The following is a 55,374-nucleotide window of genomic DNA, read 5'->3' on the forward strand; positions in this document are numbered from 1 at the left end:
GACAGCGGTCACTATAGCCGCTTCATGCCCTGGCATGCAGCGGCCGAACACCGGCTCGATCTTGCTTTCATTCGCAGTGAGCTTGCTAAGGCGTACGAGGGGCCGACCGTTGTGGTCACGCACCACGCGCCACACCCTCGATCGGTTCAGCCAAGGCACCAAGGCAGCGCGCTGTCGCCGGCCTTCGTCTCGGATCTGAGTGCCCTGATCGAGGATTACCAGCCAGAATTCTGGATCCATGGTCATGATCACGGATCCCACGATTATAAAGTCGGCCGGACGCGTGTACTGGCCAATCAGGCCGGCTACCCGAATCTGCACGGCGATCGCGAGAATCCGTGGTTCGATCCTTTTTGCGTTGTTGTGGTCTGAGCAAACGATGAGTGAATACGACTTAATCGTTTGTGGAATGCCGCCGTCGGGTCCAAAGCCTACAACGAACTATGCAGCACAACTGCTGACGGACTTATCTTCACTCTTCTTCACGAGATTTTCTTTCGGCACGCGAGAGGGACCGCAATGTCAGGCCTGCGACGTGAAGCGCGCCCCGTAAACGCGCTGGATCGGCCAGCGATTTACATTTGTGCCGATTATAGCGACCTCCGGCGCCTGGGTCGGGATCATGTTGATCCCGGAGAAGATGGCCTGCGGCTTGGCAGTTCCCATCGTGGCGCCAGAAATCCGAGCGATCCGTATAACGGCGTCGCGCAAGCCCTCGGCAATAGCTATGGCGTGATTAACGAGGGACCATCCCGCTGAATATTGCCGCGAGCGAGCAGCCTTTAAATGCCGGGCGGGCCAAGTCTCGCCTAGCTTTCTAGAAAGCGCCCGACGTCGGCGGGCCAGACAATGCTAACACGCTGCGAAGGATCGAACCGAGCCGTGTTTTGATTGGTGAGTTCCTGAACCGCGATCACGGCGCCGCCCTCGACCGTGACGAAGTGCTTCGAGGTCGCGCCTGTCACCAGGGTATTGGCGACGCGGCCGTGCAGCACGTTGTGGCCGGCAGGAACGTTGCCGCCCTGGACCAGACGAAGCGCTTCCGGCCGCAACAGGAGCTTGCCCGCAGTTCCAGCGCTCACGGCACGGTCCAGCCTTACCCGGCAGTTCGTCCCATCTGCGAGGCGCAACAGCGGAGCTGCTCCGGCGTCGACGATTTCGGCGTCGAGCAGGGTCGAGGCGCCGATGAAATCGGCGGCGAACTGCGTTCTCGGCTCGAAATGCAGCGCGTGCGGCGTACCGAGCTGCTCGACCTGACCGCCGTTCATCAACATGATCCGGTCGGACATGTTGAGCGCCTCTTCCTGGTCGTGGGTCACGTAGAGCATCGTGATGCCGAGCTCTGAGTGGATGCGCTTGATCTCGAGTTGCATCTGCTCCCTGAGCTTCTTGTCGAGCGCGCCGAGCGGCTCGTCCATCAAGATCAGGTCGGGCTTGTAGACGATGCAGCGGGCGATCGAGATCCGCTGCTGCTGGCCGCCGGACAGCTCCTTGGGCTTGCGATCGGCGACATGCGGGAGGCGGACGAGTTCGAGAACTTCGGTGACGCGCCTCCTGATCTCGGCCTTCGGAACTTTGCGGATTTGCAGCGGGAAGGCGATGTTCTCGAACACCGTCATATGCGGCATCAGCGCGTAGTTCTGGAAAACCATGCCGATCCCGCGCTTCTCGGCGGGAAGCCGCGTGACGTCGCGTCCGTTGATGAAGATGTCGCCCTGCGACGGCGAGGCCATCCCGGCGATCATGTTCAGCAGCGTCGTCTTGCCGGAGCCTGACGGGCCGAGCAGGGTCAGGAATTCTCCTGTCGGGACGTCGAGATCGGTGTCTTGGAGCGCGACGACGGTTCCATAGTCCTTCCGCACGCCGCGCAGACGCACCATCGTCCGGAGATTTTTTGCTTGGACAGCCTCAGCCACGGCTTGCATCCTTCTGAACGATTGCGACGACGACGCAGATGATGACCGACAGGCCAGTCAGCATGGTCGAGATGGCTGCCAGCACGGGCGAGACCTCGAACTGAATCGATGAGAACATCTTGACGGGGAGCGTGGTGTCTCCGGCCCGGGCGACGAACCATGAGATCACCACCTCGTCGAACGAGATCAGGAAGGCGAAGAGCGCGCTGGCGACGATTGATGGCGTCAGCAGGGGCAACGTGACGCGGGCAAGCACGGTCAGCTTGCCCGCACCCATCACGGTCGCGGCACGCTCGATCGCCGGATCGATATGCTTCAGTCCGGCGCTTGCCGTGACGATGACGAAGGGCAGCGTCGCGATCCCGTGCGACAGGGCCAGGCGGAGCTCGCCATGCGTCAGGCCGATCTCGGCGAAGTAGATGTAGAGCGCGAGGGCCACGACGACATGCGGCACCATGATCGGGCTCAGCAGGAAGATGGCGAGCATCTGCCGACCAGGAAAACGCCCCCGCGTCAGCGCGTAGGCCGCCGGGATGCCGAGCGCGAGCGCGATCAGCGTCGACCAGATCGCCACCCGCAGGCTGAGCCAGGTTGAGCTGACCCAGCCTTCCTCGCTGAAGAACCGGCGGAACAGGTTGAGCGAGAAGCCCTGCGGCGGAAAGACGATCTGATTGGTCTCGCCGAACGAAATCAGCACCGTCACGAGGCTCGGCAGCAGAAGGAAGAGCAGGATCAATGTCACGGCGCAATTGAGCGCGACGCGCCAGGGAGAACGCAGGGTCATCAGTGCCCCTCCGACGAGAGGACCGAGCCGCCACCGCGGACCTTGGAGAGCAGGACAGACGCCAGCACCGCGGCGGCGATGAGCAGTACGGCCACGGCCGACGCCATCTGCCAGTTCAGCACCTCCCGCGCATAGAAATCGACGAGATTGGCGAACATCATGTCCTGCCGCCCGCCGAGCAGCGCCGGAATGACGTAGAAGCCCAGGCTCAGGATGAACACCAACAGCGCGCCGGCCATGACGCCCGGCAGACTGAGCGGCAGCGTAACCTTGCGGAAGATGCGTACCTTGCCGGCCCCCATGATGGCAGCTGCCCGCGCCAGTTCCGGGGGCTGATTGAGAAGGCTGGTCAGGATCGGGAAGACCATGAACGGGATCAGGAAATGGCTCATGCCGGCCATGACGCCGAAGCGGTTGAACAGCATTTTGACCGGGGGAATGCCGATGGAGCCAAGCAGTTGGTTGACGATCCCGGACTGTCCGAGCAGCACCATGAAGGAGAAGCTCTTGACCAGCGAGCTCGTCCAGAACGGCACCAGCACAAGGATCATAAACAGCGCGCGCCGGCGCGGCGGCTGACGCGACAGGAAATAGGCGATCGGGTACGCCAGCAGCAGCGAGAAGATCGTCGCACCGACGCTGATCTCGAAGGTCGTCCAGGCGACGCGCAGGAACAGCGGCGTGGTGAAGATCTTGGCATAGGCCTCGGCGCTGAAAGACGCTCCGTTCGGCGTCTGGACGCTCTGCAGGAAGACGGCGCCCAGCGGCAGCGCGAAGACCAGCGTCATGAAGATCGCCGCAGGCATCGCGAACGCGGCGATGCGCCATTGCTCCCTCGACTCGGCTCGCATGACTGGCCTCTCCTTGGGATGAATGGCGCGTCTTCAGATTGCCGGACGATTGGTGTCGTGTCGTCGCAATCTTAGAGCGCGTCCCAAGCGAGCAGGCCGGGACGAGTTCTTGCAATGATCGCTGGATCGGCGGGCGAGCTTGGCGCTATCAGCCAGAGCCAGCCGCTCCCTTGCGCGGCGCGGACGCGACGATATCCGCGGCCGGATGAGGCTAGCTCGACCCGGAGGCACGATTGCCCTGTCCGGGTCGGGCGCAGGCCGACGGCTTCAGGTCAGCAGCCATTCCTTGAAGCGCAGGTTCAGTTCGTCGATGCGGCTGTCCCACCAGCCGGCATTGACGAAAAGGTTGTCCGGCGAGGTGATGTCGGGAAGCCACTTCTTCACGGCCGGATCGACCTTCGCCAGCGCGTCGGCGAAGGTCGGCGCGTCGCCCGACAGGTTGGCGAGCTCGACCTGGCGATCTCTGTCCATGGTGAAGGCAAGAAAGCGCATCGCGGCGTCGCGGTTCTTCGTGCCCTTGAGCACGCCGATCCAGCCGATGCCGAGAATATTCTGGCGGAAGGAGAAATCGATCGGCACCTTCGCGGCCTGAAGGTCCTTCACGCGCGTCGTGTAGGTGAAGGTGAAATCGGTCTCGTTGCCCTGGATCAGCGAGACGGTCTGGGCCGTCTGCGGAATCCAGTGCGAGACGTGCGGCTTGATCTTGTCGAGCGCCTTGAAGGCCCGCTCGACATCGCATGGATAGACCTGAGAAGCGGGCACACCGTCGCCCATCAGCGCAATCTCGAGGGTATCCGTCACGCGGTTGCGCAGGCCACGGCGGCCGGGCACGCCTTTGACGTCCCAGAATTCCGGCCAGGTCCTGGCGACCTTGCCGTCGAGACGGTTGGTCGGGAAGGCGATGCCGCCGGTATAGATCGTTCCGCCCACGGCGTAGTCGTGTTTCGCCTGCGGAATGCAGCCGTCGAAGTTGACGATCGACGTGTCGACGCGCTCCAGCAGGCCGAGCCGGACGCCAGCCGGCACCCAGGCGTCCGCGAGGTCGGTGACGTCCCATTCGACGTCCTTGCGGTCGACCTGCGCCTTCATCTTGGCGAGGTCCGGACCGGCCGAGGTCACGACCTCGATCCCGGTCGCTTTCGTGAAGGGGTCGTAGAGAGCCCGGCGCTTGGCATCGCCCATGGCGCCGCCGGAGTTGACGACGACAATGCGCTTCCCCCGCGCCCAGCCCGGACGAATATAGCTCGGGGCCGCAATGGCCGCAGCGGCGCCGAGCAGGACGGAACGACGCGACGGCGACTTGATCATGGTAAGCCTAGGCATATGATGATCCCCTCTTTGTTGTTGCACGTCTTATCTGCAGCAATATTCATCGCCCGTAATGTCGTTTTCTACCGTGATTTTGGCGGTTTTGATCTTATTCGCGTCACTTTGACGGCTAATAAGCCATAGTGACGGCATCAGTCGTAATGCCGGCCCGCAAGGCTCAGGCCTTCCGCCTGGCCAGGTTGTGCACTCACTTCCATCTGCTGGCGGCGGACGACGGCACAGAGCTTGCGCACGCCCCGTTCGATCTCGTCAGGACCGCAATAGCTGAAGGCGAGCCGGATGAAGTTCGCCGGCGGCGCCGAGGCGAACGACAACTGCCCAGGGAAGACGATGACGCCGTCGCGCTCGGCCTCCAGCGTCACTGCGTTGGCATCGATGCCGTCGGGCAGCTCGACCCAGAGGAAATAGCCGCCGTCGGGAGCACGGAAACGGGCCTCGGGAAGATGGACGCGGAAGGCGTCGGTCATCGCGTCGCGATGCCGCTTCATGACCGGCGTCAGCTCGGCGATGTGGTGCGCGATGCGTCCCGATCGCAGCAGATCGAGGACGATGCGCTGCGTCAGCGGGCAGCAGCCGCCCTCGCTCTTCAGGGCCGCCATCCTGCCGATGATCGCCGGATCGCCATTGGCCCAGCCGACACGGATGCCGGGAGCCAGGATTTTCGAGAAGGTGCCTGCGCCGATAACGCGTCCGTTGGTGTCGAAAGACTTGATCGGCGCGACGGCCTCACCAGAAAAGCGCAGGCGTCGGTAAGGATCGTCTTCCAAGATGAAGAAGTCGAACTCTTCGGCTAGGCGGACGAGCGTCCGCCGGCGCTCCTCACTCAGGGTGATCCCGGTCGGGTTGTGGAAATCGGGAACCTCGAACAGGAGCTTCGGCAGCTTGCCGCCTTCCGCCCGCAAACGACGCAGCTTGGCATCCAGTTCGTCGACCTTCATCCCGCCTTCGTCGCGGTCGATCTCGATTATCGAGGCTTCGTGATTGCGGATGATCGACAGCGCCGACAGATAAGTCGGGCGGCTGACGACAACCGCATCGCCCTTGTCGACCAGGGTTCGCAGCAGGAGGTCGAGCGCCTGTTTGGCGCCGTTCAGGATCAGGATGCTGTCGACCTTCGCCGTGACGCCGTCTTCCTTCAGGAAGCGGACGACCTCTTGGCGCAATTCGGGCAGCCCGTAGAGCGGCCCGTATTGGAGCGCTTCCGTCCGAAACAGCGTCGCGGCGTCGGCAGCCTCGACGCTCACGTCGGGAAGCAGGTCGGGAAAGGCGTTCCCGCCGCCGAGCTTGATCGCATCCAGAGCGACGACGGGGGGGGGGGGCGCTTACCGATCGATGCCGCCCGGCTCGCAAAGCGAATTTCAGCCATGATGCTGTCCTTTTGCGATGCGCGCCAGACCGGAAAGGTCGATCTCGGGCGACGACATCCGCACTCAGCATCCACGTGAATGAGGGATAAACAAGCGACATAACGACTATAAATTTGCGTTATCCGGCGAAATGACGCCATGAAACGACAATATGCCGGTGTTGGAAATTGCGGCACCCATTGACCTCATCCCCGTTGACGCGGGATGATTTACAGCATGACGGGTGAGCTCTCAGACAAGATCGACCGCCGGCTGCTCGCGTTGCTGCAGAGCAATGCGCGCGACTCGACGACGACGCTCGCCAAGAAGCTGGGCGTGGCGCGCACGACCGTCCACGAACGCATCACGCGCATGGAGCGCAATGGCCTTATCCGCGGCTATTCGGCGGTCCTCAGCCGCGATCCGTTCGAGACCTATGTCGCAAGCCTGCTCATGCTGATCATCGTCAAGCAGAAGCAGACCTCGATCGTGGAACAACTCAAGCGCTTTCCCGAGATCAAGCTGTGTCAGGCGGTGAACGGCGAATGCGACATTCTCTGCGAGGTCGAGGTGCCCCATCTCGAGGACCTCGAAGCCGTCCTGCTCGAAATCTCCGAGATCGGCGGCATCACGAACGCGCGTACCATGATCGTCACGGCGATGAAGTTCGATCGGCGCATGAACGCAGCCGGCAGCCAAGCCGCGGTCCACGCCGCCGCCTTCAGCAGAGGGGAAGCCGGCTGATGATAGATTTCCCTCTGGCGCGATCGGACAGTTCACCTTGGGTGAGGTTATGAACGATCCGAGTCCCCTGCATGAGAGCTTCGCGCCGCACGACACTGCGGTTAGCGGCGAGCCGATCATTCTCAGCCTGGCCGACCCGATACCGGCCGAGGGCAAGGTGAACGGCTATGTCCGTGTGCCCTATTCCACGGACCTCTCGGCCTACGGCTTCATCGCCCTGCCTATCGTGGTGATCGCCAATGGCGAAGGGCCGACCGTGCTGTTGCTCGCCGGCTCCCATGGCGACGAGTTTGAGGGTCAGGTCGCGCTGGGCCGGCTGGCGCGGACGCTGATGCCGGCCGACGTCACCGGCCGCGTCATCATCATGCCGACCGCCAACGCCCCGGCAGCGCGGGAGGGCAAGCGAAACTCGCCGATCGACGGCTACAACCTGAACCGGATCTATCCGGGCGACGTCCGTGGGTCGCCGACATCGATGATCGCGAACTACATCGAGCGCCATCTCATGGCGGAATCCGACATCGTCCTCGATCTGCACAGCGGCGGGCGCTCGCTGCGCTACCAACCCTGCGCGACGCTCATGGATCATCCCGATCCCGTCGAGCGGTCGCGCCGGCTTGCCATCGCGATCGCATTCGGCGCGCCCGCGGTGCTCGTCTCGCACGGCTATGAGGAGCGCAACTCGTCGGGGGCCGCCAAGCGCGCCGGCGCGACCCGCATCGGGACGGAGATCGGCGGAGGCGCCGGCCTCGACGTCAGGCTCGTCAATCTCACCTATGACGGTGTGGTCAACGTGCTGCGCTGGAGCGGCGTCCTGCCGGCGGATCCGGCGGCCGAGGCAAGGCCCGATGTCGTTCCGGTCTACGACGTGATCCCGGAACGCGACTATCTCTATGCCCTATCGGACGGCGTCTTCGAGCCTCGGGCACAACTGGGCGAGACGGTCCGCACGGGCGATATCGCGGGCCTCCTGCACGATCCGTCGCGGCCCTGGACCACGCCGCAGGAAATCCGGTTCCGGTCCGCCGGGCTGGTCGTGTGCCAGCGCGTTCCGGGCTTGTCGGCGCGCGGCGACTGCCTCTTCCACCTCGCCAGCGAATTCGTCGAGCGCTACCCCAACGAGATTGCGAAAGCCGCGGCGTCGACCTGGGTCAAGGACCTGTTCAAACGACGACGTCCGCGCGTGAAACGACGCTAACGCCCGACCATTCGCTACCTCCGCTGAATCGCCGCCGCGCCCCAGCTTGGCGCGAAGCCTGCCGGCTGCCCGCTTTCACCCCGTCATCCAACGGAGTTGCCATCATGTACGCCAGACATCAGTTGACGACGATCGATCATCACCACGGGCAGGCCAGCCGCACCGTCGTGGCCGGCTACCCGCCCATCCGCGGCGGCACAATGCGGGAAAAGGCCGATTACTACCTGGCGAACCTGAGTTGGGTCCATGAAGGGCTCATCCGCGAGCCTCGCGGCCATCGCAACATGCTTGGCGCGATCCTGACCGAGCCGGTCTCGTCCGACTCCGCCTTCGGCCTGCTGTTCCTCCATGCTAACGGGCTGTTCGACGGCTGTGGCGACAGCACCTTCTGCGCTGCTGCCGCCGCGATCGAAACCGGCCGCGTCGAGGTCACCGAGCCGGTCACGCGCTTCTCGATCGATACCGTCAACGGCCCCCTGCATGTCGAGGCCGATGTCGCCGGCGGCATCGTCTCGGAGGTCCGGTTCGAGAACATACCGTCTTATGTCGTCGGCCGCGAGACCGTGTCCTTGCCGGAGCACGGCGAGGTCGCCGTCGATATCGCCTTCGGCGGCAATTATTTCGGCTTCGTCGATGCCGCCGCCGTCGGCCTCTCGGTAGAACCTGCGTCGGAGCGGGGGATCATCGCGACGGCGCTTGAGCTCTGGGATGTTCTCGATGCCAGGACGCTGGCCGAGGATGTCCATCTCGGCGCCCCGAGCCGGATCGAGCTCTTCACCTTCGTCAAGAAGACGGCGGAAAACCGATATCGCGTCGCCAATGTCTACAAGCCCGGCCGCATGGGACGCACGCCGTCCGGCACCGGAACCAGCGCCCATATCGCGCTGCGGTTCGCCCAGGGTGACTACGACGCCGGTCAGCCCTTCATCCAGGAAAGCATCGTCGGCACCGAATTCAGGGCCAGCGCCAAGCCGCGTCAGCTGCTCGCCGGCCCTGCCGTTCTGCCGACCATCGGCACGAAGTCGTTTCTGATGGGCGTCCACCAGTTCTACGTCGACCCGGCCGACCCCTATGCGCGTGGCCTGATGATGGAAGGCTGAGTGCTGGATGCCGGGATCATGCTGGCGGTCGATGGGGGGGTACGATGTGATAGGCGCCGTTTCCCTGCATGGGAGCGACGCCGATCACGGTTGTCAGGCTGCCGTCCGCTAGTTCCCGCTAGACGAAAAAGCCGGAACGAGCGCCACGCCGATCCCGGCGGCCGCCGCCTCGCTCGTCATGGCCAACTGGTGAACAGCGGCCTGCGGAGCGGTGCAGGATGGTCGAACCCGGTACTCGACAGCTGTTTAGCGTTTTCGGGAGGCCTTGAGTACACTTGAGGTGAGTACGCCGACGCAGCCGATCACGAGGATAAGTCCGGTTGCACTTGAGGAGGCCTCGAATGTGTAAGCGACAGCCGCCGTCGCGATCACGCCCAAGATCGATAAAGCGAGGAATTCGTCATCGACGAACATGCCGAACAGCTCGCGCAAGATGAGCCGAAAGACATACATCAAATGAACTCTCGCTGGCGATGGTGAACGAGCGAGGTAAGGCCGAGACCAACCGCCAGGAAGCCGAGAGCGAGAACGAGGATGGCGATGTCATGCCCCGGCCATGAGACGCCAAGACCCTCTCCGGTCCAATAGACACCAAAGGCTGAGAGCATCACGCCTACACCAAATTTCAGCGTGTTTTCGGGCACGCGGGCAAGGGGCTTGTGAACGATGAAGCCGATAGCCAGGACAAGGAGGCAGGCGGCCAATGCGCCGAGACTCGCGGGCCATAGCAGGCCGCGTCCAGCGCCGACCGCAATGACGATGAACACGACCTCGATGCCCTCCAGAACGACGGCTTTGAAGGCGGCGAGCCCGGCGATCCAATCAAGACGGCTGTTCTCGTGATTGATGGCAGCCTTCAACTCGGCGGTCTCGTTGGCAAAGGCGATCGTCTCGTCGTGCAGTGCGATAACACCGGCGGCTCGCAGGATCGCCTTCCTTAGCCAGCGCAGACCGAAGAGCAGCAAAAGCACTCCGATGACCAGTTGGAGCGCCTGCAGCGGCACCTTGTCGAGCATCGGGCCGAGCGCCAGCACCAGGATGGCCAGGAGACCGAGGCCGGCCGCGGTCCCGGTTAGTGCCGGCCGCCACCCTCTCACGGTGCCGACGGCGAGTACGATGGTGAAGGCTTCAACGACTTCAACCAGGGAGCCGAGGAAGGCGGCGGAGACCGCCGGAGCGGCAGTGGCCCATGTCATCATGCCCGTGTCCTTTCGCGCGAACTCGATGCGGCTTTCCATAGGCGGCGACGGGCTGGTCAACTCGCAATCTGAATGTCACATTGGATCGACAAGTGCGCGGCTATCGCTGCGTTATAGATGTAACGACTGTAACATACAAGGAGTGCGATGGCCCCGTTGGAATGGTTGCTGCTGACCTACAAGGTCCCGGCGGAACCCGCGCGCAAGCGCGTCTCGATCTGGCGCAAGCTCAAAGGCCTCGGAGCGATCTATCTCCAGGGTGGAGTTTGCCTGCTGCCGAAGACGGACGACCACCTGCGCCGCCTGAAGGTTCTGGAGAACGAAATCGCGGAGGCGGAGGGAGAGGCGCTGCTGCTCGCTACGGTCGGCCTTGACCAGAAGCAGCAGGAGAAGATCGTCGCCCGGTTCAACGCCGACCGCGACGACGAGTACAAGGAGTTCATCGAGAAGTGCATCGCCTTCGAGGAGGAGATCGCGGAGGAGACCCGCGTCGAGCACTTCACCTTCGCAGAACTGGAGGAGAATGAGCAGGAGTTGACCAAGTTCAAGGCCTGGATCGCCAAGATCCAAAAGCTCGATTTTTACAAAGCGCTTCGAGCCGAGGAGGCGGTCGAGCGCCTGTCCCGGTCGGAAGCGATCCTGGATGCCTATGCGCATAACGTCTTCGCCGCGCAGGAAGAGAACAAGTCGCCGGACGCTGCAAAAGGATAATCGCAGTTGCGGGTTGGCCATGTCGGATAGCGCTATCGTCCCCTCTGGGCGAGTGAAGGGTCGGAAGGCCGTGGCGTAACCGTCCTGATCGGATATCTAAATGTGCCCGGTTCAATTTTCCCGAGCGGCGCGTTTACGTCGGTTCCTGGACGTCGCTCCTCGCCGATATCGGAGCGCCGAAGCGAAGTCGTCAGCTATTTGCCGCCGGCCAGGGCGAGTAATCCGTTTCTGGAGGGCCGCATGCCAATGAGTCCGCTCATGTGGTCAAATAGCTCCGCCGCACCAGATGATGCCGCCTCCGGTCGAGGCAGTGCGACGAGATCCAGGGGCTGCCAAAGCGTCTCCCTTACGATGGATATGATCAGGACCGAGGCCGAGTTCAAATCAGTGATCGACAACGGTGTCGCCCAAGCTCGAAGAATCTGACGGGTGGCGCCGTCGGTAGATACCTTCATCATCGTCACGACGGCCGCTTGACCGTTATTGAGGCGCGGCAGGACCGGCAATTCTGCGAAGGAGGGGGTGGAAGAAAACATCGAAGCGAGAGTTGCCGCTGACCATGGTCTGGGCGATGTCCATCCCAGCTTTGCTAAAGCTGCCTCGAGCTCGGGGGGAGGCCCCGCCCACTGCAATACGATCGGTTCCTTGAAGTCGCCTTCGAGATCGATGCGGTGTCGAGGGAGCGTTGCCCATCGCGCATCTGCCCATTCCGCTTTGGTTGCCGCGACGCTCGGTTCATGGCGCACGTAGCGGACTTCGGCCGCGGGGTACGTCCGGTAGATATGGATACTTCCGATCATAAGAAGCGCGGCGCAGAGCGTTAGCCCAAGCCACGCTGGTCGTGCCTGTGCCAAATCATCCTTGCGGAAGATGAGCGCGACGATCAGCGTGGTGCCAATGCCGAAGATGGTTCCGGCTGCGACGTCGGAAGGCCAATGAGCGGCAAGATACACGCGCGACGAAACGATGAGCCCGATGATGACGGCGGATACCGCAAGCGGCAGCCAGCGCCAGCGTAGCGGCAATCCTCTGAGCGTGAGCCAACCCGCAAATCCGAAAAACGTTGCGGCGAATGTCGCGTGTCCGCTCGGAAAGCTGTAAGCCTCAGCCCCGCTGTACATCGCCAAAGGACGAGCGATCTGAATCGTCGATTTGAGAGCGGGAACGAACGCGGCTGTTGCCACCAGCAAGATCGCGAGTCCGCCAGCCAAGCGCCAACTGCGTCGCCACGCCAGCCAGGCCAGTGCGACAATCGTCAAAGCGCCAATGACGATGCCGTCACCGAAGCCCGTGATTACGATCATGATCCGGTCGCCGACGTCGGTTCGCAGACTTTGGACAAAATTACTCATCGCGAGATCGGCGCGTGCAAGTTCGCCTCGCACTGCGACCTCCTCGAGCAAGTTGATGAACCCCAGGAAGGCGACGGCGAATGCGCCGACCAGCAGCGCGACAGCTCTATCGTCGGGCCTTGCGGGATCAAGTACGCGCAGAACGAGCCGACTGACCGAATTTTCATGAGTTCTCGCCCATTCCAGGATGTGCTCCTGGCGGGCGCTGATCCAGGGCAGCATTTTGGACCAGCAGAACCAGCCCAACGAAATCACTCCGGCAATCGCGAGCCCCGCAATCGCCAGCATCACAAGGAGACGCCCGCTGGCCTGACCAAGGACCGCAGCCGATGCGCCAAGGGCCGTCGCTGGAAGGACATGTGCAGGAGCCCAGATGAGGGCTGAGAGAATATTGGCAGCATAGAAGCGCGGAACGCTCATGCCGGAGACGCCCGCAGATATGGGCACCACCGCTCGGACGCCCGGCAAAAATCGGGCGATGAAGACGCTTTTGCCCCCATGGCTCGCGAAATAGGCATCACCCTGGTCGAGTAGGCGCGGATACCGACGGAACGGCCAGATTTGTGGGATCCGATGCTTGTAACGGTGGCCCATCCAGTAAGAGATACCATCGCCTGCGATTGCTCCTACGGTGGCGGCGAGCAATATCGGCCATATCGGCGATCGGCTGGCGCCCACGATCGCGGCCGCTGCTAGGATGATCGCCGTTCCGGGAATGACAGCGCCAATCAAAACGATCGCTTCCGAAAGCGCTGCGAAGAAGACGATCAGGGCGACGAGCCCGATGTTCTGGCCGGCGAAGGCGAGCAGCGACTGGATGTAGCTATCGAACAACGTCATCATCCGTCTGTCCTCGACGGAAACCGGATTTCAACGCGCAAGCCGGGCCGATTGTCCAGTGCGGCGAGGTCGGCCCCGTGCAGTTCTGCGATCGCGGCGACCAGGCTCAATCCCAGGCCGCTGCCAGGCGAGGTGCGGCTTTGCTCCAACCGATAGAATCTTCGGAATATCCGTTCGCGTTCGGTTTCCGGTACGCCCCCGCCATTATCGGCTACCCAGAGCGTTACCCCATCGGGAGACTTTTGAAGGGCGACAGTGACCTCGGCGCCGTCGGGCGAATGGCGTAATGCATTCTCGAGAAGATTGACGATGAGCTGCGTGAGCAGATCGCGGTCGCCCTCGATCCAGACTGAGGTTTCGACGACGGTTCTGATCACCTGTCCACGATCCTCGGCGACGGCCATGTAGTCGCTGGCGAGCAGCATCGTGAGTTCGGAGAGGTCGACCGGGGCGAATCCTGCGCGCCGCGTCCCGGCCTCGATCTGGGCAATCCGCAGGAGCGCAGAGAACGTCGCCAGTATCTCGTCCACCTGAAGCGTCGCATTCAGGATGCCGGTGCGCATCTCGTCTTTGGTCGCAGCGCCGCGCGCGGTCTCGTCCAGGTTCTGCTTCAATCGCGACAGAGGGGTACGCAGGTCGTGGGCAATGTCGTTCGAGACCTGCTTGAGGCTGTCCATCAGCACATCAAGGCGATCGAGCATGCTATTGAAGGCGCGGCCGAGCTGATCGAGATCATCGTTGCGGGACGAAATGGGGACGCGGCTTTTCAGGTCGCCGGCGACGATCGAGGCAGCTGTCCTCGTCATCGCATCCATACCGCGCAGGAAGCGCGCGCTCAGCCATAGGCCGCTGGCGAGCGCCAGTATCAAGGTTGCAAGCAGCGCCCATGCGAAGGTCGATAAGATTGCTTCCTGCACATCATCGATCCAGTCGATATCGTTCGCCACGGAGAGACGAACGCCGTCGTCTAAGGTCACCGTCCGAGCATAGAGGGACGCCGTCTCCTCCTCCGAGGTCTTGGCTTTCTCGGAAAGAGTGATGGTCGCCCAGCCATCAGCAGCCGGCATGGGCAGAGCGCGTCCGGCCAAAACGGCATTGTCAGGCGTGACGACAGAATATTCGAGCGCGTCGCGCTCCCGCGCACTCGTCCGAGCCGTGACTGTCTCAATCAGATGTTGCAGGCCCTGTGTTCGGTAATCCCGCGCAAGCGTCTCGATCTCGGCATCGATCCGCTGCGCCAACTGTTCTTCCAAGGCTGTACGGACGGTGAGATAGACCATCCCCCCAAGGATGCCGACTGAACCCATGAAAACGAGGGCGTAAAACAGCGCGAAACGGAAGTTGGTAGTCCGCAGGAGCCTAGGCAGGGTCACGGATCAAATATCCTGAGCCGCGAACCGTTTCGATCAATTCCTTATCGAAGTCTCGGTCTACCTTGGAGCGGAGTCGGCTGACATGTGTCTCCACGATGTTCGTCCGCGGATCGAAATGGTATTCCCAGACATGCTCCAGCAGCATCGTCCGGGTTACCAATCGACCGGCGTTCTGCATCAGGAATTCGAGCAGACGAAATTCGCGCGGCTGCAGGTCTATTTCCTTCCCGGCGCGCGAGACCTTGCGCTTGAGGAGATCCATTTCCAGATCGGCGACCTTCAGGGCCGTTTGAAGATCGTTCATTGGAGGACGTCGGGCGAGCGCCTGAATTCGTGCGACCAGCTCGGCGAAGGCGAAAGGCTTAACGAGATAGTCGTCGCCCCCCGCCTGAAAGCCATCGACGCGATCATCGATGCCCGATAGCGCTGTGAGAAATAGCACGGGCGTGCGAACGCCGGCCGCCCGGATGGTTTTGATAATTCCCAGCCCGTCGAGGCCTGGAAGCATGCGGTCGACGATCATGACGTCATAGGGTTCTCCGGCGGCCAAGAACAACCCGTCGCGGCCATTTTCCGCAATGTCGACCACATGGCCGAGTTCGGCCATGCCGTTGCGGATGTAAGCTGATGTCGTCTTGTCGTCTTCAATGACAAGGATCTTCATGGCCGTCAGCACCCCGTTGTCCATACTCAAAGCGAACTCAGCTGTTCCTACCAAACATTTTAGGAAGGACGCGCTCGCCGAGAAATTCATGCAAGATGGCGAGACCCGCATGCGCGACCAGGTAAGCCCACATCAGGTTCGCACTCGCTTTGTGCGTTGCAATCAACAATTCTGCTGATGCGGGGGAAAGCCACCCCGTCGCCCATAGGACGCCTGTGAGTGCCATCAGCGTGACGATTGACAGGCCCAATCCGTGTACGGCGCTTGCAAGCGGTCGGTCATCGGCAGCCGGCAAGCGCAGTCGGCGCAGTTCGACGATGTGTAGACGACAGTCGGTCGCGATTGCAGCCATTCTCTGCCGCGAGAACCACGGAAACAGCGATCCCAATTGCGTTTCGCCGCGGCGGACGATCCCCCAGACCCAGAAGGCCAGCAGCACGGCGGCTGCAAAGTAGCCTCCGTACTGATGCAGGATGAAAAGGGCGTCTGGCGACCGACCCGTGCGAGGTCCTTCCATGAAAAGGCTGACCGCCAATTGAAATATCACGGCGGTCAGCAGCAGAGCGTGCAGTATCTTCGTGACGACGGAGCGCTTTGTCAGAGCAGTACCGGATTCAAGGCTTTTGTTCATCGGGGGTAGCTCCATCCTCCGGCGATAGGAGTTGGCGATCGTTGAGGCTCGATCACTGAACGGGCAGATTGAACGACGGATTTTGCTAGTCGGCGCTGCGGCCTCTCCGCCGCCAGCCGACGAGGCTGATCCCAAGAAGGAGCGGGAGGCCGACTGCCACCGGCAACACACGGGACGATTCAACCACAGGCTTCTGTCGCACTGTGAAATCGGCAAAGGGGCTTGGCGTCAGCGAAGTGCCATCGCGGCTGACGGCGCTCACGACGACGCGATAATGACCAGATTGGATCAGGCGCATGGGCCAACGCGTTTGAACCGCTTCGCCCGGAGCCAGCGATGTGCGGCTAATCGCCTTGTGCGCAGACCAATCTTCTAGATCGATGGGTTGCTCCTTGCCCTGATCGACCTGCACGAGGCTGATCCAGGCAATCAGACCCTCGACCGGCTTCCCGCCGCCGTTCCGGATGACGGTCTCGAATGCCAATCGATCTCCCATCTGCGGCGAGACGGGATTCGAGGCCGCCGGCGAGATGGAGATGCTGAGCGGGCCGGCGTCTGCTGCCAGCCCCGGGGCGCTCGCCGCGATGAGCAGCGACCCGGCCAGAAGCCCGGCGAAGGCGCATTTGAATCTTTTGATCATGGAAACCTCCTTTAGCTCGCCAGGTGATCGGTCGATCGCGTGGCGAAGGCGATAGCGATGACAAGCCATGTCAAGACGACACCAAAGTGCACGAGCTGCGTCATGAGCCCGGTAGAATCGATGATCATGGCATCGAGAGCGTTCACGGCGTGCGAGAACGGATTGATCGCATCGAACAGCCGCCCGAGAGTCGATTGACGCAGGCTGGGCCCCAGCAGCAGAGGGCTCGCTCCGAGCAGCAATGCGATCAGCATGGTCATCAAGCTTGTTCTCACGCTGCGCAGGCGCACACCGACGCCCATCGCAAAAAGACCAAACGAGAGCACGACAGGCGTGCCGAACAATGCGAGGCCGAGGATGGAATCGAACAGGTTCTGTCCTGTGCTTCCGACTGCCCAGAGATAGGGCAGGGCCAGCGCGAACATCACGCCCCAGGCCGCTAGCTGTCCGAAGAGCTTCCCGGCGAGAATGCCGGACCGCGAAACCGGGCACAGCATCAAGGGAAGGAGCGTTCCTCGCTCGCGCTCGCCGGCGAAGGCGTCCGCACCGACGACGATCGCCAGGAGTGCCCCGAGAGCGACGACGATGCCCGACATGTCATAGACGACTTGGGCGTTGTCGAGCAGACTGAGCTCTGTGCTGCCGACAAGCAGCAGCGAGAAGCCCGAGAGGACGCTGACCATCGCGAGCAGCCAGGCCCGACCTCTTCGGTTCAAGATGATCTCGCCTGCCTCCTTGCGTGCAATCAGCCAGATAGCGTCCTTGGTTCTCGTGATGTCCGCTGCTCGTCGGGTGGCGCCGATCTGGATTTCGTGAGTTGTGGTCATGCCGCCCTCCTGTCGGTTAGATCGAGATAGAGATCCTCGAGCCCGCCTCCGTCGCGTGAAATTTCCGTCACGCGCCATCCCGCCGCGAGTATCTCGCTCCAGGCGGCCGCGGGTGGAACGGATGGATCGACGGCCACGACCGTCCATTCTCCTTCCTGCGCAAGCACAATCACGTGGCCTTCACGGCTGCCAGCCTTCGGTGAGACCCCTTCGAGACGCAGGCGGAATTGTCGATGGCCGGGGCGTGTCCTTTCAAGTTCGGCAATCGCGCCTTCCGCGACCGTGCGTCCGGCAACGATGATACCGATGCGCGAGCACAGCCTTTCGACGTCATCGAGCAGGTGTGTGCACAGTAGGATGCTGACACCGCGGTCGCGCGTCAGACCCATGAGGATATCGTGGATTTCCCGTCGCCCCCTCGGGTCGAGGCCGTTGGTCGGCTCGTCGAGCACCAGAACTTCCGGGTCTGCAATCAGCGCCCGGGCCAAGCCGAGCCGCTGTCGCATTCCGCGCGAGAAATGGCCGATCGGTTGACCGAGTTTGGGGTCAAGCCCGACCTGTGCCAGGCGCTGCTGGATATCGGTCAGGCTGCGACGGACCCCATAGAGACCAGCGTAGAAGGACAGATAGTTCGAGGCTGTCATCCAATCGTAGAATCCACTCGGATCAGGCAGCACGCCGACGCGGCGTCGAAGCTCCATGCCTTCGCTGACGGGATCCAGACCGAGCACTCGGATAACACCGCCATCCGCCGGGATCATGCCTAAGGCGGCTGCGATGGTCGTGGTCTTCCCAGCCCCGTTCGGTCCGAGTAGGCCGTAAATCTCGCCTGCTTTGGCGGAAATCGAGACGTCATGCAGGATTTCGTCCCAACCGAGCGCCAGCTTGAGATGTTTAATTGAAATCGTCGTCGCATTGGTCATGGCGTTTTACTCCAGTCCGCAGAACTGATTGACGACAGCGGCGGCTCGATCGAAATGGCGTGAGTCAGGACGTCGACGTTGACGGTGTGGATACCGCTGGCCGACCGAAGCTTGATTGAGAGGATGTCTCGCCCTTGCTGCATCGAGGTGAAAACCGCGATTGCGATCCCGTCCGCGCGACGTTCCGCTTCAGCAACGATCGCGCCAAGCGTTCGCTTGGGAGACTGCGTCATCGAGGGGCGGAATGCCGCGATGTTCGGCGCCCGATAACTTCGCTGTGCCTGGGACCTCATCTCGCGCTCCACTAGAATTTTTCACTGCACCCATGATCGACGAAGGCACCATGGGGCCAGGTGGCGCGCGCTATACAGATTTGTCGGATTTAAGATGGATTCGCGGCCCGGTCGGAGCTGGCGATTGCTTTGAAAATCGCGAGCGGCGGGTAGGACCTGCAGCTCAGGATGATCTGCCTGCAGCGGCGAGGCTGGTCCATCACCCGATAGGCGATACACGGGCTCTGCGCTCGAGGCTGCGTATTTCATCTGCTGTCGCGATTAATCGCGTCTGCGATCTGAGTCTTCGGGAGAGCGATTGTTGGATAGGCCGCGACAAAAACCGAACCACGCCGCCTTTCTTCGGCGGCGTGGTCGATGATTCCGGCCGACCCGTCGTGCGGGGCGGCCGCAGGATCTACCGTGGGTAGAGTCACAAACAGCAAGAGGCGCGAGCTTCAATTCATCTTGAGATTCGCCCTGTTGAGGCCTTCGGCGACGGCTGAATGGCAGGTCTTGTCGTCATCCTTCCTGAGCGCGGCCACCGCCTTTACCTTTGCCTCGTCGAGCGCGGTCTTTGCGGGAGCGGCGAGGTTGGGCGTGGTGAAAGCATGCTCGAGCTGTTTCAGATCGCTTTCACAATCGGCGCGCGCGGCTGTTGTTGCAGCGATGCCGACGGCAACAGTCAGGAAAGCAGCCTTGATCAAAGAATGTGTCATTGGTTTCTCCTGTTTGTGGGCCGATGATCGATGGTGCTCGAATGAGCTCCAGGGCTGGAGTGGCACCGGCTCCAACCCGAGGGGGCATCAGACTGCGGCTGGCGCTTCTTCGATGCGATCAGCCTTACTGACGGTCAGGAATGCGACCAGCGCGAGGATCGCGCCGAGGAACAGCAGGCTCGTGTTGACCGTGCCCCAACCCAAGCCGCCAGAAATGACGGGCTTGGCAAGGAAATCACCCACCGATGCACCGAGAGGGCGCGTCAGGATGTAAGCCACCCAGAAGGCGAGGATCGCGTTGGCCCGGGCAAAGCGGAAGAGGCAATAGGTCACGGCGATCATCGCGGCGAAGATGATTGCGGCCGGCCCGTAGCCAAGATCGAAACGCTCAGCGATGAGATCACCGGCCGACGTGCCGAGCGCGAAGGTGAAGAGGATCGCGGCCCAGTAGAATAGCTCGCGTCGCCTCGAAACGATCGTGTGCACGGAAAGTGTCCGCTCGCTCCGATACCAGAGGGCGAAGACCGCCGCGAGGATCGCCCCGAATGCGACCGAAGTCGTGATGAGGCTGACCCCCATGCCGTCGACGAGATTGTCGGAAATCAGGGTGCCGACGACGCTGATCAGGACGACTGTGAGCCAGTAGGGCGTGGGAATGTAACGGCTGGCCCGCAATTGCACGGCGAGCGCTGCGACGAACGCGCCTGTCATGATCCACGAAGTGACGGAGAGGCCCAAGCCAAGCTTGGCGGAGAGCAAATCGGCCGCGGTCTCGCCGACCGTGGTGGCCAGAATCTTTATGATCCAGAAGTAGACTGTAATCTCGGGAACCTTGTTGAGCATTGTCGTCGAACGATCGTCTGGTATTGCTGGCATGATCCAGCTCCTTGCGTTGCGGGGATCTTTGTCGTTGGCGTCTTCAGAAGGCACCGACGTCCGGTAGACCGCTTCAACTTCGCGGATGCGGCATCGCCGCAAGCTGGCGGGACCTATACGAATTCGTCGGAATCCCTCCGGACGCAGAAACGGCCGGTGCTGTGCACCGGCCGCCCTCCTGCGTCGCCCCGCTTATTCGGTGATCGTGTCGCCGCTCGACCAGCCGAATTCAGTCGTTGTCGCCGTCACCTTCGTCGTCAGCGCTGGCCAACGCTTCTTTGGTGATTTTCTCCGTCTGCGTATCGATCAGCACCTTGTGCTGGGCGCCGTCCTTCATGACCTCGACCTCGAAGGTCACCACGCCGTTTTCGTCGTCGATACCCGAACCGACGGCCTTGCCACCGACCGCCTGTTCGGCAGTGACAATCGCCTGCTGCATGGTGATCTTGGCGTTCTGCATCACCTGCGCTTCGTTGGTGGCTTGATCCTTGTTCTCCTTGGCGAAGGCCGCGCCGGCCGCACCAAGCGATCCGAATGCGATGGTCGTGGCCATGATGGCGGGAAGAATCTTGCGGAATTTCATTGTCTGCTCCTGGGTATGTAGCGGTCCGGTTTGGGTTGAACCGTGGAACAGTTTTGGCAGGCGGTAGCTTGAGGCGACTTGGACAGCCCTATACCGTTAGCCAATCAGCGACCACGCGTTGAACAACGCCCGTGCCGATTTTCGCCAAGATCTCCAAGGTCAGCAGAAGAGCTCGTGACAGGGCAGGTGGCCCATCAGGTGGACGGGCCATGTCAGGTGGTTTGCGGCATTTGGCTTCGTCCTAAGGTTCGCAAACGCTGTGCGGAGCCCAATTGCTAACCTAAACGGCATCAAGAGCCTCTAGATGCCGCAGTCAGCCCATAATCGAAGAAGCGGATTGTTTGGCGAAATGGCGTCCGAACGAAGAAGGCGCATTGGGAATAATCAATGTTGGAGACAAGTGGCGGCGGTTCCGAGAGGCCTAGAGCTTGGATCGGTCAATCCGACCATGCTGGAGCTTGCCAATTCATGCCGATCAAGGCTTTCCCCATCGCGGTAGCGGCTTCTGTTGCTGCATTAACCGCGGCCAATGCCGCTGACCTGCCAAGCCGCAAAATGGCCCCCGCGGCGCCGACTGTGTATGGCCCAGCGCCATACAATTGGACCGGTCTATACGTCGGTCTTGGCGGGGCCTACGATAGAGCGCGATCTTCTGCCACAACGGCCGCTGGAGGGCGCAACAACACGCGTTCGGGCGCGGCGTTCGGTGGTTACGCGGGCTATAACGTGCAACTCGGGCCGATCGTTTATGGCCTGGAGGCGGACGCCGCGGTTCTCTCGCCCGGCTCGAAGTCGAACCGTCTCGCCGGCGCAACCAACTTTCGCGAACGCTACGACGGCTCGGTCCGGGCTCGCGCAGGCTACGCCTTCGACCGTTGGCTGGTCTATGGCACCGGCGGCCTTGCGTTTCGCGATCAGAAGGTCAGCTCTGGTTTGACGGCCAAGAGCAAGACACAAACCGGCTGGCTCGCGGGAGTTGGCGTAGAGCGTGCGCTCACCGACAATCTGATTGCCCGGGTCGAATATACTCACGCGGATTACGGAAAGACAAAGGCACTCGTCCCTGCCGGCCTCGGCCGAGGCCGCTCGACTGACGATCGGATCATGGCTGGCTTGTCGTACAAATTCGGATTGTGACCGCACCCCGGCGAGACGTGGAACAGGGCTGAGCCAATGCTTGAAACTCTTAATCAGAACCTGTTTTTCGTGCTGAACGCGGGCCCGTCCGTTTCGTCCGCTGCGCGCCTCATCGGGATCGCTGCGGCGGAATATCTGTTCTGGCTGTTGCCGGCGGTCATGGTGATCGCTTGGATCGTCGGCAGCAGTCGGATGCGTCATGCGCTTCTTGTTGGTGCCATCGCGGCGTGGATCGGCTTGGCATTCAATCAAGGCTTGGGTCTGTTCTGGCCCCATCCGAGGCCGTTCATGCTCGGCCTTGGACAGCAATTGATACCTCACCAATCAGACCCATCGTTTCCGAGCGATCATTTGACGGTGATCTGGTCGGTCGCCGCCAGCCTCCTTGTCGGCTACGGCTCGGCTCGTCGATTGGGTCTCGCGACGGTCTTCCTCGGTCTTGTGATCGCTTGGGGACGCATCTTTGTGGGCGTTCATTTCCCGTTTGATATGGTCGGCAGTGCCCTGGTGGCGGTGATTTCCAGCATGCTCGCCTGGAATGTTGTTGCCCGCCCGTCTGCCTGGTGCGTCCAGCTTAGTAGGGCAATCGAACGGCGCTTCCGGCTGCACATTGAAGACGTCATTGCGAAAATGCGTCACCACGCATAGCCGACTTGACGAACAGTCAGCGCCGCTTCAGATCACCGGAAGAGGAATAATTTGACCCTGGCCGGCGAAGTGTGATGCCCGGAATCATTGACCGGCTCAGGAAGCGAGCCAAGGATCTCAAACGCGATATCAATGCAGTCTACTTGGCATCGCGGGATCCGCGGACGCCTTGGCCGGTGCGGTGGCTGGAGATCGCTATTGTTGCCTACGCTCTCTCGCCGATCGATCTCATCCCGACTTCATTCCTGTCCTGGGATACCTGGATGATCTCGTGATCGTCCCCGGAGGAATTTTGCTGCTCGTGCGGTTGATCCCGCCAGACGTCATGCGGGAGCAGAGGCTTGCGGCATCGAACCGAGGGCATGCCGCCGGCGGCCGATCGGCTGCCGCCGTGATCATCGGCATTTGGCTATTTTGCGCGGGCTTGGCTGTCTGGGCGGCCTATCGATATTTTCGCCACTGACCGCCGCATGTCATAGGTGATCTGTAAAGTGAGATCAGCCGACCCGTCCAAGCCCATCAATCGGCCCTCGAGGGCCAGCGGGCGTGCAAATCATCGATCACGAAGGCGTGGTCATGACGATGGCCATCGGCCTCGACCAAGTGCGGATGATCCGGCGGCAGATCGTCATGGCTGTGAACCTGGGTCTCGGCATCGGCTGCGGGCCAAACCTGCGTGGCAACGACGAGTGCGGCAAAGGTGAGGGCGGCGAAGGCCAAGGCGGTGACGGCGAGCGGAAGCGTGGCCCCGAGCCAGCCAGCGAGCGGATAGGTCACGAGCCAGCAGGCATGCGATAGCGCGAATTGCGCAGCAAACACGGCCGGACGGTCAGCTGCCTGGGCGGAACGTCGCAGCAGCCTGCCCGATGGTGTCTGCACGGCCGAATAACCGATGCCGAGCAGTAGCCAGGTCAACAGGAGCAACGACCAGACCCGGCCTCCTGCAAACGAGGTGGCATTCGCGACATCGGCCCCGGAAGCGGCAAACAGCGACGCGCCGAAGAACGTCAGGACAAGGCCGAGCCAGAACGCCGCAGCCAGCATCACGCGTCGGTCGGGAAGCTTGTCGAGAATGCGCGGCAGCACGAGCGCCGCAAGCATGGAACCGCCCCCAAAGCAGGCCAGCGCCAGGGCAACCTGCCCATCTCCCAGTCCGAGCCAGCCCTTAACGATGACGACGGTATTGACGATAACCAGCGCGCCACCGGCTGCCGCCGCCATGTTCAGCGCGAGTAGACCGCGCAGGCGCGGCGTCGCCAGATAGATTCGCATTCCGCGCGTCGTCTTGTCGTAGATCCCTCCCTGCCGATGGGTGGCGGGCGATGCGGGTAGCGACACCGACAGCACGAGGGCTGCGGAGCAGAGAAAGCCGACAACGGTGCCTGAGAACAACCAGTGAAAGCTGATCAAGCTCAGCAATAGCGCAGCGAGCGCGGGGCTGACGAGGCTTTCGAGATCGTAGGCCAGCCGTGAAAGCGAGAGAGCCCGGGTATAGTCGGCCTCCTCCGGAAGCACGTCGGGGATCGTTGCCTGGAAGGTTGGCGTGAAGGCAGCCGAAGCCGATTGCAGCAGGAAAATCAGGACGTAGATCTGCCAGATCTCGGAAACGAAGGGCAGCCAAAGCGCGATCGCCGCCCGTACGAGGTCCATCGCAATCAGGAAGGCGCGCCGCGGCAGTTGCGCCGCGTAGGCACCGACGACGGGCGCGACAGTGACGTAAGCCACCATCTTGATCGCCAATGCGGTTCCAAGAACGGCGCCCGCCTTGTCCCCGGCAAGCTCGAAAGCGAGTAGTCCCAGCGCGACGGTCAGAAGGCCTGTCCCAAGCAGCGCGATGATCTGCGCGAGGAAGAGGCGGCGATAGGTTCGATTGGCGAGAACGTCGAGCATGATCGTCCGATGCAGTTCTAGTCAGCCGCCGAGCGGCGAAATCAGGGCAGCCTGAGGCGAACGTAATGACTGACCCGAAAGCCCCATCCAGCCGTGGATCCCGACATAGAGGCCGACGCCGATCAGCAGGAGCCCGGAGAAATAGGGAGCGCGCCTGGCGACGGTCGAGAACCAGGACCAGCGCTTCGTCGCATGTCGGACGCTCAACGCTGCGGCGGCACCGACGGTGACGAGCGTAATTGCGAGGCCGATGGAGAAACACAGCACCAGCGTGAAGCCGAGGGTGAATTCTTTGAGCTGGAGGCAGAGCAGCAGCACGGTGATCGCGGCGGGGCAGGGGATGAGGCCGCCAGTCAGGCCGAACAGGACGATCTGCCAGGTCGTGACGTTGCGATCAGCGAAGCGGCGCCGGATATCGTTGGCATGCGCGAGCTCGTGGGCGTCCTGGTAGCCGTCGGTCGCCACGTCGAGTCCGCGCAGCTCCTCGTGCATGTGGTCATGTCCGTGCGCGTGATCCTCGACGAAGGACAGATCGTAGTCATGGGTGTGGTCGCCGTGGCCGAGGCTGACCCTTGCCATGAATTCATGCGGTTCGGGGATCTCCTGTACGGATTCGAGGAAGTCGGAGCGCTTCTCGAACGTGAAAGTCTGACGCGAACCGTCCGGTCGCTCGGTGACGATGCTGATGTCCTTGACCGCCCAAGCGTGACCTCGCTCGGTGCGAACGCGCCAACGCGGCGGGACGCCGTCCTCGAACACTTCGACGGTAATTACACCATGACCGATGTCGATGCGGCGCATGTCCGCGCCGTGCCCATGGTGCGCGACCGCCTTGGCGGCGCTGTGTGAATGCCCGTCGTGGCGATGTCCACCATGGCTGTGCCCACCGTGGCCGCCATGACTATGTCCGGAATCGAGTTTGGCGAGCCGCTGATCGTTCCAGGTGCGCCAGAGCATCCAGACAGCCATCGCCACAATGATCACTGCAGAGACGATTTGCAGGTAGGGTTCAAAAGTTTCCGGCGCGACGCCCTGCCAGAGGTACATGCCGCCGATTGCGATGCCCCACACCACGATCGTGTGGGAGACCGTCGCCGCCAAGCCGAGAAGCACGGCTTGCATCACCGTTCCGCGCACTGCGACGATGAAGGCGGCCATCATCGTCTTGGAATGACCAGGCTCTAGACCATGCAGTGCCCCGAGCAGGATCGCGCTCGGGACGAACAGCCAGGCGTGGGCGGAACTCTGCTGCAGCAGTTCGGCGAAGGACGGCATCACGCTCTCATAGGTATTTGGCGATCTCCTTGAACTCGTCGATTGAGCGCCGCTGTTCGCGCGCAAGAGGACCGACGACGTCTTCAAGGCAGTGATCGAGATGGTCTTGGATCAGGTTCTTCTTGGCCTGTCCGATCGCCTTTTCGACCGCCTGGAGTTGCTGGGCGAGCTCCAAGCACGGCCGGCCGGCTTCGATCATTTCGATGACCTTGCGCAGATGGCCCTCGGCGCGCTTCAGGCGTTTGGCTATCTCGGGATGGCTCTCGTGAAGATGGCTATCGGACATGGCTGATGGTATCCCCCTGGATAGGATGAGTCAAAGCGCGATTCGGCGCCTCCAGCCCATCACGTCAAACTTTCGTTAAGAATGGTGTCCCTAGCTATTCGTATGCCGCGTCGCAGCATCAGAATCAGATCGAGCCTCGCGGCCGCCTTCCTGGCGGTGTTCGCGATGTTGCTGTCCGCGGTCCACGTCCAGGCGGGCCACAACGTCTATGCAATGGCTCAGGCCGAAGCTCAGCGTCATGCAGAGCTGGCCGCAACGATCGTGGCGCACGGGCATTCACATGATGAGGGCGAGCCGGACGAGCGCGTCCCGGGACATGTCCACGGTCACAACACCTCTGACCATGTTCACGAGACAGCGAACCTCGTCACCCAGCCTCGCCTCGGAATGCCGCGCTCCGTCGAAATCGTGGCCAGGCACGAGCCGCAAGACGGCAAACTAGGCGTTCGCCAAGGGCTCGATCGGCCTCCGAGATCCACTGTCGCTTGAAAGCGCGCCGCCGAAGGCGGCGTTCCCTCACGACAAATCTCGGAAATCACATGAAACGATCCTCACTAGCGGGGCGTCGCAAGCTGCGCGCTCTGCTCATAGTCCTGCTTGCTGCGATGTTCGGGCTGATCGGCCTGAACGCAGCACTCGCCCACGCTGTCGCTGAAGGCGACAAGGGCTACATCCAGGAGATCACGGGGGTGAACATCATCCCCTTCGTCTACCTCGGCGCAAAGCACATGGTGACGGGGTACGACCATATCCTGTTTCTGTTCGGGGTGATCTTCTTCCTTTACCGGCTGAAGCACATCGCGATCTATGTCAGCCTGTTCGCCATCGGTCATTCGACGACCATGCTGCTCGGGGTCTATTTCAACGTCGGGATCAACAGCTACATCATCGACGCGATCATCGGCCTTTCGGTCGTTTACAAGGCACTCGACAATATGGGCGCCTTCCAGAGATGGCTGGGCTTCCAGCCGAACACCAAGGCCGCGACGCTAATCTTCGGCCTGTTCCACGGCTTTGGCCTGTCGACCAAGATCCTCGAATACAACATCTCCCCGGACGGCCTCGTCCCGAACCTCCTCGCCTTCAATGTCGGCGTCGAGATCGGGCAGCTCACCGCCCTGGCAATGATCCTAATTGCAATGGGCTTCTGGCGCCGCACGAACAGCTTTTGGCGCCATGCCTACGCCGCCAACACCGTCATGCTCACCGCCGGGTTCGTGCTGATCGGCTACCAGCTCACCGGCTATTTCATCTCGCAAGCTTGAGGTTCGCTCCCATGTACAACACCGATATTCCGACCCGCGCGGAACTGCCGACTTCGGCTCAGCTCCTGCGGTCCACCGCCATCGCTTTCGTCGCCGCGGCTGGCATCCTCGTCACCATCGTGCTTCCGTCCGAGTATGCCATCGACCCGACCGGGGTGGGCCGCATGCTCAAGCTGACCGAGATGGGCGAGATCAAGACCCAGCTCGCCGAAGAAGCCCAGCGCGATCGCCAGAAGGATTCGACGGGCTCCATCGAGCAAACCACCCGTCCCGCCCCGGATCAGCGTTCCAGCCTGTTTGGCAGTGCGCTGGCCGCCCTGTTCGTCTCGCCTGCCCATGCGAGCGAACGGATGGTTGTCGCTCAGGTTGCCGGACGCAAGGACGAGACTGTCATCACCCTGAAACCCAGCGAAGGCGTCGAGTACAAGCTGACGATGAAGGCAGGCGCCAGGGTGAACTTCTCGTGGACGGCCGAGGGTGGTGTCGTGAACTACGACATGCACGGCACCCCAGCGGGCGGCGGCAAGGAGAAGAGCTACAAGCAGGGCCGCGGCGTCGCCAGCGACGAAGGCGTTCTGACCGCCGAGGGCGATGGAGGCCACGGTTGGTTCTGGCGCAACCGCGGCTCCATGGACGTGACGATCACGCTGAAAACCAACGGCGGTTATGCCGAGATCAAGCGGATGATCTGAATGGATGCATGCCAGCCGGGTCGTTTCAGCGACTTGGCTGGCATGTCCTTGTCGGTGGTGACGAGGGGCTTTGCGCCGCTATGGCTAACCATCCTGAAGCATATCGAGGACGGGACAGATCGGCGTTTTCGCCCCGGAACATTGATCGGCCGTTTGGGAGAGAATTTTTTCGAGCCGCCGGAGGTCCGAGATTTTGGCTCTGACATCATTCAGATGGGCCACCGTCAAGGCGCGGACTTCGGCGCAGGATACCTGCCCCGGCTCCGCTAGCGCAAAAAGCGTCTTGATCTTTTCGATGCCAAAACCGAGTTCGCGCGCGCGACGAATGAACGACAAACGCTGTACGTGCCCGTCGCCATAGCTCCGATATCCGCCGGGAGTACGCCCTGGCTCAGGCATCAGGCCAATGCGCTCGTAATAGCGGATCGTCTCCAGATGGACGCCTGCCAGCTCCGCCAGTTTGCCAATCGTCAGGCTTCGCATCACCGGTCGCATTTTCCGCTTGAGCCTGTAGTGGCTACAGGGTGCACGATATCGCCATCGTGTGAGGAACGCTATGGCATTCGGCAAATCGGAGATTGCGGCGCCTGTCATGGATCCTGCAGCACCGGTATGGGCGAACGCCGGCGTGCTCGGCGCCATCGGAATCGCTGCGGGCCTGGGAGCGATTGCGGCTTCGTCCTGTTGTGTCGTGCCACTGACGTTCGCCGCAATGGGCGCCGGGGCAGGGGTCTTCGGCTCATTGGAGGCGTTAGCCACCTGGCGAATGCCGCTTCTCGTGGCGAGCGGCGCATGGGTGGCAGTCGCCTGGTTCATGTGGTGGCGGGGCCGCCGCGCGACTTGCGATGCTGGAACGGCTTGCGCGACGCGTCCACGGAATTGGGCGGCCCTCGCACTTCTTCTCCTCGCTACCCTGGTCGTCGTGGTGGCGATCAGTTGGAATTCTATTGAACTTCCCTTGCTCAGGCTGATGCGATCCTCATGACGCAACTCATTTCAGTCATCACCTGCCCCAACTGCGCGCACCAGGCCTCCGAGCGCATGCCGACTGACGCCTGCCAGTTCTTCTACGAATGCAAGGGCTGCGGGAACCTGCTTAGACCAAAGACGGGTGACTGCTGCGTATTTTGCTCCTACGGGGACGTGCCGTGCCCGCCGATTCAGGTGGCGCGGGCCGACGGACAATTGGCGTCTTGCTGCGGCAATGGCTGCGACGGTTGAAGCAACGTGCCGCTTTTCTGTCGATTGCACCGGCACTTCGAATGAGGCGGGAACCCCTGCGCTTCAGTTCCCGAATTTGAGGCATCCCTTTCCAAAGCTTGCCTCGATAGCTTGATTGGAAGCTGACAATTCACTTGCTGAGAATGAAATATGTCGATAAGTCTCGACATATGGAAAATGAGCAAGTTATCCTCGCCCTTGCCGCGCTGGCGCAGAGCACTCGACTCGACGTCTTCCGGTTGTTGGTGGCTGTGGAGCCGGAAGGGCTGCCTGCCGGTGAGGTCGCTCGCCGCCTCGAAGTTCCCCACAACACGATGTCGTCCCACCTGAGCATCCTCAGCCGGGCGGGGCTCGTCCGCTCGGAGCGCTTCAGCCGCTCGATAGTCTATCGAGCCGATCTCGATGCTCTTCGATCGGCTATCGCGTTTCTCCTCAAGGATTGTTGCGGCGGGCGCCCGGAGATCTGCGCGCCGCTTATGGCCGACCTCACTCCCTGCTGCCCACCGAAGGTCACGACCGATGCCTGATCGCGTCCACAACGTGCTGTTCCTCTGCACCCACAATTCCGCCCGCTCGATCATGGCGGAGGCGCTGCTGAACCATCTGGGAGAAGGGCGCTTCCGAGCTTTCTCCGCTGGCAGCGAAGGCGGCTCTGGGCCGAAACCGATGGCGCTCAAGGTGCTCGAAGCCGAAGGCATCCCGACCGAAGGGCTGTCTTCGAAGACCTGGGATGTCTTCGCGCAATCCGGCGCACCCGTGATGGATTTCGTGATCACCGTCTGCGACCAGGCCGCTGGCGAGGCCTGCCCGCATTGGCCCGGCCAGCCGATCACGGCGCATTGGGGCATCGAGGACCCATCCAACATCCAGGGTAGCGAGATCGAGCGCGAGCGGGCTTTCGTGACGGCACTCCGCTATCTCAGGAACCGGATCGGCGTTCTCCTGTCGCTGCCCGTCGCGAGCCTCGACGAGATGGCGCTGGCACAGCAGCTCCGACGGATCGGCGGCCTCGAAGGGGCGAGCGGTCGCCGACCGGACGTGGCTTGATGGACGTTGTCAACGAGGCCCATCCCATCCTGATCAACCGCCCGCTGGTGGTGTCGCCCAAGGGCGTGAAGCTGTGTCGACCATCTGAGGCCGTGCTGCCTCTGCTACCGCCGCAGCGCGGCGAGTTTCGCAAGGAGGATGGCGAGTTCGTCGTCGATGCCTCCGGTCGCCCCGCCGCTCTCGACTGAGGTCATCATGTCCAACTTCGAACGCTACCTCACAGTGTGGGTCGCGCTGTGCATCGTCGTCGGCATCGCGCTTGGCCATGTCATGCCGGGCGTGTTCCAGGCCATCGGCTCGGCCGAGATCGCCAAGGTCAATCTTCCGGTTGCCGTGCTGATCTGGCTGATGGTCATCCCGATGCTGCTGCGGATCGACTTTGCGGCGCTCGGACAGGTTGGCAGGCACTGGCGCGGGATCGGCGTCACTCTCTTCATCAACTGGGCGGTGAAGCCGTTCTCGATGGCGGCGCTCGGCTGGTTTTTTATCGCCTGGCTGTTCCGCCCATGGCTCCCCGCCGACCAGATCAACAGCTACATCGCCGGGCTCATCATCCTGGCAGCGGCGCCCTGCACGGCGATGGTCTTCGTCTGGTCGAACCTGACGAAGGGCGAGCCGCACTTCACCCTGAGCCAGGTCGCGCTTAACGACGCCATCATGGTGGTCGCCTTCGCGCCGATTGTCGGGCTGCTGCTCGGCCTGTCGGCGATCACCGTGCCTTGGGGCACGCTGGTCCTTTCGGTCGTTCTTTACATCGTCATTCCCGTGATCGTCGCCCAGATCCTCCGCAGCCGCATGCTGGCGGTTGGCGGCCAGGCCGGGCTCGATAGGCTGTTGGGTCGCCTGGGGCCGGTTTCCCTGGTCGCCCTGCTAACCACACTCGTGCTGCTTTTCGGCTTCCAAGGCGAGCAGATCATCGCCCAGCCGATGGTGATCGCGCTTCTGGCAGTGCCGATCCTGATTCAGGTTTATCTGAATGCCGGGTTGGCCTATCTCCTGAACCGGATCGCCGGCGAACAGCATTGCGTCGCGGGTCCGTCCGCGCTGATCGGCGCCTCGAACTTCTTCGAACTCGCTGTGGCGGCCGCGATCAGCCTGTTCGGCTTCAACTCTGGCGCAGCCCTCGCGACCGTCGTCGGCGTTTTGATCGAGGTGCCGGTCATGCTGACTGTGGTCTGGATCGTGAACCGCTCGAAGGGCTGGTACGAGCGCGGCGACAGTGTGCGGAAAGTTCAGGCTGCGGAATAATTCGACGTGGATGGAAATAGTACTTGACGGCGCGATCCTGTCCATGCCTACTTATTTCCATGAACGTCGAAGAAGCAGCCAAGCAGCTCGAAGCGCTCGGTAACCCGACACGCCTCCAGCTCTATCGTACACTGGTCCGCGCGGGTCACGGCGGCCTTCCTGTCAATCAGGTGCAGGAACGCTTGGGGATCCCGGCTTCGACCCTGTCCCACCACCTTCAGCGGCTGATCCGGAACGGTCTCGTCACGCAGGAGCGACAGGCCACCACCCTGATCTGCCGCGCGGTCTATCCCGCAATGGATGCGCTCCTCGGCTTCCTCGCCGATGAATGTTGCATCGAGGAAAGCTGTTCGGAGGCTTCCGGAAAGGCCGCCTGAGCGGCTTTTCATTTGCTATATAATTCCATCTTTCTAGCAGAATGGAGGAGAGACAGATGAAGGAACTTCCCGTCGTCGTCATCGGGGCCGGGCCGATCGGACTCGCGGCCGCAGCGAACCTCGTGACTCGAGGTATCTCGGTGAAGGTCTTGGAGGCCGGTGAGACCGTTGGCGCCAATATCCGCGACTGGGGCCATGTGCGACTGTTCTCTCCCTGGGAATTCAATGTCGACCCAGCTAGCCGGACCTTGCTGCAAGCCGTTGGCTGGCCGGAGCCGGATGCCGCGAGCTATCCGACCGGGAACGAACTCGTTGAGAGATACCTGGCGCCCCTGGCCGGGACGCCCGAACTGGTCTCAATCATCGAATACGGAAGCCGTGTCACGGCGATCGGCCGTCATGGCATCGACAAGGTCGTTAGCAAGGATCGCGGGCAGCGTCCGTTGCAGCTCACTATCGTCGGCGGGAACGGCCGAACAAGCCGCGTTCAGGCTCGCGTCGTGATTGACGCTTCCGGAACGTGGAGGACTCCGAACCCGGTAAGCGCCAGCGGCGTGCCCACGGAAGGCGAGGAAGCATTGGCCGATCGGATCGCCTACGGCATTCCCGACGTCCTCGGCCGCGACCGGGCCAACTATGTCGGCCGAACGACGATTGTGGTCGGTGCCGGACATTCGGCCGCGAACGTGCTGCTCGATCTCGATGAACTCTCGGCGCAGGACGGCGCGACCAAGGCGATCTGGGTCACGCGCGGCCGGAATCTCTCCCGCGTCTATGGCGGCGGCGCGAGCGATCAGCTTGCGGCACGGGGAGACCTCGGGCGGCGTCTGCGCCGCCTCGTCGAGGAAGGTCGTGTCGAACTGGTCTCCGGTTTCGCCATCACGGGTCTTCGTAAGGACGACGACGGCGTCGTCGTAAATGGAGAGGTCGGCGGTGTTGGCCGAAGCATTGGACCGGCCGATCGTGTCGTCGCCTGCACGGGGCAACGGCCTGACCTATCGCTGACCCGTGAACTGCGCGTCGAGTTCGATCCCTGGCTGGAAAGTGCCCGGGCGCTTGGGCCCATGATCGACCCGAATCTCCATTCCTGCGGATCCGTTCCGCCGCACGGGCACCGCGAGCTCTCGCACCCCGAGCCAGGCTTCTACACCGTCGGAATCAAGAGCTACGGGCGTGCACCCACCTTCCTGATGCTGACGGGCTTCGAGCAGGTTCGGTCGGTCGTGGCGGCGATCGCGGGCGATCTGGCGGAGGCCGACAATGTCAGGCTCCTCTTGCCGGAGACGGGCGTATGCACAGCGGCGCCGGCGGGAGATGGAGGGTGCTGCGGAGGTCCCGCATCGCTCGACGCGAACGCCTGTTGTGCCGATGACGCCGCAGCGAAGGCCGACGGCAAAGCTGGATGCGGCTGCGGCCCCGCCAAGGCACCCGAGCCCGCGCAGACGACGTCCTCCTGCTGCGGCAGAGCAGCGTGATCGATCGCGGTCGCCTGACCGTCATCTCGGCCCTGGGCGTGGTGCAGATCCTCGCCTGGGGTTCCTCCTATTATCTCCCGGCCGTCCTTGCCGCTCCCATCGCCGCCGATACCGGGTGGCCGCTGTCGTGGATCGTCGGCGCCCTTTCGATCGGATTGCTCGCAGCCGGGGTCGTCGCGCCCTATGTGGGCCGAGCCATCGGAGAGACCGGAGGGCGACCGGTTCTGGCGACGGCGGCCATCCTCCTCGCCGCCGGGCAATTCATCCTGGGCATGGCCCCCAACCTGCCCGTCTTCGTGCTTGGATGGATCGTTCTCGGAACGGGAATGGCCGCAGGTCTGTACGATGCAGCCTTCTCAACACTCGGACGTCTTTACGGCGGCACCGCGCGGTCGGCGATCACGTTGCTGACCCTATGGGGCGGTTTCGCCAGTACCGTGTGCTGGCCGTTGTCGGCCTACCTCGTCGCTCATCTGGGATGGCGAGGCACCTGCTTCGCCTACGCCGCCATCCAGCTCTTGGTTTCCCTTCCGATCGTCCTGATAATCCTTCCGAAGGTTCCACCGGAGCTTACGAAGGCGAAGGTCGGAGGCCGCGGTCCGACGGTCGAGTTGCTGCCAGCGGAGCGCGGCGCTTTCCGGGTTCTTTCCGGGATCATGATCATTGGAGGGGCCATTACTGCGATCGTTGGTGTCCACCTGTTGACGCTGCTCCAGGCGCAGGGGATCGGCTTGGCCGCAGCGGTGGCACTCGGGGCCCTAGTCGGCCCAGCTCAGGTTGGTGGCCGCATCGTCGAAATGGCAGGCGGAGGTCGCCATCATCCGATGTGGACGATGAGCGCAGCCCTCGGGCTGATTGCTTTCGGGCTTGCGATGCTAGCGTTCGGGACGGCCCCGATTGCCTTGGCGCTGATCCTCTACGGCGCAGGGAACGGAGTCTTCTCCATCGCGAAAGGCACGCTGCCCCTCGCTCAGTTCGGACCTCAGCGTTATGCGCCTCTCGTTGGAAGACTCGCGAGGCCAAGCCTCATCGCCCAGGCATTGGCGCCGACGATAGGCGCCCTGTTGATCGAGAAAGGAGGCACGAGCTGGACCTACATGGCCCTGATGCTGCTGGGCCTAGCCAACGCATGTCTTGGTGTGTCGCTGGCAAGTCATGAATGGCGGAAAAATTCGTCCGGACGTTACGATAGAGGCTAGCTGCCGATGCGACTTCGAATGCGGACGCCTGACTCTTGCGTATTCCATCGCCGTTGCAGTTATTGGCATTCGCCACTATAGCGGAATCTCAATCTCAGCATTCGAAATGCGGAGCAGCGGCTCTATTGCAGCTGCTTATGCGATCTGCCTTTCAGGATCAGCACCACCGGTTGATTGTCCAAAAGCGAAATTGGACGGGCGGGCTTTGAGTTGATCTGCTTTCGACAAGGTGATCGTTACGCATAAGCCGCCAGACGCGCGGTTGGCCAAACTGATGTTCCCTCCATGAGTCTGGATCACTGATGCTGCGATGGTGAGGCCCAAGCCCGTGCCGCCAGTCTCGCGTCCGCGGGATTCCTCAAGCCGGACGAAAGGATGAAACACCCGCTCCATATCGGCTTGTGGAATGCCTGGGCCTTCGTCTTCGACAGTAATAACGAGGTGCTGATCGATCTCCGAAATCGTAACGCTGGCCGTCTCGCCGTATTTAATGGCATTGCTTATGATGTTAGAGAAGGCGCGTTTGAGGGACAGGACGCGTCCCAACACCGGAGCGGAGGCGAGCCCCGTCAACGAGACCCGATGCCCCTGATCGATATGCTCGTCGACGATTGTCTCAATGACCGAAGCGAGGTCGATCGGCCGGATCACTTCGCTGGAGACGCCGCCACGCAGATATTCCAGCGTCGAGTCGATCATCGCCTCCATCTCCCCGAGATCGGCGTCGATCAGATCGCGGGTCGCGTCGTCGTCGAGGAGTTCCGAACGGAGCCGCAATCGTGTGATCGGCGTGCGTAGATCATGTGATACCGCTGCCATCGCCTGCATGCGCTCGGTGACGAGGCGCTGTATGCGCTCGCGCATGGTATTGAAGGCCCGCGCCGCACGGCGCACCTCGATGGGTCCGTTTTCAGGAAGCGGCTGCGGCGTTTGGTCAAGGCTGAAGCGCTCGGCTGCAACGGCAAGGTCCCGCAGCGGCCGCGTCGCCCAGCGTAGCAGAAGCAAGGCGACGACGACGATGCCGACGCCGAAGCAGATCGTGACAGCGATCACGCTCCACTCAAGGTGCTGGGTGGCCCCGAGGGCGGAGGACGAGAAATTCACCCAGGAGCCGTCGGTCAGGCGCACCGAGACCAGCATCATGTGCCGGTAGGCATCGGCATTTCCACTTCCCAACGCACCGTCATCCGCGAAGCCGACCCGGAACGACTCCGCGGCGAGTTCAGGCGCCAATTCCTTGAGGCGCGCTTCCATGATCTGGGCCCGTTCCGTCGCTGGCGCGTTGCCGAGCACCAGGCTGACATTGCTCCAGTGAACCTCAAGGCTTGCGCTCGACAAGTCGTGGGCCACACGATCGCGCTCCGGCGCATCAAGCGTGCTCGCGATTGCTCGCTTGACCGAAACAATGTGCTCGGCGAGGCCGCGGTCGCGTGCCGCCATGGCAAGGCTTTCGAAGCCGACGCGATAAGCCCAGAAGCCGAGCAAATGAAACGCCAGGAGTGCGGCCACCAGGATCATGATGGCGCGGCTAGCGACCGTATCAGGCCAAAGGCGCTCGATGTATTTCCTCAAGCGGATTGTCCTTCCCGAATGCGGACATCCGACGCGAATACATAGCCGGAACCACGGACGGTTTTGATCAGTTGGCTGCCATTGGTGACGGCTTCGAGCTTGCGCCGAAGCCGGCTGATTTGGACGTCGATGGTGCGATCGAACGGGTCGCCGCTGCTTCGGGCCTTGGCGAACTGCATCAAGGACTCTCGCGACAGCACGCGGTTGGCGTGTTCCACAAAAGCGACGAGAAGGTCGAACTCACCGGTTGAGAGATCGATCAGCGTCCCCGAAGGTGATTGCAGCTCTCTGCGACGGAGATCCATCGACCAGCCATCGAACGTGACGATCTCGGAACGCCGGGTTTCAGCGGCGTTGCGCGAGCGAGTGCGGCGCAAGACGGCTCGAATCCGCGCCAGCAATTCGCGCGGGCTGAACGGCTTGGTCACATAATCATCAGCACCGCCCTCGAGACCGATAATCCGGTCGGTCTCCTCGCTGCGGGCGGTTAGCATCACGATCGGAACCTGGGACGTCATGCGGACGTCGCGGCAGAGCTCGACACCCGATCGACCCGGCAGCATCAGGTCGAGCACGATCAGATCGATGGTGGTGCGGGCTACGACATCCATCATGACACGCCCGTCCGGCGCCCCGGTGACCTGATAGCCCTGGCGCTGGAGGAAACGTGAGACCAGAAGCCTGATCTGCGGATCATCGTCTACCACGAGGATATGACCGTGATCTTCGGCAATGGTTTTGATTGGATCCTGATCCATCTTTCGCGCGGCTTCCCAGAACAAGCCTGACTGTATCGTGCCGCTTCTGTCCTTGCGGCGACTGCACAATAGCGCGCTTATCGCGGTGCCGCCCGCGTTGCTTTGATACAATTTGTAACGGACGCCAGCGGCAGAGCGCTGCTACCCCAATGTTGTCGAAACACGGGGAGCCGAATCGTGACGTTCGTGAAGGTGCCGTTCCTGGCAGGTATAGGGCTGGCGTTAAGCGCCTGTTCGCTGACATCCGTTCCGGACCATCTTGCCAGGCCGGCTGATCCGAACGTCCGCGTCCCCGCTGTCCAATACCGCAGCGTGACCACCGGCGCCGCCACTTTCCGTCCGGTTGATCCGAAGGATTGGCGCGAACTCAATCGTGAAGTCGGTCCGAAGTCATGACGTCGGCTGCCATGTCCGTATCCATTACAGAGATCGATTTTACCCGGGGAAGGACAGTCTTGACCGCTCCAGCGATATCGAATGCCCGTCGTCTGTTCCGGTTTGGGCTGCTCGCCGGAGCGGCGGCTCTGCTGGGAGGCTGCGCGAGCTTCTCCGCCGATGGCGGCATGGGCACGATCCAGTCTGCCACTTACGCCGATATCGGCAAGGATGTCGTGAAGGTCGCCGATGACCAAACGGCACTGACAGCGAAGGCGCGCGTCGACCAGCTGCTGCGCAAGCCACTAACGGCGGATACCGCGGTGCAAATCGCTCTGCTCAACAATCGCGGCCTACAGGCTGCCTTCAACGAACTCGGCATGGCTGAGGCTCAGATGGTCGCAGCCAGCCTGCCGCCCAATCCGCGGCTTGGCATCTCCAAGCTTTCCGGCCGCTTCGAGGTCGAGATCGAGCGGCAGATCGTCGGCAGCCTGCTGGCGCTCGTGACATTGCCTGCTCGGGCGGAGATCGCACGCGAGCGTTTTCAGACGGCACAGTTTCGCACGGCCGAGGCGGTGCTGAAGCTCGCGGCTGATACACGCCGCCAGTATTACCGTTCGGCCGCAGCTAATGCTCAGGTCGCCTTCTATCAGGAGGCCAAGGCTTCGGCTGATGCGGCTTCCGAACTGTTCAAGCGGCTCGGCGAGAGCGGCGGTGTCAACAAGATCGACCAAGCCCGCGAGTTCGCCTTCGAAGCCGAGTTGTCCGTGCAGCTTGCCCAGGCCCGCCAGTTGCAGCGCCAGGAACGTGAGCGCCTCGTCCGCCAGCTCGGGCTCTGGGGCGATGATCTGAAGTTCCGGGTCGGCAGTCTGCCGCCCTTGCCGCGCCTGCAATCGGTCAAGGCGATCGAGGCCGAAGCGTTGCGCAAGCGCGTCGACCTGCGGATCGCACGGGCCGAGCTCGACACGCTCGCCAAGTCGCTAGGCCTCAGCCAGGCGACCCGCTTCGTCAACGATATCGACCTGCTCGGCCGCCGCACCTACGACCGCAGCCGCAGCGTCAACGACCATGGTCATGTCGAGCGCGAATCCAGCCGCAGCCGGACGCTGGAGCTGGAGATCGACATCCCGATCTATGATTTTGGCCAGTCCAAGGTCGCGCTGGCCGAGCAGACCTATATGCAGGCCGCCAACAAGCTGGCGGAGAAAGCGGTCAATATCCGCTCCGAGGCTCGCGAGGCCTACACCACCTACCGCGCCAATTACGACATCACCCGGCAATACCAGAACAACGTGCTGCCATTGCGCAAGATCATTCTGGACCAGTCGCTGCTGCAGTACAGCGGCATGCTCACCGACGTGACGGATCTCATCACCGATGCCCGCAACCGCATCCTCTCGAATGTCGCTGCGATCAATGCTCGGCGCGACTTCTGGATCGCCCATACCGACTTCAAGCATGCCCTGATCGGCGGTGGCAGCGGGGGAGGCGGCCCGGCCACCGTCGCGGCGGCGAGCGGCGGCGACGCCGGCGGCGGGCACTGAAGGAGTTTCCCGACATGACATCCCTATCTCGCAGAGGCTTCATCGGTTCGTCCGGACTCGTTCTGGCTGGGGCGACCGCCGTCTCGGGGCGCACCGCCTTCGCCGCTGTTCCCGAGGCCCCGACCATGAAGGAGGCGACGACGCAGGCGCCGCTCGTGCCGACCACGGGGCCGGACTACCAGCCGGTCGCAACCCTGAACGGCTGGTCGCTGCCCTGGCGAATGAACGGCGACTGGAAGGAGTTCCATCTCGTCGCCGAGCCCGTGGTGCGCGAGCTCGCGCCGGGTATGAAGGCCAATCTCTGGGGCTATAACGGCCAGTCGCCGGGCCCGACCATCGAAGCCGTCGAGGGCGACAAGGTCCGCATCTACGTCACAAACAAGCTGCCGGAGAACACAGCCGTCCACTGGCACGGCCAGCGTCTGCCCAACGGTATGGACGGCGTCGGCGGGCTGACGCAGCCGCATATCCCGCCAGGCAAAACCTTCGTCTACGAGTTCCAGCTGCGGCGCTCCGGCACCTACATGTACCATCCCCATTCGGATGAGATGGTCCAGATGGCGATGGGCATGATGGGCTTCTTCGTCGTCCATCCGAAGGACCCGGCATTCCGCCGCGTCGATCGCGATTTCGTCTTCCTGCTCAACGCGTTCGACATCGAGGCCGGCTCGTATGTGCCGAAAGTCAACACCATGCTCGACTTTAATCTGTGGTGCTGGAACAGCCGGGTGTTTCCCGGCATCGACCCCCTCGTCGTCGGCAAGAACGACAAGGTCAGGGTCCGCTTCGGCAACCTGACCATGACCAACCACCCGATCCACATGCACGGCTACGAGTTCAAGGTCTCCTGCACGGATGGCGGCTGGGTCGACCCCGCAGCGGCCTGGGACGAGGTCTCGATCGATTGCGCCGTCGGGCAGATGCGCGCCTTCGACTTCGTCGCGGACGAGCCGGGCGACTGGGCGATCCACTGCCACAAGTCGCATCACACCATGAATGCCATGGGGCATTCGGTGAAGACCTATATCGGCGTGAACAAGAAAGACCTGGCTAAGCGCATCGCCAAGATCGCGCCGGGCTACATGCCGATGGGCTCGAACGGTATGGGCGAGATGGGCGGCATGGAAATGCCGCTGCCCGACAACACCTTGCCAATGATGACCGGCTTCGCCCAGTTCGGCCCTGTCGAGATGGGCGGCATGTTTTCGGTCGTGAAGGTCCGCGAGGGGCTGGCGACGAACGATTACAAGGACCCCGGTTGGTTCAAGCATCCCGAAGGCACGGTCGCTTTCGAATATAAGGGCCAGAAGCTTGCGGAGGCGCCGCGAGGAACGTCGTTGGACAGCGGCGTCGAGGCCACCGAGTGGCGCGTCAAGGATCCGCGGAAGCCGAGCCTCGGACCTGACGGCAAGTTGCTGCCGGCCGCGAAGAACCCGCATTCCAATCACTGACTTGGCGACAACCTAAACCACCTCTGGAGAGATACATGAAGACAGCAACGTTCAAATTAGCCGCGATCGCCCTTCTGATGTCGGCCGGCGCCGCCTTGGCGGGACCCGGTGCGGCAGGTCATGGCCATGGCGCCGAGACGGCCTATGGCAAGCCGGGTGATCCCAAGAAGCCGGCCCGGCCCGTCCAGGTTGTGATGAGCGAGAAGGACGGCAAGATGACCTTCATCCCCGACCGGATCGAGATCCGCCGCGGCGAGCAGGTCCGCTTTCAGCTTCGCAACAACGGCGAGCTGGATCATGAGCTCGTTCTGGCCACGCTTGAGGAGAACCTCAAGCACGCCATTGAGATGCAGAAGAACCCCGACATGGAGCACGACGATCCGAACGCCAAGCGGCTGGCGCCGAAGAAGACCGGCGAGATCGTCTGGGCGTTCACCAAGCCTGGCGAATTCGATTTCTCCTGCCTGATCCCCGGTCACCGCGAAGCGGGCATGACCGGCAAGATCATCGTCAACTGAGTGATATCAGCGAAAGGATCATCCCATGCTGAAGACCGCTGCCACCCTCGCTTTCCTGATCGTCGCGCTGCCCGCAGTCGCCCAATCGGTCAGCGGCACCGTCACAAAGGTCGATGATGCTCAAGGGAAGCTCACGATCAATCACGGCCCGATCAAGAATCTCGACATGGATGGCATGACCATGGTGTTCAAAGCCGGAGATGCCGGGATGCTGAAAGGCCTGAAGGCCGGTGACAAGATCAAATTCGACGCCGACCGCGTCAACGGCCAGCTCACGGTGACCAAGCTGCAGAAGTCCAAGTAATCCCTATGTGCGGCAAGGCGTGAATTCGCCTTGCCGCACAGAACGTTGTTTCGGACAAACCGGCTGTCTGTCGCCGAACTCCGGCGACGCTGGTTACGTCAGCAGATGTATTGTCTGACGGAAGGATCCTCGCGAGCCGTCAGAAGCCTCGCCCCCGACCCATGCAGAGAACGAGACAAGCTGAAAGGCGGGCCATGCGATTGGTCTTGCTGGGGATCCCTATTGCGCTGGTGGCGCTTCACGCGCGAGCGGCCGACGGTGATCTGCAGCGCGCGCTGATCAAAGTGTCTTGCCCTACGGGCAAGGTCACGCGCCTCAATCCCATTGGTCAGAGTGAGGTCTATGAAGCGAACTGCTTCGGCCGGCGCATCAAAATCGTCTGCATGAGAGGACACTGCTCCGCTGAAAATCCGCCTCAAAGCCGGGATGGCCCGGAATGATGTCGTAGCTGACAAGTTCAATGCATACGGCGAAAGGCCATCGCATGATCGGGAACTGCCTGAAATCATCACAAATGGGCGCGTTTCGGGCGCTTTGTGCTGTGGCTGCTGGGATGCTGTTCGTTGGACAGGCGGAAGCCCAGTCGGTCAAGATCGTCGGAATAGGCGCCTCAAGCTGCCAGTATTTCTTGCGGGAAACTAACGGCAAACCGGAAATCGAAAAGAATTTCTTTGCTTGGGCGCAAGGTTACATGAGCGGCCTGCTGTTGCGGGCACCACCTGGAAAGGACGAGGATCTTGACCTCGCGCCGGACGCCTATCCCTTGCTTAAGCAGGCCGAGTTCCTGCGGAGCTACTGCACGCGCAACCTCGATGCCGACTTCAGCGATGGGGTGAACGATCTCTATCGCACGCTTCGAGCTCCACCGAGCTGAGGCCCGCAATCCTATCTGAAGGCAAGGCAGATGGCGCCGATATGGGCGGCGTCGCTACCGAAGATTGAGTTCAGCAGACGTGAACGCGACGTTCCAGTTTATCCATGATCTCGGTCACCGGATCATGGGCCTCGATTATCCGCACGGCCATTGGCTGATCAATATTGCGGCGGCGCTGCTGTTTGTCGTTGCGCCGGTGTGGACACTCTGGATTGGCCTGCGGCTTGGGTACCGGCGCTACAGTGCGAGGCGCCGCCGGCGCGCCCGGTTTGCGGCCGCGACCTCGCGCGCTCCAGAGCGCCCGACGGCCAGTGATCGAGCGTGGTCGCTTGAGGCTTATGTCATCCGTGCGACTGCAAGACCGCAGGCGAAGCTCGTGATCATTTCGATTATGACGCTTCCGACGGCGTGGCTTCTGCTTGAGATACCCAAGCATATTATCAATCATGCTCTCGCCGATGCGAGCGATAGTGGTCACGTCGACATGGTGCTGTTTGGCCTGTCGCTGGACCGCATGTCGCTTCTGTTTGCGCTGTGCGCAGGCTATCTCGGCACTCTGACCTTGAACGGCCTGATCAAATACGCGGCCATGCGCATCCGTGGCCGTGTGAGTGAACGGCTGGTTCGCAGGCTTCGGCTCGGCGTCTTGCGCCGCGCGCGCGCGGGCGCGACTTCGGAACAGCGGGCGCATCTTTCTGCGGTAGTAGTGCAGGAAGTCGAACCGATCGGGTATTTCGGCGGGAGCCTTGCCGTTGTTCCCGTCATTCAGGGTGGGGCCCTGCTGACCAGCATCCTATTCCTATTGATGCAAAACCCGGCATTGGCTCTGGCGGCACTGCTGATGTTGCCCCTGCAGCTCACGCTTTTGCCCGGCTTGCAGAAGCGGCTCAACGCGAAGGTGCGGGACAGGGTCCGTTCGACCCGCAAGCTAGGCGGTCTCATGATAGCAGACGGCTCAGCTTCCGCCTCCCATGGCTCACATTCGACAGCCGCTCGGCGTGACTTATCAATCCTGCGCCATCAGATGCGAACGACGGCGAGCCTGGAAACGATCCGGGTCGAGATCAGCGATCTGAAAGGCAGGATCAAGGGCCTGTACAATTACACGTCCAATCTGACGCCATTTTTTTTCTTCACGATCGGCGGTTACCTCGTCGTCAGAGGGCAGTTGTCGCTCGGCGCGCTTGTTGCCGCTCTTGCCGCCTATCGGGAAATATCGCCGGCGCTGCGGGAACTGTTCGATTTCATGCAGAACTGGTCGGATGCGAAAGCCCGCTTCAGCGAGGTCACCAGAGCCATGGGTCAGGTTCGTACCGTTCCGGTGGCGATCGACGCCTCTCAAATCCCGCTTCGTCGCGATCGGCTGGCGAGCTGAGGGGCGCTGCGCATCCCTGGCTCGGCCGCTGGCGAGCATCTTCCATGTATTCGGCGCTATCGAGCGTTTCGAACGACGGTTGATCAAGGTGGTTTGGTTGAAACTGCGGTCGACCGACCTAGTCGGCAGCATGCGAGGGTATCGACGCCATCACCTGCTCCCTTCCTCGGGCCGCTCGGAACCCAGCAGCCCAACGCATGACCCGTTAGAGAGCGACATCGGTGGGACGCCCATCGTCGATCTCCTGGCTATAGCGAGCGCCCAAGAGGTGGCACTGTCGATCCCGGAAGCTCTCAAGCATCGTCAGGACCGTCGCGCGCGACATCGTCTGATCTTAGAGCCTATCACGGAGCTTCATCCCCGAGAGCGAAGGCGTTTCGGACGGCATAAAGCTCGGCGACAAAGGCTGAGACGAGGCGGGAGTTCGCGCTGCCGGGCGGCTTCAAGAGCAAGGCGCGGAAGTGCACAGCCGGCTCGAAGGGGCGGACGACAATCCCCTGGATCATCTTGTCGGCGATGATGAACGGATTGACGAGGCCTATGCCGAGACCTTGAGAAGCCAGGATGGCGATCGTAACGCCATAGGGCGTCTCCACCAGAATGCGAGGCTGGACACCGTATTCGGAAAAGATCTTGTCCATCGTAAGCCGCACGGTGTCCTCCGGCGCGAGCGCTAGGAAGCCCTCATCGTTCAGGTCTGCCGGCGTGATAACGTCCCGGCTTGCCAGAGGATGTCCTTGGGGGATGACGCAGACGGCGCGAGGCGTGGTGAACACGCTGTGCAGGACACCATCAGTGTCGATCTCGTCGGCTGCCAGTCCAATGTCGAAGCTGCCTGAAGCCACCAGATCGCGAACGACGTTGGACGTGCGGACCTGATAGCTGATCCGCACCTGCGGATGCTTGCGCGAGAATGTCGTGATCGCTCGCGGGACGAGGCCATGCCCGAGAGCCGACAGGCTGGCGACCCGAATGGTCCCGGCGCCGACCTCCTTGATCTGAGCAGCCCGCAGCTTGAGACGATCGAGGCCGACCAGGTTCGCCTTCACTTCGGCATGGAAGAGCAGGGCTTCGCGGGTCGGGACCAAGCGGCCGCGGATCCGATCGAACAGGCTGAATCCGAGTTCGGCTTCGAGCTTGGCAAGCGAACGGCTGATGGCCGGCTGCGACGTGCTGAGCAAGGCAGCCGCCGATCCGGCGCCGCCGCTGGTCATGATCGCATGGAATACGTCGATATCGCGCAGGTTCATGGGCCAGCCATATCAAGAATGGATTGACTCTATCGATCCGGCCATAGATGGCAATGTCGGCGCGAGCTAGCGTCAAGCCATGACGAAATCCGACGACACCTCGCACATCCATCCACCCGAGCGTTCACGCCAGCCGTTCCAAGCAGTGGCAATGCCGGTTGAGCGCGCTTCGACGATTGTTTTCGACGATCTCGAGGCGTTCGAAAAGCGAGCCGAGCGCGTCTATGACGGTTTCAGCTATGGGCTTTATGGGACGCCGACGAGCCGGCTTCTCGAGGACCATATTGCCCAGCTTGAAGGGGCGGCGAGGGCGGTCGTGGTGCCGTCGGGCATGGCGGCGATGACGCTGGCGACAATGGCGGTGTGCCGGAGCGGTGACCGCATCCTGATGCCCGAGACGCTCTATGGGCCGGCGCGGGATATGATAATTCGCTTCCTGGGGCCGCTCGGCATCGTGGCGCAATCCTACGACCCACGGCTCGATGCTGGGATTGCAGCCCTTCTCGACGAACGGACGCGGCTGGTCTGGGTGGAATCGCCGGGGTCCGGAACATTCGAGATTCAGGACGTGCCGGCGATCGTCGTGGCGGCCCACAAGACTGGCGCGTTGGTCGCCGCCGACAACACCTGGGCGTCTCATCTGCTGTTCAAGCCGCTGGCTCACGGCGTCGACATCAGCATGCAGGCGCTGTCGAAGCATGCCGGTGGTCATGGCGACCTGCTCATGGGCTCGCTCGCCGTGCGCGACGAAGTTCTGTTCCGGCGCCTGAAGGATACCGCGCGCTTCCTTGGCTACGGCGTTTCACCTGAAGATTGCGCGCTGTGCGAGCGCGGTCTGATGACCATGCCGGTCCGCATGCGCCATGCCGCTGCAAGCGCGGCCAAGATCGTGAGCTGGCTGTCGCAACGCTCGGAGGTCGCTCGCATCTTGCACCCGGCTATGCCGGACCATCCCGGGCATGCGGTCTGGAAAAGAGACTTTTCCGGCGCGGCCGCCGTGTTCTCCGTGGTGCTCAGACCGGAGCTTGCGCCCTTCCAGGCCGAAATCCTCCGGCGGATGCGCCTGTTCAAGCTCGGCGCGAGCTGGGGCGGCGTTCATTCGCTGATCGCTGTCAATGATCCGCGAAAAGGTCGGACCAGTTTGGACTGGCTGCCATCCGGACCGGTCTGGCGATTGTCGATCGGGCTGGAAGGGCTCGATGACCTGATCACTGATCTGGAGCAGGCCTTAGCCGAGCCTGCTGCAGCTTCTTCGATGGCAGGCTGCAAGGCAGCTGAATGACCACCAAGAACCAAAACAGGGGAATGGAGATAACCATGACAAGATTGAAAGTGCTTCTCGGCACGGCGCTTGCCGCCGCTAGTTTGACGGCGGGCATCAGTGATGCCGGCGCACAGAGCGTCGTGAACAAGATCAAGCAGCGCGGCTATGTGAGCTGCGGGGCAAGCCAGGGCGTGCCCGGCCTCTCGCGGCCTGACGAGAACGGCTACTATCGCGGCTTCGATTCCGACATCTGCCGGACCTTCGCGGCGGCCATTCTCGGCGACAAGGACAAGATCCGCTATGTCCCGCTGAACGCCGGTCAGCGTTTCCCGGCGCTGCAGACCGGCGAGATCGACGTCCTGTCCCGCACCTCGACCATCACCTACAGCCGCGACACGGTGGTTCGCTTCGTCTGGATCAATCTCTATGACACGGACGGACTGCTGGTCCGCAAGGCCGATAAAATCACCGAGCCTAAGATGCTCGAGGGCAAGACGGTCTGCCTGCAGGGCGGCGGCAGCCTGACCGAAAAGGCGATCGAGGAGACCGAAGAAGAATTCAACATCACGATGAAGAAAGTCTATTTCGACTCGACGATCCAGGCTCGCGATGCCTTCTTCGGTGGTCGCTGTGACTCCTATGTCACCGACGGAACGGCCGCGGCTGGGCAACGGGCTTCGGTCGCGAAAAACCCGGACGATTACGACATCATCAAGGTCGGCCACGCGGCCGAGCCGAATGGAGTCGCCGTAGCGCGCGGAGATGATCAGCTCTTTGACATCGTGCGCTGGACGATGAACGCCCTGTTCTGGGCGGAGTTGAACGGCATTACAGCGAAGAACATCGACGAGAAGTTGAAATCGGGATCGAGCGAGATCAAGCGGGTGCTTGGTCAGGAGCCAGGCTTCGGCAAGCCGCTCGGGCTCGATGACAAGTGGGTCTACAACGTCGTCAAGCAGATGGGGAATTACGCCGAGATTTGGGACAACAATCTCGGGAAGAATAGCCCTCTTAAGGTCGACCGCGGCCTGAATGCACTCTGGAAAGATGGTGGGCTGAACTACCCTTACCCCTGGGATTAGGCGAAGTCCGGGGGAGCGGAACGAACGCTCCCCCTGTTCCATGGGGCATTCAAAAAGAAGGGGAGACGGCATGCTTCGCGATGCCAGGACGAGATCGATCGTCATTCAATGCGCGCTGGTGGCGGTTGTCGTCGGCGCAGCGATCCTGCTCGTTACTACCACCTTCACGAACCTGCAGACGCGCGGCATTCCGATCGGGTTCGATTTCCTGACGATGCCGTCCCGGATCGTGATCTCAGAGGCGATCCTCTCGTATAAGTCGCGTGATCCATATTACTGGGCCATCGTCGTCGGCCTAGCGAACACCATCTTCATTTCGGCGCTCGTCATCGTGTTCTCGTCGGTGCTGGGCCTGATCGTCGGCGTCACCCGGCTAAGCAGCAATCCGCTCGCCTCGGGCATGTGCCGCATCTGGGTCGAGATCGCGCGCAATTCGCCACCAATTGTCCTGCTGATTTTCCTTTATTCGCTCTGGTGGAAAGTCCTCCCGCCGGTCACTGAGGCGCTCAATCCGGTTCCGGGCGTCTTCGCCTCGATGCGCGGCGTCATGGTCCCGAGCGTTCACATCAGCATAACAACCGCAGGCATAGTGCTGATCGCCATAGCCGGCTTGGTGGTCCTCGCTGCTCGGACCGTAGGTGCCCTGCGCAAATTTCGCTCCGTCCTGAGCTGGGCCGCGGTTGCCGTGCTTTTGCTCGGCCTTTGGATGGCCGATGTAAACTTCTCGACCGACTGGCCGGAGTTCGCGGGCTCGAATTTCCGGGGCGGGCTGGAGTTGACGCCGGAACTCAGCACAATCCTGATCGGCCTCACGATCTATACGACCGGCTTCATCGCCGAGATCGTGCGCGGCGGCGTGTTGTCGGTCGGGCGGGGCCAATGGGATGCCGGCCGGTCGGTCGGCCTGTCCCGGACCCAGATTCTGCGGCTGATTGTGATCCCGCAAATGCTGCGGGTGATCGTGCCGCCGCTCAACAGCCAGTACATCAACGTGGTCAAGAATTCGACACTGGCGATCGCGGTCGGTTATCCGGATTTCCTTGCGGTGATGAACACGATCATCAGCAAGTCCAGCCATTCGATCGAAGGTGTCTTCATCATCCTGGGTGTCTATCTCGCCCTCAACCTGACCCTGTCGAGCGCGGCCAACTGGTACAACCGCCGCATCGCGATCGTGGAGCGCTGAAACCCGTGAAGACGATTTCGCTTCCGCTTTCCGAGGCTCCCGTGCCGTCGCAAGCCTGGTCCCCACCGCTTCTGGCCCCTCTGCGCCGGCTCGCCTGGCTCCTGTTTGGCTCGCCGCTGAATGCCATCCTGACGTTGGTTTTCAGCGTCATGCTCGCGATCGCGGTGCCACCGATGCTGCGCTGGCTTGTGTTTGATGCGGTCCTGTTCAACCCGGATCCCGCTGCCTGCCGTGCGGCGTCAGGCGCCTGCTGGAGTTTCATCTACGCCAAATCAGGCCAGCTGCTGTTCGGCATCTATCCGGTCGACGAGCGATGGCGGCCCGCTCTGGTCTGCGTGCTGATCCTGGTGCTGCTCGGCTGGTCAGTTCGGCCCGCGAGCTGGACACCGCGGCTGGTCTGGCTGTGGGCTGCAGCGCTCGCGCTGATCGTTTGGCTGATGGGCGGCGGTCTCGGACTCGACGAGGTCCCGACCTCGTCCTGGGGTGGCCTGCCGGTGACGTTGATTCTCACCGTCGTTGCGATCGGGATCGCCTTTCCGGTCGGTATCCTGTTGGCTCTGGCGCGCCGCTCCGCCATGCCGGCCGTCAGGATCGGGGCGGTGGTCACGATCGAGTCTGTGCGCGGCCTGCCGCTGCTCTCGATCCTCTTCGTCGCCTCGATCATGCTGCCGCTCTTCCTGCCGGAGGCGCTGTTGCCCGATAAGTTCGTACGTGCGCTCGTCGCCCTGACGGTCTTCGCGGCGGCCTATCTCGCTGAAGTCATCCGCGGTGGGCTGCAGGCCATCTCGAAGGGGCAATATGAAGCGGCCGCGGCACTCGGCTTGCCGTTCTGGCGGACGCAATATCTCGTGATCTTGCCGCAGGCGATCAGGGTGGTGATCCCGGCGCTGGCCAACACCATCATCGTGATGATCAAGAACACCAGTCTCGTGCTCGTGGTTGGGCTCTTCGATCTGATCAGTTCGGGCAAGGCCGCTCTGGCCGACCCGGCTTGGCCGTCGCCGGCCGCCGAAACCTTCCTCTTCATCGGCGCGATCTTCTTCGCCCTGTCCTTCTCATTCGCCCGCTTTGCCGATTTCCTGGAGCGGCGCGGTCCCGCTGCCCATTAGGAGGCGCCACCATGAACTTGGCTATGACCGAAAGCAGGATGACCAGCGCCCGTCCCGCGGCGCTGAAATCGACATCGCTCAACACCGCGACTGCCGTCGAGATGATCGGCGTGAACAAGTGGTACGGCGAGTTCCACGTGCTGCGCGACATCAACTTGAAGGTGTCCCGCGGCGAGAAGCTGGTCATCTGCGGCCCGTCCGGTTCGGGCAAATCCACCATGATCCGCTGCATCAACCGCCTGGAAGAGCACCAGAAGGGCCAGATCATCGTCGACGGCACGGAGCTCACCAACGATCTCAAGAAGATCGACGAGATTCGCCGCGACGTCGGCATGGTCTTCCAGCATTTCAACCTGTTCCCGCATCTGACGATCCTGGAAAACCTGACGCTCGCCCCGATCTGGGTGCGCAAGATGCCCAAGAAGGATGCCGAGGAGATCGGCATGCATTACCTGACGCGGGTGAAGATCCCCGAGCAGGCGCTGAAATATCCGGGCCAGCTCTCGGGCGGCCAGCAGCAGCGTGTCGCGATAGCGCGTTCGCTCTGCATGAGCCCGAAGATCATGCTGTTCGACGAGCCGACCTCGGCGCTCGACCCCGAGATGGTCAAGGAGGTGCTCGACACCATGGTCTCGCTGGCCGACGAGGGCATGACCATGCTCGTCGTCACCCACGAGATGGGCTTCGCCCGCCAGGTCGCCGATCGTGTCATCTTCATGGATGCCGGCCAGATCGTCGAGATGAACGAGCCAAACGCCTTCTTCAAGAATCCGCAGCACGAGCGCACGAAGCTGTTCCTGAGCCAGATCCTGCATTGAGGGCGAGGGGCGAAAAGTGCTTGACCTTCCCACAGTAGGAAGGCGCAAGCTGCTGCAATCCTCAACTATGGGACATTGCAGCGATGTGCTCCTGCCAGCAACATTCAGGTACCGCCGCCAACGCGACAACCGCTCCTGAAGGCGCAATCAGCTTTCGCGTCGAGGACATGACTTGCGGCCATTGTGCCGGCACGATCAAGAAGGCGATCGAGGATCAATTGCCCGGAACCGCGGTCACCGCCGACCCGGCTTCGAAGCTCGTCAGCGTCGTCGGCGCGGCCGACTTCGCCGCCGTCAGGTCGATCGTGACGGGTGCCGGATACACGCCCAGCGCGGATCGCGTCGGCTGATCGCGGGCGGCCGGCGTGAACCCCCCGGCCGCTGATGAATTGGCAAGGCAAGGGGCGAGAGGTTAGGCGGCGAGCCATGGCAGATCATCAGCGTCACGCCGGTCATCAGCACGATGACCACTCGCACCACGGCCATTCTCATGGCGCAGGGGAGAGTGCGAAGGACCCGGTCTGCGGGATGGCCGTCGATCCGGCTACGGCCAAGCATCGCGCCGCCCATGCGGGGCAGACCTATTTCTTCTGCTCCGCCGGCTGCCAGCACAAGTTCGAGGCCGATCCGGCCGCCTATGTTGGTGAGAAGGTCGAGACGCCTGCCGCCAAGCCGGCGCCCGAGGGCACGATCTACACCTGCCCGATGCATCCCCAGATCCGCCAGGCCGCGCCGGGAAATTGCCCGATCTGCGGCATGGCGCTCGAACCGGAGATCGCGACGCTTCAAGAGGGGCCCAGCGCCGAGCTCGTCGACATGACCCGCCGGTTCTGGGTGGGCCTCGCGCTCGCCGTCCCGGTGTTCGTGCTGGAGATGGGCGGGCATCTCGTCGACTTGCACATGCTTCTTAGCCAGCAGAGCTCGAATTGGCTGCAGCTGATCTTGGCGACGCCCGTCGTGCTCTGGGCCGGCTGGCCGTTCTTCCAGCGGGCCTGGGCCTCGCTTGTCAATCGCAGCCTGAACATGTTCACGCTGATCGCGATGGGCACGGGTGTCGCCTGGTCCTATAGCGTTGTCGCGACCGTTGCTCCGACCCTCTTTCCCGATACCCTTCGTTCGGCCGAAGGCGCGGTCGCGGTCTATTTCGAAGCGGCCGCCGTGATCACCGTTCTGGTGCTGCTCGGACAGGTCCTTGAATTGCGGGCTCGCGAGCAGACCGGCGGCGCGATCCGAGCCTTGCTCGACCTTGTTCCGAAGACGGCGCGGCGGGTACGGGACGATGGCGAGGACGAGGATATCAAACTCGACGCCGTCCATGTCGGGGACCGCTTGCGGGTTCGTCCGGGCGAGACGGTGCCGGTCGATGGCGAACTGATCGAAGGCCGCAGTTCGATCGATGAATCCATGGTCACAGGCGAATCGATGCCGGTCACCAAGGAGACCGGTGCGGCTCTGATCGGCGGCACGCTCAACACCACCGGCGGATTCATCATGCGCGCGGGCAAGGTCGGCAGCGACACCATGCTGGCCCGCATCGTCTCGATGGTGGCGGAGGCTCAGCGCTCGCGGGCGCCGATTCAGCGCCTGGCGGACCAGGTCTCTGGATGGTTCGTTCCGCTCGTCATCGTTATCGCCATCGTCGCTTTCGGCGCCTGGATGGCATTCGGGCCGGAGCCGCGCTTTGCGCATGGGCTCGTCGCCGCCGTCGCCGTGCTGATCATTGCCTGCCCTTGCGCGCTCGGCCTGGCGACGCCGATGTCGATTATGGTCGGGGTCGGGCGCGGTGCTCATCTCGGCGTTCTGATCAAGAATGCCGAAGCTCTGGAGCGCTTCGAGAAGGTCGATACCCTTGTCGTCGACAAGACCGGCACGCTGACCGAAGGCAAGCCGCGGCTGACCGGGCTGAAGCCGGTCGGCGCGTTCGATGAGAACGAGCTGCTGCGGCTTGCCGCTTCGCTGGAGCGGGCGAGCGAGCATCCGCTCGCTGCCGCGATCGTCGATGCGGCGAAGGAGCGCGGCCTCGCCCTGGCCGAGGCGCAGGATTTCGACAGCCCTGTGGGCAAGGGGGTGACGGGGACGGTTGAAGGTCGCTCGCTCGTGATTGGCAGCCACCGGATCATGACTGAAGCCGGTATCGACACTGCCGCTCAGGCAGCCGAGGCGGAATCGTTGCGCGCCGAGGGCGGCACAGTGATTTTCGTGGCGATCGATGGCCGCGTCGCCGGACTGCTGATGATCTCTGATCCCGTCAAGCAGACCACACCGAAGGCGATCAAGTCGCTCAAGGGCGCCGGCATTCGCGTCGTGATGCTGACCGGCGACAACAAGACGACGGCGCAGGCGGTCGCGCGCCGGCTCGGCATCGAGGAGGTAGAGGCCGAGGTCCTGCCCGAGGACAAGAGTGCGGTCGTTAGCAAGTTTCGTTCGCAGGGCAGGGTGGTCGCGATGGCCGGCGACGGCGTGAACGACGCGCCAGCGCTGGCGGCGGCGGATGTCGGGATCGCGATGGGCACGGGCACGGACGTCGCGATCGAAAGTGCCGGCGTAACCCTGCTCAAGGGCGATCTGGAGGGCATCGTGCGCGCGCTTCAGCTCAGCCGGGCGACGATGAGCAATATCCGGCAGAACCTGTTCTTCGCTTTCATCTACAATGCGGCGGGCGTCCCGATCGCCGCCGGCGTGCTCTATCCGATATTCGGATTGCTGTTGTCGCCGATCATTGCGGCGGCGGCGATGGCCTTATCCTCCGTCAGCGTGATTGCCAATGCGCTGCGGTTACGCACCGTCTCTCTGGAATAAAAGCAGTCCTTCAACGGCTTGATCGGACTGCGTTGAGCCCGTCCAGCGCCTGTCACAGGACGGTTGCCTCCCGCTTATGCCCGACCCACACGCGCCATTCAAAACGAACGGGCCTGAATCGTGAGCTTGTTGCAAAGCGTTCTTGTTCCCAAGGTCAGCTCGGGCAAGTCGTTTGGTGCCTATCAGCGCTGGATCCACTGGAGCGTGCCGCTGTTGTGTATCGCCCAGGTTCCGACATCCTGGGCAATCCAGCGCACCCATATGGCACATGGATTCACCAAGCCTGCCCCGTTCGATCTGTTTTTGCATCAAGTCCATGCCTGGATGGGCTGGCTGATTATGGGACTTGCGCTGCTGCAGATCGCGCTGCGCTACATCTACGGTCGCCCCTCGCTCGAAGGGTTGTCGCCACTCGAACGACGGGCTGCGACGGGTGTTCATGTTGCCCTGTACGGCCTTCTGCTGCTTTTGCCATTTACGGGTACGGTTGCGATGTATCTCAGCTTTCGCGGGGCGCCCGTCCATCGATGGCTAAGCTGGGCGCTGCTGACCTTAGCGCTGATCCATGTCGCTGGAGCGCTTTGGCATCATTTCTATCGCCGCGACGACATCCTGTGCCGTATGATGACTGGCCAAAGGTGAGATCACGAAGCAGCGATTTTGCTTGCTCCCGGTCAAACAGCCGCAGTTCTAGCCCTTTTCCGATATCTGACGGTATGTCAGAACTGGTGCTATGAAGTTTCGACTTCTCACGCATGTGTTGGTCTTGGGGCTGTTCGTCACGGCCACGATGTTGGCTGCCCTGGTGGCGCCGGCGAAGGCCGGCTATGCCCGCATGGACAGCGAGACGATGGCGGCAATGTCGCCTGAGATGCCGTGCTGCCCCAATCCGAAAGACAAGCAACCGGATTGCACGACGAACTGCCCGGCTGTGAGCTTCTGCCTGGCCAAGAGCTTCGCGAGCGAACCAACGGCGTTTGACCTGGTTGTTCAACCGGTTGTCGTAATGCTCGGGCTTGCGGGTAATGAGGCCGCACGCCTTTCACAGCCGAGCGAACCACCCGCCCGACCTCCACGAACCTGAGACATAGCCGGCGCTCATACGCCGGTCGCGACCGCACGGTAAATCCGAGCGGTCGGTGCGCCGTGGCAAACGCCACGTTGGGAGCTGCGCGCGCAGGCGCGGCAGTCTTACCGTCTCAGGATCTCGACAATGATTTTCACCCGCACTTCGCGCGCGCTCATCGCCGCGTTTCCGCTCGTCGCCATTGCAGTGCCAGCTTTGGCGGAGGTCAAGGATTACGAATTCCGCCTGACCCAGAATGAGTTCAAGCAGGGCAACGGTGTCGTCATCACCGTCAGGCTGATCGACAAGCGATCAGGCAAGCCGGTGCCGGATGCCGTCATCTTCGTCAAGCGCATCGACATGGAGCCGGAGGGTATGGCCACGATGGCCTCTCCGATCGAAGCGCTTCCCGCTCCAGAAGCAGGGACCTACAGCTTCAAGACCAATTTGGTCATGGAAGGCGGTTGGCGGTTGTCGCTTGGCGCCAAGGTCCAGGGCGAAACGGGTACGCTCGAAAACAAGCTGATCCTCAAGGCCCTGCCATGAAACGTCTCGCCCTCACAGGCCTCGCTCTCGCCGCCATTCTGGCGGCGGGAGGTGCGGGCTATTGGGCTGGTCATCGCGGCATTGTGGTGCCTGGCCTGCGGAATTGGCTCGGCATCGAAGGCTCACTCGCGGCAAACGAGCCCGTTGGCGGCGATCTGGTGATCTACTATCAGGACCCTGACCACAAACCGGTCTATTCGGCAGTGCCGCGCCAGACCGAGGACGGCAGGCCCTTCACGGCCGTCCTCGCTAGCCAGGACATCAGCTTCGAGGAAAAGCCTCCGGGTGAGGAGCGGAGGGCCCAGGCCGACACGAAGCGCATCCTTTACTACCGCAACCCCATGGGTCTCCCGGATACGTCGCCGGTGCCGAAGAAGGACTCGATGGGGATGGACTATCTCCCCGTCTACGAAGGCGAGGGGAACGAGGACGGGGTCATCAAACTCTCACCCGGGCGCATCCAGCGTAGTGGTGTGCGCTCTGAACTGGTCCGTCGCCAGAGCATTGCCCAGACCATTCGCGTTCCGGGTGTGGTGCAGCTCGACGAGCGACGCATTTCCGTCGTGGCGATACGCGCGGATGCTTTCGTCCAGGAGGTCGCGCCGGTCACGACCGGCGATCGCGTTGCCAAGGGTACGCGGCTCGCGCGCATCTATTCGCCTGAAATCAGCACGGCTGGCGCCCAGTTCGTCACCGAGCTCAACGCCGCTGCTCGGGGCGTGCCCGAAGGCGGCGCGAGGCAGCGCCTCGAAAATCTCGGCGTTCCCCCGGAGGTCATCGCCGAGATCGAGCGCAGCCGAAAGGTGCCGCTCACGATCAACTGGTCGGCACCGCGTGACGGCATC

59 protein-coding genes and 2 pseudogenes (1 of these 61 only partly in view) are annotated in these 55,374 nt (G+C 62.3%); 36 read left to right on the forward strand and 25 right to left on the reverse strand.

Annotation, left to right across the window (positions count from 1 at the left end):
* A partial coding sequence (locus tag AC3WMA_RS25960; RefSeq protein ID WP_492288147.1) for a metallophosphoesterase family protein occupies window positions 1-372 on the forward strand: 372 nt, incomplete at its 5' end.
* A gap of 437 nt (window positions 373-809) precedes the next feature.
* On the opposite strand, the gene AC3WMA_RS25965 is transcribed toward AC3WMA_RS25960, so the two are convergent.
* The 5 genes from AC3WMA_RS25965 to AC3WMA_RS25985 form a co-directional block, all read right to left on the reverse strand.
* Complete coding sequence (locus AC3WMA_RS25965; RefSeq protein ID WP_492288148.1) at window positions 810-1,916, reverse strand: ABC transporter ATP-binding protein; 1,107 nt, start codon at window positions 1,914-1,916, stop codon at window positions 810-812.
* Complete coding sequence (locus AC3WMA_RS25970) at window positions 1,909-2,700, reverse strand: ABC transporter permease (protein WP_492288149.1); 792 nt, start codon at window positions 2,698-2,700, stop codon at window positions 1,909-1,911. The genes AC3WMA_RS25965 and AC3WMA_RS25970 overlap by 8 nt, the downstream gene beginning before the upstream one ends.
* Window positions 2,700-3,551, reverse strand: a complete 852-nt coding sequence (locus AC3WMA_RS25975) for an ABC transporter permease (protein ID WP_492288150.1) — start codon at window positions 3,549-3,551, stop codon at window positions 2,700-2,702. Before AC3WMA_RS25975 ends, AC3WMA_RS25970 begins: the two co-directional genes overlap by 1 nt.
* 267 nt (window positions 3,552-3,818) lie before the next feature.
* The gene (locus AC3WMA_RS25980; protein WP_492288151.1) at window positions 3,819-4,874 is read right to left on the reverse strand and encodes an ABC transporter substrate-binding protein; all 1,056 of its coding nucleotides are present in this window, start codon (window positions 4,872-4,874) and stop codon (window positions 3,819-3,821) included.
* A 137-nt stretch (window positions 4,875-5,011) separates the two neighbouring features.
* On the reverse strand, window positions 5,012-6,178 hold the full coding sequence (locus tag AC3WMA_RS25985) for an aminotransferase-like domain-containing protein (protein ID WP_492288221.1): 1,167 nt from the start codon (window positions 6,176-6,178) through the stop codon (window positions 5,012-5,014).
* 285 nt (window positions 6,179-6,463) lie between these two features.
* On the opposite strand from AC3WMA_RS25985, the gene AC3WMA_RS25990 reads away from it, so the two are divergent.
* From AC3WMA_RS25990 to AC3WMA_RS26000, 3 genes are all read left to right on the forward strand, one after another.
* Window positions 6,464-6,970: an Lrp/AsnC family transcriptional regulator gene (locus AC3WMA_RS25990; RefSeq protein ID WP_492288152.1), complete on the forward strand. Its 507-nt coding sequence runs from the start codon at window positions 6,464-6,466 to the stop codon at window positions 6,968-6,970.
* A 49-nt stretch (window positions 6,971-7,019) separates the two neighbouring features.
* The gene (locus tag AC3WMA_RS25995; RefSeq protein WP_492288153.1) at window positions 7,020-8,168 is read left to right on the forward strand and encodes a succinylglutamate desuccinylase/aspartoacylase family protein; all 1,149 of its coding nucleotides are present in this window, start codon (window positions 7,020-7,022) and stop codon (window positions 8,166-8,168) included.
* A gap of 104 nt (window positions 8,169-8,272) precedes the next feature.
* Window positions 8,273-9,268, forward strand: a complete 996-nt coding sequence (locus AC3WMA_RS26000; RefSeq protein WP_492288154.1) for a proline racemase family protein — start codon at window positions 8,273-8,275, stop codon at window positions 9,266-9,268.
* A gap of 246 nt (window positions 9,269-9,514) precedes the next feature.
* Here AC3WMA_RS26000 and AC3WMA_RS26005 read toward each other — a convergent pair whose 3' ends face one another.
* Together AC3WMA_RS26005 and AC3WMA_RS26010 are read right to left on the reverse strand one after the other, a co-directional pair.
* The gene (locus tag AC3WMA_RS26005) at window positions 9,515-9,721 is read right to left on the reverse strand and encodes a hypothetical protein (protein ID WP_492288155.1); all 207 of its coding nucleotides are present in this window, start codon (window positions 9,719-9,721) and stop codon (window positions 9,515-9,517) included.
* Window positions 9,721-10,467, reverse strand: coding sequence for a COG4280 domain-containing protein (locus tag AC3WMA_RS26010; protein WP_492288222.1), 747 nt, complete (start codon window positions 10,465-10,467; stop codon window positions 9,721-9,723). The genes AC3WMA_RS26005 and AC3WMA_RS26010 overlap by 1 nt, the downstream gene beginning before the upstream one ends.
* 147 nt (window positions 10,468-10,614) lie before the next feature.
* Here AC3WMA_RS26010 and AC3WMA_RS26015 point away from each other — a divergent pair, with 147 nt between their 5' ends.
* Window positions 10,615-11,178: a Chromate resistance protein ChrB gene (locus AC3WMA_RS26015; protein WP_492288156.1), complete on the forward strand. Its 564-nt coding sequence runs from the start codon at window positions 10,615-10,617 to the stop codon at window positions 11,176-11,178.
* A gap of 194 nt (window positions 11,179-11,372) precedes the next feature.
* Here AC3WMA_RS26015 and AC3WMA_RS26020 read toward each other — a convergent pair whose 3' ends face one another.
* The 11 genes from AC3WMA_RS26020 to AC3WMA_RS26070 form a co-directional block, all read right to left on the reverse strand.
* A complete protein-coding gene (locus AC3WMA_RS26020; protein ID WP_492288157.1) occupies window positions 11,373-13,373 on the reverse strand; it encodes a bifunctional DedA family/phosphatase PAP2 family protein in 2,001 nt (666 codons plus the stop codon).
* Entirely contained in the window at window positions 13,370-14,743 is a 1,374-nt protein-coding gene (locus tag AC3WMA_RS26025; RefSeq protein WP_492288158.1) for a HAMP domain-containing sensor histidine kinase, read from the reverse strand. Before AC3WMA_RS26025 ends, AC3WMA_RS26020 begins: the two co-directional genes overlap by 4 nt.
* Entirely contained in the window at window positions 14,730-15,407 is a 678-nt protein-coding gene (locus AC3WMA_RS26030) for a winged helix-turn-helix domain-containing protein (protein ID WP_492288159.1), read from the reverse strand. Before AC3WMA_RS26030 ends, AC3WMA_RS26025 begins: the two co-directional genes overlap by 14 nt.
* Before the next feature lie 37 nt (window positions 15,408-15,444).
* On the reverse strand, window positions 15,445-16,038 hold the full coding sequence (locus AC3WMA_RS26035) for a cytochrome b/b6 domain-containing protein (RefSeq protein WP_492288160.1): 594 nt from the start codon (window positions 16,036-16,038) through the stop codon (window positions 15,445-15,447).
* Window positions 16,039-16,123: 85 nt separating this feature from the next.
* Window positions 16,124-16,678: a hypothetical protein gene (locus AC3WMA_RS26040; RefSeq protein WP_492288161.1), complete on the reverse strand. Its 555-nt coding sequence runs from the start codon at window positions 16,676-16,678 to the stop codon at window positions 16,124-16,126.
* An 11-nt stretch (window positions 16,679-16,689) separates the two neighbouring features.
* Window positions 16,690-17,505 (reverse strand): ABC transporter permease, encoded by an 816-nt coding sequence (locus tag AC3WMA_RS26045; RefSeq protein WP_492288162.1) that lies wholly within the window; start codon window positions 17,503-17,505, stop codon window positions 16,690-16,692.
* Window positions 17,502-18,428 carry an ABC transporter ATP-binding protein gene (locus AC3WMA_RS26050; RefSeq protein WP_492288163.1) on the reverse strand — a complete coding sequence of 309 codons (927 nt, stop codon included), beginning with the start codon at window positions 18,426-18,428 and terminating at the stop codon, window positions 17,502-17,504. Before AC3WMA_RS26050 ends, AC3WMA_RS26045 begins: the two co-directional genes overlap by 4 nt.
* Window positions 18,425-18,721, reverse strand: coding sequence for a hypothetical protein (locus AC3WMA_RS26055; RefSeq protein WP_492288164.1), 297 nt, complete (start codon window positions 18,719-18,721; stop codon window positions 18,425-18,427). The genes AC3WMA_RS26050 and AC3WMA_RS26055 overlap by 4 nt, the downstream gene beginning before the upstream one ends.
* Before the next feature lie 437 nt (window positions 18,722-19,158).
* The gene (locus AC3WMA_RS26060; protein ID WP_492288165.1) at window positions 19,159-19,419 is read right to left on the reverse strand and encodes a PA2433 domain-containing protein; all 261 of its coding nucleotides are present in this window, start codon (window positions 19,417-19,419) and stop codon (window positions 19,159-19,161) included.
* Between the two features lie 87 nt (window positions 19,420-19,506).
* Complete coding sequence (locus AC3WMA_RS26065; RefSeq protein WP_492288166.1) at window positions 19,507-20,262, reverse strand: COG4705 family protein; 756 nt, start codon at window positions 20,260-20,262, stop codon at window positions 19,507-19,509.
* Window positions 20,263-20,524: 262 nt separating this feature from the next.
* Window positions 20,525-20,878: a PepSY domain-containing protein gene (locus tag AC3WMA_RS26070; protein WP_492288167.1), complete on the reverse strand. Its 354-nt coding sequence runs from the start codon at window positions 20,876-20,878 to the stop codon at window positions 20,525-20,527.
* A gap of 468 nt (window positions 20,879-21,346) precedes the next feature.
* Here AC3WMA_RS26070 and AC3WMA_RS26075 point away from each other — a divergent pair, with 468 nt between their 5' ends.
* The 3 genes and pseudogenes from AC3WMA_RS26075 to AC3WMA_RS26085 all read left to right on the forward strand — a co-directional run bounded on the left by AC3WMA_RS26075 (window position 21,347) and on the right by AC3WMA_RS26085 (window position 23,126).
* On the forward strand, window positions 21,347-22,015 hold the full coding sequence (locus tag AC3WMA_RS26075) for an outer membrane protein (RefSeq protein ID WP_492288168.1): 669 nt from the start codon (window positions 21,347-21,349) through the stop codon (window positions 22,013-22,015).
* Between the two features lie 36 nt (window positions 22,016-22,051).
* Complete coding sequence (locus tag AC3WMA_RS26080) at window positions 22,052-22,663, forward strand: undecaprenyl-diphosphatase (protein WP_492288169.1); 612 nt, start codon at window positions 22,052-22,054, stop codon at window positions 22,661-22,663.
* 74 nt (window positions 22,664-22,737) lie between these two features.
* Window positions 22,738-23,126 (forward strand): annotated as a pseudogene (locus tag AC3WMA_RS26085) (YkvA family protein).
* Between the two features lie 56 nt (window positions 23,127-23,182).
* Here the strand turns inward: AC3WMA_RS26085 and AC3WMA_RS26090 are convergent.
* The 3 genes from AC3WMA_RS26090 to AC3WMA_RS26100 are packed head-to-tail and all read right to left on the reverse strand — an operon-like array spanning window position 23,183 to window position 26,114.
* Window positions 23,183-24,553 carry an MFS transporter gene (locus AC3WMA_RS26090; RefSeq protein ID WP_492288170.1) on the reverse strand — a complete coding sequence of 457 codons (1,371 nt, stop codon included), beginning with the start codon at window positions 24,551-24,553 and terminating at the stop codon, window positions 23,183-23,185.
* Between the two features lie 21 nt (window positions 24,554-24,574).
* A complete protein-coding gene (locus AC3WMA_RS26095) occupies window positions 24,575-25,828 on the reverse strand; it encodes a nickel/cobalt efflux transporter (protein ID WP_492288171.1) in 1,254 nt (417 codons plus the stop codon).
* 7 nt (window positions 25,829-25,835) lie between these two features.
* The gene (locus tag AC3WMA_RS26100; RefSeq protein ID WP_492288071.1) at window positions 25,836-26,114 is read right to left on the reverse strand and encodes a metal-sensing transcriptional repressor; all 279 of its coding nucleotides are present in this window, start codon (window positions 26,112-26,114) and stop codon (window positions 25,836-25,838) included.
* A 539-nt stretch (window positions 26,115-26,653) separates the two neighbouring features.
* Here AC3WMA_RS26100 and AC3WMA_RS26105 point away from each other — a divergent pair.
* Both AC3WMA_RS26105 and AC3WMA_RS26110 read left to right on the forward strand, forming a co-directional pair.
* On the forward strand, window positions 26,654-27,379 hold the full coding sequence (locus tag AC3WMA_RS26105; protein WP_492288223.1) for a HupE/UreJ family protein: 726 nt from the start codon (window positions 26,654-26,656) through the stop codon (window positions 27,377-27,379).
* 11 nt (window positions 27,380-27,390) lie between these two features.
* Window positions 27,391-28,071, forward strand: coding sequence for a transmembrane anchor protein (locus AC3WMA_RS26110; protein ID WP_492288172.1), 681 nt, complete (start codon window positions 27,391-27,393; stop codon window positions 28,069-28,071).
* An 84-nt stretch (window positions 28,072-28,155) separates the two neighbouring features.
* On the opposite strand, the gene AC3WMA_RS26115 is transcribed toward AC3WMA_RS26110, so the two are convergent.
* Entirely contained in the window at window positions 28,156-28,887 is a 732-nt protein-coding gene (locus AC3WMA_RS26115; RefSeq protein ID WP_492288173.1) for a MerR family transcriptional regulator, read from the reverse strand.
* Window positions 28,888-29,052: 165 nt separating this feature from the next.
* Here AC3WMA_RS26115 and AC3WMA_RS26120 point away from each other — a divergent pair, with 165 nt between their 5' ends.
* The 8 genes and pseudogenes from AC3WMA_RS26120 (at window position 29,053) to AC3WMA_RS26155 (ending at window position 34,638) form a co-directional block, all read left to right on the forward strand.
* On the forward strand, window positions 29,053-29,292 hold the full coding sequence (locus AC3WMA_RS26120; protein ID WP_492288174.1) for a GDCCVxC domain-containing (seleno)protein: 240 nt from the start codon (window positions 29,053-29,055) through the stop codon (window positions 29,290-29,292).
* Between the two features lie 170 nt (window positions 29,293-29,462).
* On the forward strand, window positions 29,463-29,819 hold the full coding sequence (locus tag AC3WMA_RS26125) for an ArsR/SmtB family transcription factor (RefSeq protein WP_492288224.1): 357 nt from the start codon (window positions 29,463-29,465) through the stop codon (window positions 29,817-29,819).
* Complete coding sequence (locus AC3WMA_RS26130) at window positions 29,812-30,339, forward strand: arsenate reductase ArsC (protein WP_492288175.1); 528 nt, start codon at window positions 29,812-29,814, stop codon at window positions 30,337-30,339. The genes AC3WMA_RS26125 and AC3WMA_RS26130 overlap by 8 nt, the downstream gene beginning before the upstream one ends.
* A gap of 14 nt (window positions 30,340-30,353) precedes the next feature.
* A pseudogene (locus tag AC3WMA_RS26135) lies at window positions 30,354-30,527 on the forward strand (ArsC/Spx/MgsR family protein); the annotation flags it as partial.
* A 7-nt stretch (window positions 30,528-30,534) separates the two neighbouring features.
* Window positions 30,535-31,587, forward strand: coding sequence for an ACR3 family arsenite efflux transporter (gene arsB / locus AC3WMA_RS26140; protein WP_492288176.1), 1,053 nt, complete (start codon window positions 30,535-30,537; stop codon window positions 31,585-31,587).
* Window positions 31,588-31,646: 59 nt separating this feature from the next.
* Window positions 31,647-31,964, forward strand: a complete 318-nt coding sequence (locus AC3WMA_RS26145) for an ArsR/SmtB family transcription factor (protein WP_492288177.1) — start codon at window positions 31,647-31,649, stop codon at window positions 31,962-31,964.
* Between the two features lie 56 nt (window positions 31,965-32,020).
* Window positions 32,021-33,439 carry an FAD-dependent oxidoreductase gene (locus tag AC3WMA_RS26150; RefSeq protein ID WP_492288178.1) on the forward strand — a complete coding sequence of 473 codons (1,419 nt, stop codon included), beginning with the start codon at window positions 32,021-32,023 and terminating at the stop codon, window positions 33,437-33,439.
* Window positions 33,436-34,638 carry an MFS transporter gene (locus AC3WMA_RS26155; protein ID WP_492288179.1) on the forward strand — a complete coding sequence of 401 codons (1,203 nt, stop codon included), beginning with the start codon at window positions 33,436-33,438 and terminating at the stop codon, window positions 34,636-34,638. Before AC3WMA_RS26150 ends, AC3WMA_RS26155 begins: the two co-directional genes overlap by 4 nt.
* Window positions 34,639-34,773: 135 nt before the next feature.
* On the opposite strand, the gene AC3WMA_RS26160 is transcribed toward AC3WMA_RS26155, so the two are convergent.
* Complete coding sequence (locus AC3WMA_RS26160) at window positions 34,774-36,210, reverse strand: ATP-binding protein (protein WP_492288180.1); 1,437 nt, start codon at window positions 36,208-36,210, stop codon at window positions 34,774-34,776.
* Window positions 36,207-36,968, reverse strand: a complete 762-nt coding sequence (locus AC3WMA_RS26165) for a response regulator (RefSeq protein ID WP_492288181.1) — start codon at window positions 36,966-36,968, stop codon at window positions 36,207-36,209. Before AC3WMA_RS26165 ends, AC3WMA_RS26160 begins: the two co-directional genes overlap by 4 nt.
* Before the next feature lie 177 nt (window positions 36,969-37,145).
* On the opposite strand from AC3WMA_RS26165, the gene AC3WMA_RS26170 reads away from it, so the two are divergent.
* From AC3WMA_RS26170 to AC3WMA_RS26200, 7 genes are all read left to right on the forward strand, one after another.
* Window positions 37,146-37,364, forward strand: coding sequence for a hypothetical protein (locus tag AC3WMA_RS26170; protein ID WP_492288182.1), 219 nt, complete (start codon window positions 37,146-37,148; stop codon window positions 37,362-37,364).
* A gap of 59 nt (window positions 37,365-37,423) precedes the next feature.
* Window positions 37,424-38,887 carry a TolC family protein gene (locus AC3WMA_RS26175; RefSeq protein ID WP_492288183.1) on the forward strand — a complete coding sequence of 488 codons (1,464 nt, stop codon included), beginning with the start codon at window positions 37,424-37,426 and terminating at the stop codon, window positions 38,885-38,887.
* 14 nt (window positions 38,888-38,901) lie between these two features.
* A complete protein-coding gene (locus AC3WMA_RS26180) occupies window positions 38,902-40,338 on the forward strand; it encodes a multicopper oxidase family protein (RefSeq protein ID WP_492288184.1) in 1,437 nt (478 codons plus the stop codon).
* A 35-nt stretch (window positions 40,339-40,373) separates the two neighbouring features.
* On the forward strand, window positions 40,374-40,856 hold the full coding sequence (locus AC3WMA_RS26185) for a cupredoxin domain-containing protein (protein ID WP_492288185.1): 483 nt from the start codon (window positions 40,374-40,376) through the stop codon (window positions 40,854-40,856).
* A 25-nt stretch (window positions 40,857-40,881) separates the two neighbouring features.
* Window positions 40,882-41,160: a copper-binding protein gene (locus AC3WMA_RS26190; RefSeq protein ID WP_492288186.1), complete on the forward strand. Its 279-nt coding sequence runs from the start codon at window positions 40,882-40,884 to the stop codon at window positions 41,158-41,160.
* A gap of 460 nt (window positions 41,161-41,620) precedes the next feature.
* Window positions 41,621-42,034 (forward strand): hypothetical protein, encoded by a 414-nt coding sequence (locus AC3WMA_RS26195; RefSeq protein ID WP_492288187.1) that lies wholly within the window; start codon window positions 41,621-41,623, stop codon window positions 42,032-42,034.
* Window positions 42,035-42,113: 79 nt separating this feature from the next.
* Window positions 42,114-43,409 carry a multidrug ABC transporter ATPase gene (locus tag AC3WMA_RS26200; RefSeq protein ID WP_492288188.1) on the forward strand — a complete coding sequence of 432 codons (1,296 nt, stop codon included), beginning with the start codon at window positions 42,114-42,116 and terminating at the stop codon, window positions 43,407-43,409.
* Between the two features lie 344 nt (window positions 43,410-43,753).
* Here the strand turns inward: AC3WMA_RS26200 and AC3WMA_RS26205 are convergent, their stop codons facing one another.
* On the reverse strand, window positions 43,754-44,659 hold the full coding sequence (locus AC3WMA_RS26205; protein WP_492288189.1) for a LysR substrate-binding domain-containing protein: 906 nt from the start codon (window positions 44,657-44,659) through the stop codon (window positions 43,754-43,756).
* Between the two features lie 79 nt (window positions 44,660-44,738).
* On the opposite strand from AC3WMA_RS26205, the gene AC3WMA_RS26210 reads away from it, so the two are divergent.
* The 11 genes from AC3WMA_RS26210 to AC3WMA_RS26260 form a co-directional block, all read left to right on the forward strand.
* Complete coding sequence (locus tag AC3WMA_RS26210; RefSeq protein ID WP_492288190.1) at window positions 44,739-45,941, forward strand: trans-sulfuration enzyme family protein; 1,203 nt, start codon at window positions 44,739-44,741, stop codon at window positions 45,939-45,941.
* The gene (locus AC3WMA_RS26215) at window positions 45,938-47,005 is read left to right on the forward strand and encodes a transporter substrate-binding domain-containing protein (protein WP_492288191.1); all 1,068 of its coding nucleotides are present in this window, start codon (window positions 45,938-45,940) and stop codon (window positions 47,003-47,005) included. Before AC3WMA_RS26210 ends, AC3WMA_RS26215 begins: the two co-directional genes overlap by 4 nt.
* 70 nt (window positions 47,006-47,075) lie before the next feature.
* Complete coding sequence (locus tag AC3WMA_RS26220; RefSeq protein ID WP_492288192.1) at window positions 47,076-48,191, forward strand: amino acid ABC transporter permease; 1,116 nt, start codon at window positions 47,076-47,078, stop codon at window positions 48,189-48,191.
* A gap of 5 nt (window positions 48,192-48,196) precedes the next feature.
* A complete protein-coding gene (locus AC3WMA_RS26225; RefSeq protein ID WP_492288193.1) occupies window positions 48,197-49,300 on the forward strand; it encodes an amino acid ABC transporter permease in 1,104 nt (367 codons plus the stop codon).
* A gap of 38 nt (window positions 49,301-49,338) precedes the next feature.
* A complete protein-coding gene (locus AC3WMA_RS26230) occupies window positions 49,339-50,118 on the forward strand; it encodes an amino acid ABC transporter ATP-binding protein (RefSeq protein ID WP_492288194.1) in 780 nt (259 codons plus the stop codon).
* A gap of 83 nt (window positions 50,119-50,201) precedes the next feature.
* A complete protein-coding gene (locus AC3WMA_RS26235) occupies window positions 50,202-50,468 on the forward strand; it encodes a heavy-metal-associated domain-containing protein (RefSeq protein WP_492288195.1) in 267 nt (88 codons plus the stop codon).
* Between the two features lie 76 nt (window positions 50,469-50,544).
* A complete protein-coding gene (locus tag AC3WMA_RS26240) occupies window positions 50,545-52,917 on the forward strand; it encodes a heavy metal translocating P-type ATPase (protein WP_492288196.1) in 2,373 nt (790 codons plus the stop codon).
* Between the two features lie 120 nt (window positions 52,918-53,037).
* Window positions 53,038-53,559 carry a cytochrome b gene (locus tag AC3WMA_RS26245; protein WP_492288197.1) on the forward strand — a complete coding sequence of 174 codons (522 nt, stop codon included), beginning with the start codon at window positions 53,038-53,040 and terminating at the stop codon, window positions 53,557-53,559.
* A 91-nt stretch (window positions 53,560-53,650) separates the two neighbouring features.
* On the forward strand, window positions 53,651-54,001 hold the full coding sequence (locus AC3WMA_RS26250; RefSeq protein ID WP_492288198.1) for a hypothetical protein: 351 nt from the start codon (window positions 53,651-53,653) through the stop codon (window positions 53,999-54,001).
* Window positions 54,002-54,130: 129 nt separating this feature from the next.
* Entirely contained in the window at window positions 54,131-54,529 is a 399-nt protein-coding gene (locus tag AC3WMA_RS26255; protein WP_492288199.1) for a FixH family protein, read from the forward strand.
* Window positions 54,526-55,374 carry the 5' portion of an efflux RND transporter periplasmic adaptor subunit gene (locus tag AC3WMA_RS26260; RefSeq protein WP_492288225.1) on the forward strand. The gene runs 570 nt beyond the window's last position, so only the first 849 of its 1,419 coding nucleotides appear in the window; its start codon is at window positions 54,526-54,528; the stop codon falls past the right edge of the window. The genes AC3WMA_RS26255 and AC3WMA_RS26260 overlap by 4 nt, the downstream gene beginning before the upstream one ends.

Source organism: Allobosea sp. FW305-C-101, from assembly GCF_058783685.1.

Coding starts and splice junctions, on each gene's coding strand:
- AC3WMA_RS25970 (WP_492288149.1), bottom strand. CDS start 2,700: ATGACCCTGCGTTCTCCCTGGCGCGTCGCGCTCAATTGCGCCGTGACA.
- AC3WMA_RS25975 (WP_492288150.1), bottom strand. CDS start 3,551: ATGCGAGCCGAGTCGAGGGAGCAATGGCGCATCGCCGCGTTCGCGATG.
- AC3WMA_RS25980 (WP_492288151.1), bottom strand. CDS start 4,874: ATGCCTAGGCTTACCATGATCAAGTCGCCGTCGCGTCGTTCCGTCCTG.
- AC3WMA_RS25990 (WP_492288152.1), top strand. CDS start 6,464: ATGACGGGTGAGCTCTCAGACAAGATCGACCGCCGGCTGCTCGCGTTG.
- AC3WMA_RS25995 (WP_492288153.1), top strand. CDS start 7,020: ATGAACGATCCGAGTCCCCTGCATGAGAGCTTCGCGCCGCACGACACT.
- AC3WMA_RS26000 (WP_492288154.1), top strand. CDS start 8,273: ATGTACGCCAGACATCAGTTGACGACGATCGATCATCACCACGGGCAG.
- AC3WMA_RS26005 (WP_492288155.1), bottom strand. CDS start 9,721: ATGTATGTCTTTCGGCTCATCTTGCGCGAGCTGTTCGGCATGTTCGTC.
- AC3WMA_RS26010 (WP_492288222.1), bottom strand. CDS start 10,467: ATGATGACATGGGCCACTGCCGCTCCGGCGGTCTCCGCCGCCTTCCTC.
- AC3WMA_RS26015 (WP_492288156.1), top strand. CDS start 10,615: ATGGCCCCGTTGGAATGGTTGCTGCTGACCTACAAGGTCCCGGCGGAA.
- AC3WMA_RS26020 (WP_492288157.1), bottom strand. CDS start 13,373: ATGATGACGTTGTTCGATAGCTACATCCAGTCGCTGCTCGCCTTCGCC.
- AC3WMA_RS26030 (WP_492288159.1), bottom strand. CDS start 15,407: ATGAAGATCCTTGTCATTGAAGACGACAAGACGACATCAGCTTACATC.
- AC3WMA_RS26035 (WP_492288160.1), bottom strand. CDS start 16,038: ATGAACAAAAGCCTTGAATCCGGTACTGCTCTGACAAAGCGCTCCGTC.
- AC3WMA_RS26040 (WP_492288161.1), bottom strand. CDS start 16,678: ATGATCAAAAGATTCAAATGCGCCTTCGCCGGGCTTCTGGCCGGGTCG.
- AC3WMA_RS26045 (WP_492288162.1), bottom strand. CDS start 17,505: ATGACCACAACTCACGAAATCCAGATCGGCGCCACCCGACGAGCAGCG.
- AC3WMA_RS26050 (WP_492288163.1), bottom strand. CDS start 18,428: ATGACCAATGCGACGACGATTTCAATTAAACATCTCAAGCTGGCGCTC.
- AC3WMA_RS26055 (WP_492288164.1), bottom strand. CDS start 18,721: ATGAGGTCCCAGGCACAGCGAAGTTATCGGGCGCCGAACATCGCGGCA.
- AC3WMA_RS26060 (WP_492288165.1), bottom strand. CDS start 19,419: ATGACACATTCTTTGATCAAGGCTGCTTTCCTGACTGTTGCCGTCGGC.
- AC3WMA_RS26065 (WP_492288166.1), bottom strand. CDS start 20,262: ATGCTCAACAAGGTTCCCGAGATTACAGTCTACTTCTGGATCATAAAG.
- AC3WMA_RS26070 (WP_492288167.1), bottom strand. CDS start 20,878: ATGAAATTCCGCAAGATTCTTCCCGCCATCATGGCCACGACCATCGCA.
- AC3WMA_RS26075 (WP_492288168.1), top strand. CDS start 21,347: ATGCCGATCAAGGCTTTCCCCATCGCGGTAGCGGCTTCTGTTGCTGCA.
- AC3WMA_RS26080 (WP_492288169.1), top strand. CDS start 22,052: ATGCTTGAAACTCTTAATCAGAACCTGTTTTTCGTGCTGAACGCGGGC.
- AC3WMA_RS26090 (WP_492288170.1), bottom strand. CDS start 24,553: ATGCTCGACGTTCTCGCCAATCGAACCTATCGCCGCCTCTTCCTCGCG.
- AC3WMA_RS26095 (WP_492288171.1), bottom strand. CDS start 25,828: ATGCCGTCCTTCGCCGAACTGCTGCAGCAGAGTTCCGCCCACGCCTGG.
- AC3WMA_RS26100 (WP_492288071.1), bottom strand. CDS start 26,114: ATGTCCGATAGCCATCTTCACGAGAGCCATCCCGAGATAGCCAAACGC.
- AC3WMA_RS26105 (WP_492288223.1), top strand. CDS start 26,654: ATGAAACGATCCTCACTAGCGGGGCGTCGCAAGCTGCGCGCTCTGCTC.
- AC3WMA_RS26110 (WP_492288172.1), top strand. CDS start 27,391: ATGTACAACACCGATATTCCGACCCGCGCGGAACTGCCGACTTCGGCT.
- AC3WMA_RS26115 (WP_492288173.1), bottom strand. CDS start 28,887: ATGAACCAGGCGACTGCCACCCATGCGCCGCTCGCCACGAGAAGCGGC.
- AC3WMA_RS26120 (WP_492288174.1), top strand. CDS start 29,053: ATGACGCAACTCATTTCAGTCATCACCTGCCCCAACTGCGCGCACCAG.
- AC3WMA_RS26125 (WP_492288224.1), top strand. CDS start 29,463: ATGGAAAATGAGCAAGTTATCCTCGCCCTTGCCGCGCTGGCGCAGAGC.
- AC3WMA_RS26130 (WP_492288175.1), top strand. CDS start 29,812: ATGCCTGATCGCGTCCACAACGTGCTGTTCCTCTGCACCCACAATTCC.
- arsB (WP_492288176.1), top strand. CDS start 30,535: ATGTCCAACTTCGAACGCTACCTCACAGTGTGGGTCGCGCTGTGCATC.
- AC3WMA_RS26145 (WP_492288177.1), top strand. CDS start 31,647: ATGAACGTCGAAGAAGCAGCCAAGCAGCTCGAAGCGCTCGGTAACCCG.
- AC3WMA_RS26150 (WP_492288178.1), top strand. CDS start 32,021: ATGAAGGAACTTCCCGTCGTCGTCATCGGGGCCGGGCCGATCGGACTC.
- AC3WMA_RS26165 (WP_492288181.1), bottom strand. CDS start 36,968: ATGGATCAGGATCCAATCAAAACCATTGCCGAAGATCACGGTCATATC.
- AC3WMA_RS26180 (WP_492288184.1), top strand. CDS start 38,902: ATGACATCCCTATCTCGCAGAGGCTTCATCGGTTCGTCCGGACTCGTT.
- AC3WMA_RS26185 (WP_492288185.1), top strand. CDS start 40,374: ATGAAGACAGCAACGTTCAAATTAGCCGCGATCGCCCTTCTGATGTCG.
- AC3WMA_RS26190 (WP_492288186.1), top strand. CDS start 40,882: ATGCTGAAGACCGCTGCCACCCTCGCTTTCCTGATCGTCGCGCTGCCC.
- AC3WMA_RS26195 (WP_492288187.1), top strand. CDS start 41,621: ATGCATACGGCGAAAGGCCATCGCATGATCGGGAACTGCCTGAAATCA.
- AC3WMA_RS26205 (WP_492288189.1), bottom strand. CDS start 44,659: ATGAACCTGCGCGATATCGACGTATTCCATGCGATCATGACCAGCGGC.
- AC3WMA_RS26210 (WP_492288190.1), top strand. CDS start 44,739: ATGACGAAATCCGACGACACCTCGCACATCCATCCACCCGAGCGTTCA.
- AC3WMA_RS26215 (WP_492288191.1), top strand. CDS start 45,938: ATGACCACCAAGAACCAAAACAGGGGAATGGAGATAACCATGACAAGA.
- AC3WMA_RS26220 (WP_492288192.1), top strand. CDS start 47,076: ATGCTTCGCGATGCCAGGACGAGATCGATCGTCATTCAATGCGCGCTG.
- AC3WMA_RS26230 (WP_492288194.1), top strand. CDS start 49,339: ATGACCAGCGCCCGTCCCGCGGCGCTGAAATCGACATCGCTCAACACC.
- AC3WMA_RS26235 (WP_492288195.1), top strand. CDS start 50,202: ATGTGCTCCTGCCAGCAACATTCAGGTACCGCCGCCAACGCGACAACC.
- AC3WMA_RS26240 (WP_492288196.1), top strand. CDS start 50,545: ATGGCAGATCATCAGCGTCACGCCGGTCATCAGCACGATGACCACTCG.
- AC3WMA_RS26250 (WP_492288198.1), top strand. CDS start 53,651: ATGAAGTTTCGACTTCTCACGCATGTGTTGGTCTTGGGGCTGTTCGTC.
- AC3WMA_RS26255 (WP_492288199.1), top strand. CDS start 54,131: ATGATTTTCACCCGCACTTCGCGCGCGCTCATCGCCGCGTTTCCGCTC.